The following is a 55,813-nucleotide window of genomic DNA, read 5'->3' as shown; positions in this document are numbered from 1 at the left end:
CCTTCGGCCAGCTCGTCTTGGCGCGCATCGGCACCGGCATCGGCGAGGCCGGCACCTCGCCCTCGGTGAACTCCATCATCTCCGACCTCTACGAGCCGAAGGAGCGGGCGGGGGCGCTGTCCTTCTATGCCACCGGGCTCAATATCGGCCTGCTCCTCGCCTTCTTCGGCGGCGGCTGGATCGAGCAGCGCTATGGCTGGCGCAGCGCCTTCCTGGCGGCCGGCCTGCCGGGCCTCGTCATCGCGCTGCTCTTCCTCTTCACCGTGCCCGAGCCGCGTCGCGGCCAGGTCGAGAACCTCGCGGATACCGGACCGGCGCCGCACCTCGCCCAGAGCATCCGTCACCTCCTCTCGATCAAGTCCTTCCGCTACATCGCGCTGGGCACGGCCATGGCGTCGTTCGGCGGCTATGCCGGCAATTCCTTCGTGCCGGTCTTCTTCTCCCGCGTCTTCCATCTGACGCCCGAGATGCGGGGCTTCCTGATCGGCGGGCTGTTCGGCGTGGTCGGTGGCGTCGGCACCTATGCCTCGGGTGTGCTCGCCGACTGGCTCGCCAAGCGCGACGTGCGCTGGAACATGTATGTGATCCTGGTGTTCATCGCCTTCGCCCTGCCGATGCTTCCGTTCTTCTTCCTGTCCGACAACATCGTCGTCGCGATCCTCGCCTCGCTGATCCCGGTGATGAACGGCGCCGCTTATCTCGCGCCGAGCTATGCGATGGTGCAGAGCCTCGCACCCCTGCGCATGCGCACCCAGGCGGCGGCGCTCCTGCTCTTCACCCTCAACATCATCGGCTTCGGCACCGGTCCGCTGCTGGTCGGCTGGGAGAGCGACCTGCTGCGCCCGGTCTTCGGCGAGGATTCGATCCGCTGGGCCATGCTCTCGACGGTCCTGACCTGGCTGGTCGCCGCCTGGTGTTTCTGGATGGCGAGCCGCTCGCTCAAGGCCGATCTCGCCCGCAGCCACGCACCGCCTGCCGAACTCGTCGAGGTCGCCCCGTAAACATCGGCCGCTGGCCTTGCCCCCGCCTCTTGCGGCAGGATGCGGCCGCTGTGCTTCGGGGATCGTCTGCCACCTATGCTCGACTTGAAGGGTCTCGCCGCCGCCACGGCCATCCTGTCCGTCGCGATGGGCTGGGCGGTCGCGTTCAGCGGCCGTGCGCCCGCGCCTGTCACGGAGCAGGCTGCGGCGCCCCGGTCCGCGTCACTCCCGCCGGCCAAGCCCGTCGCGATGGTCAAGGTCCTGGTCGCCGAACCGCGCCGCGGTGCCGCGCGCCCGCGCGTCGTCGCCCGCGCGGTCTCGCACGCCACTTTGCCGCCGGGCACCGTCGCCGCCGCGCCCCTGCCGCCGCAGACGGTAGCGCCCGATCCCGCCGTGCTGGCGCAGGAAGCCGGCCGCGTCGCGACCCACATCTCGGCCAGGCTGCCGCCGCCGCTGACGCCCTATTTCGACACCTTCGTCTATGTGAGCAAGGCGGCGAGCGGCCCCTGGGCGCAGCGCCTGTTCCTCTTCCACAAGAACGCCGACGGGACGCTGGCCTTGGAGGAGAGCTTCGCCATTTCCACGGGCCGCGAGCGCGCCGAGCAGTATTTCACCGCGACCCCGACCGGCTTCTTCGAACTCGACGTCCACCGCTTCTTCCCCATGGCACGCTCCGCCAAGTGGAACGATGCGCAGATGCCCTGGGCGATGTTCCTGAACTATTCCTACCGCACCAAGATGGCCGGCGTGGCGCTCCATGCGGCCATCGGCCGGCATGAGCTCGCCGATATCGGCCACCGCGCTTCGGGCGGCTGCGTCCGCCTGCCGATCGAAAAGGCGAGCGCGTTCTATCACCGCTTCCTGGCGGAGGAGCGCGGCCAGGTCCCCGTCTTCACCTTCGACACGGCGCGCGGCACCACCAACACCGCGGGCCTCGCGGCGCACGACGCGGCCGGCAACATCGTGCTGGCAGACGGCCTTCGCGTCCTTGTCATGATCGACAACTTTGCCGGGTTGCCGGGCGATCCGACGCAATCCTGAAGCGCAGGACGCCTGCGGCGCCGCGGCCGGGCGACCAAAAAGCTGAACTTGCGTTAACCTGGAGGCGTCCCGAACCGGGACAGCGCCAAGTTTTTTGGTTATCCTGCGTTCAGGCTACCGCTCCGGATTCCATGTCGCCCCTACGCCGACTGAGCACGATCTACCTGCTGGGCGCCGCTGCCTTCAGCGTGGCGATCCTGTTCGACCGCCATCCGGCGCTGGAACAGGCCAGCCGGCAGACCGTCGCGCTGGGCCTGGACGTCACGCGAAACACCGTTGTCGATCCCGGCGTCGCGGCCATGCATCGCGCCGGCGAAGCGGTCGTGGCCGCGATCTGGGGCGACGAGACGCCGGCCGTTCCGCCGCGCAACGTCGCGACCGTCGCCAAGCCGTCGCGGCACGCGGCTGTGACCGTCCCACCGCCCACCGCCGCGAAGCCCACAGTCGCGGCTACGCCGGCGCCCGCCGCGGCCCCGGGCGCGTCAGCCGTCGCGATCCTGCCCGGTCATGAAGCCAAATTGGTCAAGGTCACGCCGCGCCAGCATCTCGAGCCCGCGCTGTCGCTCGTCCCGCCGCCGGCCGCCTCGGCGTCCGTCGCGCCGGCCGAGCTCGTGCGCATCTCGATGCGTCTCAAGGACAACCTCACCCATGAGATGCTCGATAATTTCAGCCTGTTCCTCTATGTGAGCAAAGCCGACAACGGCCCCTGGGCGCAGCACATGTATGTGTTCCGCAAGGACGCGTCCGGCAATCTCGCCATGCTCTACAACTGGCCGGCCTCGACCGGCCGCGAAAAGGTGGAGATCGCCGCCAACGGCACGCGCCAGCCGAGCTACACGCCGCAGGGCTATTACCAGCTCGATCCCGACCGCATGTACAAGAAGCACTTCTCGGGTCAGTGGCACGAGCCGATGCCGCACGCGATGTTCTTCAACTGGGAGAACCACGGTTACCAGACCGGTCTGGCGATCCACGGCGCCGTCGGCCTTGAAGTGACCCAGCTCGGCAGCCGTGCCAGCGCCGGCTGCATCCGCATCGCGCCCGAGAATGCGGCGCTGCTCTTCGGCCTCATCCGGGCGCAGTACAAGGGCCTGGCGCCGCGCTTCGCCTTCGACCGCCGCACCGCGACGATGAGCAATGACGGCCTGTTCATGCACGATCCGCAGGGCAATCTGCAGCTGGCACAGGGCTACAAGGTGCTGGTGTTCGTCGAGAATTACGGCGGCGAGAACGTCGTCGCGGCGCTGTTCTGACGATCCTCGCCCGCGAAGCGGGAGAGGACGGCTGGCGCGAAGCGCCAGCCAGGTGAGGGGCCGTGGCGTGTGGCTTTGCGCTATCCCCGCGTCACTTCGTACAGCGCGACCGCCGCCGCGTTCGACACGTTGAGGCTCTCCATCCCGCTATCGATCGGCACATAGGCCGCCACGTCGCAGCGCTCGCGCACCAGCCGGCGGATGCCGTCGCCCTCCGAGCCGACCACCAGCGCGACGTCGCGTTTGTCCATCGCGTCGCGCAGCGTCATGTCGCCGTCGCCCGCCAGCGCGATGCGCCAGAAATCCTGCTTGCCGAGCTCCTCCAGCGTGCGCGCGATGTTCACCACGACCGCCAGCGGCACGATGTCGAGCGCGCCCGATGCCGCCTTGGCCAGCACGCCGCTTTCCGGCGGCGAGTGCCGGTCCTGCACCACGACCGCGCTCACCCCGAACGCCGCCGCGGTGCGCAGGATCGCGCCCGCATTATGGGGATCGGTGATCTGGTCCATGATCAGCACGACGCGGCGTTTGCCCTGGACCTCGCCGAGGATGGCATCCAGATCGCGCCGGGGCAGGGGCTCGACCAGCAACGCGACGCCCTGGTGCACCGCGCTCTCCGGCAGGATCTTCGAGACGGCCTGCATGTCGGCAATCTCGTGCTTCACCCGGCCCAGAAGCTTGCTGCCCACGTCTTCGGCAGCGCGTTCGGTCAGGACCGCGCGCTTCACGAACCGCCTGGGATTGGCCAGCGCGGCCTTGACCGCGTGCAGCCCGTAAAGCCACAGCCCGCTCTCGGGCTTCTGCTGCGGCTTGAAGAATTTGCGCTCGGGCTTCTTGGGGCCGGAGCGGCGCTCGGGTTTTCGGTCGGGGCGTGCCATGGGCGCGGCTTATAGGCGAATGTGCCACATCCGCAAACTTTACCGATCACGCGGATTTGGCTTGGCCGCTGCACTGCAATAAGGTTGGCTCCAGCCATGACGCGAGTCCACCGCCCGAGAGCCAAGGTCCGCGCCGCGCCGCGCGGCTCGCTTTCGCGCGCCCTGGTGTTCCTCACCCTGTTGGCCTTTGCGCTGCAGGGTTTCGTGACCCAGACTCACATTCATCTTCCCTCGTCCGGCGGACCGGCGCTCGCCGACCTGTTCGATGGCAAGGCCGCGCCGTCGCCCGGACAGGACAAGTCGCCGTCGAAGAACGATCCGGCGAACTGCCCGCTCTGCCAGAGCTTCGCGAGCGCCGGCCATTTCGTTACGCCGGCCGCGGCGGCCACCCTGCTGCCCTTCCTCTCGATTTCGGTCATCGCCGTCGCCGTCCAGACGACGCATGCCGTTCCCGCCGTCACGCATATATGGCGTGGCCGCGCTCCACCCCTCGGTTGATCGACATCCGTTGATCGCGTGACCGCGCGCAGCGCTGCGCTGCCCGCCGTCGCTTCCCATTCCCGGCTCTTTTCCGGCTCCGCGATGCGTTCGCGCGGAAACGAGCCCGAATCCCGAGGGTGACATGCATCGTTCCGTTCTCCTGGCCACCGCTGCCGTCGTGGCGCTCGCCGCGTTTCCCGCCGCCGCCGCCGATACCGTCGAAACCGTCGTCGTGACGGCGGCCAAGCTCGACGCCGCCCGTGTCGGCATCCAGCCGCAGACCGGCGCCTCGACCTATTCGATCTCCAGCGCCGACATCCAGAATCAGCCCGGCGGCGACAACAACCTGCTCAACCAGGTCGTGCTCCAGGCGCCCGGCGTGGCGCAGGACTCCTTCGGACAGCTTCACGTCCGCGGCGAGCACAACGGCCTGCAATACCGCCTCAACGGCATCATCATCCCCGAAGGTATCTCGGTGTTCGGCCAGACCTTCGATCCGCGCTTCATCGGCTCGCTGAAGCTGATCACCGGCGCGCTGCCCGCCGAATACGGCCTGCGCACTGCGGGCATCATCGACATCCAGACCAAGAACGGCATGTTCCAGCCGGGCGGCGACCTGTCGATCTATGGCGGCAGCCATGGCGAGATCGAGCCGAGCATCGACTATGGCGGCTCGTCGGGATCGTTCAACTACTACGTCTCCGGCGACTACATGACCAACACGCTGGGCATCGAGTCGCCCGACGGCTCGTCCGATCCGCTGCACGACCGCACCAAGCAGTGGCACGGCTTCGCCTATCTGCAGGACATCCTCGACGATAGCTCGTCGCTGACCGCGATCCTGGGCACCTCGAACGATATGTTCCAGATCCCGAACCAGCGCGGCCTGCAGCCCGGCGGTGTCGACGGCATCACCGGGCAGGGGCCGGGCGGCGTACTGAGCGCCAATGGCCAGTCCCTGTTTCCGAGTGCCGACCTCAACGAGAACCAGCGCGAGACCACCCATTACGGCATCCTGAGCTATCTGCGCGCCGACGGTCCGCTGGACATCCAGGTCTCGGCCTATGGCCGCTATTCGAGCCTGTTCTTCACGCCCGATCCGGTCGGCGACCTGCTCTACAACGGCATCGCGCAGACGGCCTACAAGCGCGACGTCGCCTACGGCGTGCAGGCCGAAGGCGCCTATCACCTCGGCGACGCGCACACGCTGCGCGCCGGCCTGATCTTCCAGGCCGACGACATCGCGAGCCGGACCGCTTCGCAGGTCCTCGGCGTCGACAACACGGGCCTGCAGACGCTGCCGGACGCGCCGGTCACCATCGCCGACGACGGCACCAAGCATGCCTGGAGCTACAGCCTTTATGTCCAGGACGAATGGAAGATCATCCCCTCGCTGACGCTGAACTACGGCCTGCGCTACGACCAGTTCGGCGCCTTCGATTCCGAAGACCAGCTCAGCCCGCGGGTGAACTTCGTCTGGACGCCGACCGACACCACCACCGTCCATGGCGGCTATTCGCGCTATTTCTCGCCGCCCCCGATCGAACTGGTCGGCTCGACCGACATCGCGCTGTATGACGGCACCACCGCCGCCTCCGGCAGCCATGTCGACGATACGCCCAAGGCCGAGCGCGCCGACTACTACGATCTCGGTGTCCAGCAGGTGGTCATGGAAAACGTCACGCTGGGCCTCGACGGCTTCTACAAGGCCTCGCGCAACATGATCGACGAGGGCCAGTTCGGCGCGCCGATCATCCTGACCCCGTTCAACTACCGCAACGGGCGGCAATACGGCATGGAGTTCACCAGCAATTACGACGATGGCGGCCCGTTCAGCGCCTATCTCAATGCGTCCTATGAGCGGGCGGTCGGGCGCGACATCGTCTCCAGCCAGTTCCAGTTCGATCCGGCCGACCTCGCCTATATCGCGACCCACTACATCCCGCTGGACCACCAGCAGATCGTCACCGTCTCAGCCGGCGCCTCCTACCAATGGCGGGAGTTCCGCTTCAGCACCGATCTGCTCTACGGCTCGGGCCTGCGGCGCGATGGCCTGACACCGAATGGCGATCACGTCCCGGACTACACCCAGGTCAATCTCGGGGTCGCCCGAACCTTCGACATCTGGGGAACCGGGAAAGGCCTGACCACGCGGTTCGACGTGATCAACCTGCTGGACGCGAAATACGAGATCCGGGACGGAACCGGCGTGGGCGTCGGCGCGCCCCAGTTCGGTCCGAGGCGCGGCTTCTTCGTGGGGCTGTCGCAGGCGCTCTGAAGTCCGTACGCAGTCAAAGCCGATAAACCTTTGTCATCCCGGCCAAGCGATGCGGCAGCATCGCAGAGCCGGGACCCATCGCGTATCACGCTCGATGGGTCCCGGCTCTCCCCCGGCTTTCGCCGGGTCGGCCGGGATGACAAGCATGGTTCGTTTCAGGCAATGGAGCAGCTAGTCCCCTTAACCAGTAAGGGAATCGGCTTGTGTCAAGCGATCAATTCGCTTGTGCCCGCCGCCGGCCCAGGGTTAGCCTTCCCCCAAGCTGTTGATCGCGGGGGCGTTTTCATGCCTGTTCCGCGCTAATAAACTGTTGACAGCCCGTCCGGCTGGGGCAATAACCCCCGGTCCGCAGCCCACCCTCCGAAAGGTATTCAGACACGTTCCGTTCCTTGAAGCGGACGCGCTCCTTTGCCTCCCGGAGTTGGTGCGTAAAGGGTTGAACCGGTTGAGAAAATTGGAGGGGTGCCCGAGTGGCTAAAGGGGACGGACTGTAAATCCGTTGGCTACGCCTACGTTGGTTCGAATCCAACCCCCTCCACCAGCCTTCGCTCGCGAAGCGAGGAGGCTGTCACGCCGAAGCCCGGAGGGCGAAGGCAGGCCGGCTGGGGACGCTGAGAAGGAAGAGACGAAGAAGGAAGGCGACTGAGGCGGGTGTAGCTCAATGGTAGAGCAACAGCCTTCCAAGCTGATGACGAGGGTTCGATTCCCTTCACCCGCTCCAAACTCCGGCCCGGCCGGTGGGGCTGACGAACAAAGAATTCCCGCGCAAGCGGAACACGAAGAACGAAGGACAAAAGGTTATGGCGAAGGCCAAATTCGAGCGTAACAAGCCGCATTGCAACATCGGGACGATCGGCCATGTGGACCATGGCAAGACGTCGTTGACGGCCGCGATCACGAAGATCCTGGCGGAGACGGGCGGGGCGACGTTCACGGCGTACGACCAGATCGACAAGGCGCCGGAAGAGAAGGCGCGCGGCATCACGATCTCGACGGCGCATGTCGAGTACGAGACGGCGAACCGGCACTACGCGCATGTCGACTGCCCCGGGCACGCCGACTATGTGAAGAACATGATCACGGGCGCGGCCCAGATGGACGGCGGCATCCTGGTGGTGTCGGCGGCCGACGGCCCGATGCCGCAGACCCGTGAGCACATCCTGCTGGCGCGTCAGGTCGGCGTGCCGGCGCTGGTGGTGTTCCTGAACAAGTGCGACATGGTCGACGATCCGGAGCTCCTGGAGCTTGTGGAGATGGAGGTGCGCGAGCTCCTCTCGTCCTACAGCTTCCCGGGCGACGACATCCCGATCATCCGGGGCTCGGCGCTGATGGCGCTGGAAGACAAGAACAAGGAGATGGGCCACGACGCGATCCTCAAGCTGATGGAGGCGGTCGACGCCTACATCCCGCAGCCGGAGCGTCCGATCGACCAGCCCTTCCTGATGCCGATCGAGGACGTGTTCTCGATCTCGGGCCGCGGCACGGTTGTGACGGGGCGCGTGGAGCGCGGCATCGTGAAGGTGGGCGAGACGGTGGAGATCATCGGCATCCGTCCGACCAGCTCGACCACGGTGACGGGCGTCGAGATGTTCCGCAAGCTGCTCGACCAGGGCCAGGCGGGCGACAATATCGGGGCGCTGCTGCGCGGCGTGGAGCGCGAGGGCGTGGAGCGCGGCCAGGTCCTGGCCAAGCCGGGCTCGGTGACGCCGCACACGAACTTCGCGGCGGAGGTCTACATCCTGACGAAGGACGAGGGCGGCCGTCACACGCCGTTCTTTGCGAACTACCGGCCGCAATTCTATTTCCGCACGACGGACGTGACGGGGATCGTGAAGCTTCCGGAAGGCACCGAGATGGTGATGCCGGGCGACAACGTGTCGATCGAGGTCGAGCTGATCGTGCCGATCGCGATGGAAGAGAAGCTGCGCTTCGCCATCCGCGAAGGCGGCCGCACCGTCGGCTCGGGCGTCGTCGCCAAGATTCTGAAGTAAGTCGTCCAAGCGCCGAACGCAAAGGACGGAACGAGGAACGGGAAGGACTGTAACCAGAGTCTGCAGGGCGAGGGCCCGCGAAGCGGGATAGCCCGAGCCCTGCATCTAGGAGTGTAGCTCAGTTGGTAGAGCGGCGGTCTCCAAAACCGTAGGCCGTGGGTTCGAGTCCCTCCACTCCTGCCAGTAATTTTAAGCGGATAAGACGAAGGTAAGATGGCAGACGCGACGAAAAAGACGGCCGATGCGGCGGGCAAGGATTTGCCGGCGCCGGTGCGCCGTCGCAGCAATCCGCTCGCGTTCTTCAGCGAGGTCGATCGCGAGCGCAAGAAGGTCACCTGGCCGACCTGGAAGGAGACCTGGCTGACCTCGGCGATGGTCTTCATCATGGTCGGCGTCACCATGGTGTTCTTCTTCGGCATCGATGCGCTGTTCGCGTATGGCGAGAAACTCTTGATCGGCGCGGCGGGCTAAGACGATGAGCGAAGCTGGAACCAAGACCGTAAACGTCAACGCCAAGTGGTACATCGTCCACACCTACTCGAACTTCGAGAAGAAGGTGGCCGAGGAGATCAAGCGCCAGGCCAAGCTCCAGGGCCTCGAGGAAGAGATCGTGGACGTCGTGGTGCCGACCGAGGAAGTCCTCGAAGTGCGCCGCGGCCAGAAGGTCAAGGCGGAGCACAAATTCCTGCCCGGCTATGTGCTGCTGCACGCGCATCTGACCGACCACTGCTATCACCTGGTCAAGAACGTCGCGAAGGTCACGGGCTTTCTCGGCCAGAACAACAAGCCGATGCCGCTGCGCCAGGCCGAGGTCGACCGCATCCTCAACCAGGTCACCGAGGGTGCGGAGAATCCGAAGTCGACGATCACCTTCGAGATCGGCGAACAGGTGCGCGTCGCCGACGGTCCCTTCACCTCCTTCACCGGTACGGTGGAAGAGGTCGACGAGGACCGCAGCCGCGTGAAGGTCGCGGTCTCGATCTTCGGCCGCGCGACGCCGGTCGAATTGGAATTCACCCAGGTCGAGAAGGTTTGACCTGATTGAAGCGCGGGAGAGGCTTCGGCCTCGTTCGAACCGCTAAACCGCAACAAAGGAGGCGGTGATAAAATGGCAAAGAAGATTACCGGTTACATCAAGCTGCAGGTGCCCGCCGGCGCGGCCAATCCGTCGCCGCCGATCGGCCCCGCGCTGGGCCAGCGCGGCCTGAACATCATGGAGTTCTGCAAGGCGTTCAACGCCAAGACGCAGGACCAGGAGAAGAGCACCCCGATCCCGGTGACCATCACCGTGTTCTCGGACAAGTCCTTCACCTTCGAGATGAAGACGCCGCCAGCGTCCTTCTATCTGAAGAAGGCGGCCAAGCTGACTTCGGGCTCCAAGTCGCCGGGCCTGACCTCGGCCGGCACGGTCACCAAGGACCAGATCCGCCAGATCGCCGAGGCCAAGATGAAGGACCTCAACGCGAACGATGTCGAAATGGCGATGCTGATGATCGAGGGCTCTGCGCGCTCGATGGGCATCCAGGTGAAGGGGTAACGGCCATGACTCTTTCCAAGCGATACAAGAAGGCCGTCGAAGGCGTCGACGCCAACAAGGCCTATGCCGTCGAAGACGCGGTCAAGCTGATCAAGTCGCGGGCGACCGCGAAGTTCGACGAGACGATCGAGCTGTCGATCAATCTCGGCGTCGATCCGCGCCATGCCGACCAGATGGTGCGCGGCGTCTCCGCACTGCCGAACGGCACGGGCCGCACGCTGCGCGTGGCGGTGTTCGCCAAGGGCGCCAAGGCGGAAGAGGCCAAGAAGGCCGGTGCCGACATCGTCGGCGCCGAAGACCTCGCCGAGCAGGTGACCAAGGGCGAGATCAATTTCGACAAATGCATCGCGACGCCCGACATGATGGGCATCGTCGGCCGCCTCGGTAAGGTCCTGGGCCCGCGCAACCTGATGCCGAACCCGCGCGTCGGCACGGTGACGATGGACGTGACCCAGGCGATCAAGGACGCCAAGGGCGGCGCGGTCGAGTTCCGCGTCGAGAAGGCGGGCATCGTCCAGGCCGGCGTCGGCAAGGCGAGCTTCAGCGAGGACGCCATCGTCCAGAACGTGAAGTCCTTCGTCGACAGCGTGATGAAGGCCAAGCCGACGGGCGCTAAGGGCGTCTACATGAAGAAGGTGTCGCTGTCCTCGACGATGGGCCCGGGCGTGAAGATCGCCCTGTCCTCGGTCGGCGCCGGCGGTGCGGAGGCCTGATGAGCTAGCCCGCCGCTCAGCACCACTTGTCATCCCCGGCGAGGTCCGCGAAGCGGACCGAGGGAAGGGGACCCAGGTGGGAAAGACCGGCGCGGCGTTGGACACCTGGGTCCCCTTCCCCTCGCGGCTTCGCCGCTCGGCCGGGGATGACAAGGTGGCGTGAATTGAAGAATTCGGATCGGCGATGATCCGAACTGTCCGAGACCGCTGGAGTCCGCGAGGACTTAAATTTCCAGCGCAGACAGGGAAGGAACCGAAATTCGAGGGCAACCTCGCGCTTCGGGTTTGAGCCCTGGGACAGGATTTGTGTGTCACAGGGCAGCGGCCGGATCGCCACGGTTGCTGTTGAGAGTTGGTCTAGGCGCCAAGCGAACCACCGGGCTACCCCGGCCTCAAGTCGCGAAGCGGTAGGCCGACAAAAAGGAGCAGAAGTGGACAAAGCAGAGAAAGCGGAAGTCGTCGAAGAGCTGAATGGCGTCTTCACGAATGCCGGCTCCCTGGTTGTCGCCCACTATTCCGGCATGACGGTCGCACAAATGAGCGATCTCCGGTCCCGCATGCGCGCGGCCGGAGCCTCGTTCAAGGTGGCGAAGAACCGTCTGGCGGTGCGCGCGCTCCAAGGAACGGCCGTTGAAGGCATCGCCCACCTGTTCAAGGGCCCGACCGGGATTGCGTACAGCAAAGACCCGATCGCGGCTTCGAAGGTGGCGGTCGCCTACGCCAAGGACAACGAAAAGCTCGTGATCCTCGGCGGTTCGGTCGGGGTGACGACATTGGATGCGAACGGCGTCAAAGCCCTCGCAACCCTGCCGTCGCTCGACGAGCTGAGGGGCAAGATCGTGGGGCTGCTGGTTGCACCCGCCACGAAGATCGCCGGGATTCTCCAAGCCCCGGCCGGTCAGCTCGCCCGCGTCATCAGCGCGTATTCCGAGAAGGACGCCGCGTAGTAGCGACAACCCATCAACATCAAACCCAACCAAACCAAGGAACTTTAGAAAATGTCGAAGATCGAACAACTCGTTGAAGACCTGTCGGGCCTCACGGTCCTGGAAGCCGCCGACCTCGCCAAGCTTCTCGAAGAGAAGTGGGGCGTTTCGGCTGCCGCGCCGGTTGCCGCCGCCGCTGCCGCGCCGGTTGCCGCCGCCGCCGCGGTCGAGAAGACCGAGTTCACCGTCGTCCTGACCGACGCCGGCGACAAGAAGATCAACGTGATCAAGGAAGTGCGTGCGATCACCGGCCTGGGCCTCAAGGAAGCCAAGGACCTGGTCGAGGGCGCGCCGAAGGAAGTCAAGGCGGACGTCTCGAAGGACGAGGCCGCCAAGATCAAGAAGCAGCTCGAGGACGCCGGTGCCAAGGTGGAACTCAAGTAAAGGAGGCGTGGAGGGTTGAAGAACCCACCCCGCGTACATATTTCGTTCAACCCACCCCCTCCCGACGATTCGTCCGTCGGGAGGGTCGGTGGCGTTTGCCATTGGTTTTGCAATTATTCGGACCAATAAGCGGTCAATTATGGCCGCGACAAGGACGCAAGAATGACCCTCTCGTTCACCGGACGCAAAAGGCTTCGCAAATACTTCGGCAAGATCGCCGAGGTCGCGGAGATGCCCAACCTCATCGAGGTCCAGAAGACCTCCTACGACCAGTTCCTCCAGGTCGAGAAGCCGGAAGGCAGCCGCAAGGATGAGGGTCTGGAGACGGTGTTCAAGCACGTCTTCCCGATCAAGGATTTCTCCGAATCCTCGCTCCTCGAATATGTCGACTACCACTTCGAAGAGCCCAAATACGACGTCGAGGAGTGCCAGCAGCGCTCCATGACCTTCGCCGCGCCGCTCAAGGTGACGCTGCGCCTCATCGTGTTCGATGTGGACCAGGAGACGGGCGCCAAGTCGGTCAAGGACATCAAGGAGCAGGACGTCTATATGGGCGACGTTCCGTTCATGACCGAGAACGGCACCTTCATCATCAACGGCACCGAGCGCGTGATCGTCTCGCAGATGCACCGCTCGCCGGGCGTCTTCTTCGACCACGACAAGGGCAAGACCCATTCCTCGGGCAAGCTCCTGTTCGCTGCCCGCGTCATCCCCTATCGCGGCTCGTGGCTCGACTTCGAGTTCGACGCCAAGGACATCATCCATGTCCGCATCGACCGTCGCCGCAAGCTGCCGGCGACGACGCTGCTCTATGCGCTGGGCCTGACGCAGGAAGAGATCCTCGACTACTTCTTCGTCAAGATCGGCTTCAAGCATCACAAGGACGGTTCCTGGCACACCCCGGTCGAGCCGGGCTGGATGCGCAACGCCAAGGTCAACGCCGACTGGAAGAACGCCAAGACCGGCGAGGTCATCGCGGAAGCCGGCTCGAAGATCACCGCCCGCCTGCTGCGCAAATGGCAGGAAGACGGCATCAAGCAGATCGCGATGCAGGAAGACGAGCTGCTCGGCCGCTTCTCCGCGCTCGACATGGTCAATCCCGAGACGGGCGAGATCTATGTCGAGGCCGGCGACGAGCTGACCTCGGAGAACATCGCCACGCTGCTGGAAGCCGGCGAGAACGAGATCAGCATCATCAACGTCGACGGCATCACGGTCGGCGGCTATGTCCGCAACACGCTGGCGGTGGACAAGAACCACTCCCGCGAGCAGGCCCTGATCGACATCTACCGCGTCATGCGTCCCGGCGAGCCGCCGACGCTGGACACGGCGGAGACGCTGTTCGGCCAGCTCTTCTTCGACTCCGAGCGCTACGACCTCTCGGCGGTCGGCCGCGTGAAGATGAACATGCGCCTGAACCTCGACGCGCCCGACACCTACCGGACGCTGCGCAAGGAAGACATCCTGGCGATCCTCAAGGCCCTCACGGAACTGCGCGACGGCCGCGGCGAGATCGACGACATCGACAATCTCGGCAACCGCCGCGTGCGTTCGGTCGGCGAGCTCATGGAGAACCAGTTCCGCGTCGGACTCCTTCGCATGGAACGGGCGATCAAGGAGCGGATGAGCGCGGTCGACATCGACACGGTCATGCCGCACGACCTGATCAACGCCAAGCCTGTGGCGGCCGCGGTGCGCGAGTTCTTCGGCTCGTCGCAGCTCAGCCAGTTCATGGACCAGCAGAACCCGCTGTCGGAGCTCACCCACAAGCGCCGCATGTCGGCGCTCGGGCCGGGCGGTCTGACCCGCGAGCGTGCCGGCTTCGAGGTGCGCGACGTGCATCCGACGCATTACGGCCGCATCTGCCCGATCGAGACGCCGGAAGGCCCGAACATCGGCCTGATCAACTCGCTGGCGACCTATGCGCGCGTCAACAAGTACGGCTTCATCGAAAGCCCGTACCGCAAGGTGAACAACAAGCACGTCACCGACGAGGTCATCTACCTCTCGGCGATGGAAGAGGCGAAGTACACCATCGCCCAGGCCAACGCGACGATCGACGCCCGCAACCGGCTGAACGACGAGCTCGTGTCCTGCCGCAAGGGCGGCAACTTCGTCATGACCACGCCCGACCAGGTCGAGTTCATCGACGTTTCGCCCAAGCAGCTCGTCTCCGTCGCCGCGGCGCTCGTCCCGTTCCTCGAGAACGACGACGCCAACCGCGCCCTGATGGGCTCGAACATGCAGCGCCAGGCCGTGCCGCTGCTCCGTCCCGAGGCGCCGCTGGTCGGCACCGGCATGGAGGAAGTGGTGGCGCGCGATTCCGGCTCGGCGATCTCGGCGCGCCGCGCCGGCGTCGTCGACCAGGTCGACGCCACGCGTATCGTCATCCGCGCCACGGAAGAGGCCGATCCCACCAAGCCGGGCATCGACATCTACCGCCTGCGGAAGTTCCAGCGCTCCAACGCCTCGACCTGCATCAACCAGCGTCCGCTGGTGAAGGTGGGCGACCTGCTGCGCAAGGGCGACATCATCGCCGACGGTCCGTCGACCCAGCTCGGCGAGCTGGCGCTCGGCAAGAACGCGCTCGTCGCGTTCATGCCGTGGAACGGCTACAACTTCGAGGACTCCATCCTCATCTCCGAGCGCATCGTCCGCGACGACGTCTTCACCTCGATCCATATCGAGGAGTTCGAGACCCAGGCGCGCGACACCAAGCTCGGTCCCGAGGAGATCACCCGCGACATCCCGAATGTGGGCGAGGAGAACCTCAAGAACCTGGACGAGGCCGGCATCACCTATATCGGTGCCGAAGTCGTCGCGGGCGACATCCTGGTCGGCAAGGTGACGCCGAAGGGCGAGACCCCGATGACGCCGGAAGAGAAGCTGCTGCGCGCCATCTTCGGCGAGAAGGCGGCCGACGTGCGCGACACCTCGCTCCGCGTCCCGCCGGGCGTCACCGGCACGGTGGTCGAGGTCCGCGTCTTCAACCGTCACGGCGTCGACAAGGACCAGCGCGCCATGGCGATCGAGAAGGCCGAAGAAGAGCGCCTGGCCGAGGACCGCGACGACGAGCTCGCGATCCTGGAGCGCAACATCTTCGCGCGCCTGCAGGAGATCCTGCTGGGCAAGACCGCGGCGCACGGCCCCAAGGGCATGGCGCCTGACACCAAGATCACCCAGGCGGTGCTCGACACCATCGCCAAGCACCAGTGGTGGCAGATCGGCCTGCGCAACGAGAAGGCGATGGCCGAGCTCGAAGGCATGCGCAAGCAGTACGACGAGTCCAAGGCCCGCCTCGACAAGCGCTTCGCCGACAAGGTCGACAAGCTGCGCCGCGGCGACGAGCTGTCGCCCGGCGTCATGAAGATGGTCAAGGTGTTCGTCGCGGTGAAGCGCAAGCTGCAGCCCGGCGACAAGATGGCCGGCCGCCACGGCAACAAGGGCGTCATCAGCCGCATCGTTCCGATCGAGGACATGCCGCATCTGGAAGACGGCACGGCGGTCGACGTCGTGCTCAATCCGCTCGGCGTGCCCTCGCGCATGAACGTCGGCCAGATCCTCGAGACCCATCTCGGCTGGGCCTGTTCGGGCCTCGGCAAGATGATCGGCGAGACGCTCGACAAGGTGAAGCGCGACGGCAAGTACGAGCCGCTGCGCAAGCAGCTCAAGGCGTTCTACGGCGACGACGAGCGCCTCAAGGAGCTCGACGAGCCGGCGCTGCTGGAGCTGGGCGACAATCTGCGCCCCGGCATCCCGATCTCGACGCCGGTGTTCGACGGCGCCAAGGAGAAGGACATCGTCGACATGCTCCGCCAGGCGGGCCTGACCGATTCCGGCCAGGTGACGCTCTATGACGGGCGCACCGGCGAGTCGTTCAAGCGCAACGTCACGGTCGGCTACATCTACATGCTGAAGCTGAACCATCTGGTGGACGACAAGATCCACGCGCGTTCGATCGGCCCTTATTCTCTCGTGACGCAGCAGCCCCTGGGCGGCAAGGCCCAGTTCGGCGGCCAGCGTTTCGGCGAGATGGAGGTCTGGGCGCTCGAGGCTTACGGCGCCGCCTATACGCTGCAGGAAATCCTGACTGTGAAGTCGGACGACGTGGCGGGAAGAACCAAAGTGTACGAAGCGATCGTACGGGGCGAAGACACGTTCGAGGCCGGTATTCCGGAATCGTTCAACGTCCTCGTCAAGGAAATGCGTTCGCTGTCGCTGAATGTGGAGCTGCTCAATGGCTGAAGGTTTCGAGACTGAAGCAAGATCGCATCGTCGCGACGCGGCGCGTGCCAACCAGGAACTGACAAACGTCTTCGGCGGCGTGAAGGAGATCCCGACATTCGATCGGATCAAGATCTCGCTCGCCTCCCCGGACCAGATCCTGCGCTGGTCGCACGGCGAGGTGAAGAAGCCCGAGACGATCAACTACCGCACGTTCAAGCCCGAGCGTGACGGCCTGTTCTGCGCCCGCATCTTCGGGCCGGTGAAGGACTACGAGTGCCTGTGCGGCAAGTACAAGCGCATGAAGTACAAGGGCATCGTCTGCGAGAAGTGCGGCGTCGAGGTCACGGTGCAGAAGGTGCGCCGCGACCGCATGGCGCATATCGAGCTCGCGAGCCCGGTGGCGCATATCTGGTTCCTCAAGTCGCTGCCCTCGCGCATCGGCCTGATGCTTGACATGACGCTGAAGGACCTGGAACGCGTCCTCTACTTCGAGAACTACATCGTCATCGAGCCGGGCCTCACCCCCCTCAAGGAGCGCCAGCTCCTGACCGAGGACGAGTTCTACAAGTCGCAGGACGATTACGGCAACGACAGCTTCACCGCCGAGATCGGCGCCGAGGCCATCCGCAAGCTGCTGATGGCGATCGACCTCGAGCGGCTGCGCGACCAGCTGCGGGTCGACATCTCCGGCTCCAATGGCGGCGAGAAGCAGAAGAAGCTCGTCAAGCGCCTGAAGGTGGTCGAGGCCTTCATCGATTCCGGCAACCGCCCGGAATGGATGATCCTCACCGTCGTCCCGGTCATCCCGCCGGACCTGCGGCCTTTGGTTCCTCTGGATGGCGGCCGTTTCGCCACCTCGGACCTCAACGACCTCTATCGCCGCGTCATCAACCGCAACAACCGCCTCAAGCGCCTCATCGAGCTCAAGGCGCCGGACATCATCGTGCGCAACGAAAAGCGCATGCTGCAGGAATCGGTCGACGCGCTGTTCGACAACGGCCGCCGCGGCCGCGTCATCACGGGCGCCAACAAGCGTCCGCTGAAGTCGATCGCCGACATGCTCAAGGGCAAGCAGGGCCGCTTCCGCCAGAACCTTCTGGGCAAGCGCGTCGACTATTCGGGCCGTTCGGTCATCGTGGTCGGCCCCGAGCTCAAGCTGCACCAGTGCGGCCTGCCCAAGAAGATGGCGCTCGAGCTGTTCAAGCCGTTCATCTATGCGCGGCTCGAGGCCAAGGGCTTCAGCCAGACGGTCAAGCAGTCCAAGAAGCTGGTCGAGAAGGAGAAGCCGGAGGTCTGGGACATCCTCGAAGAGGTGATCCGCGAGCATCCGGTGCTGCTCAACCGCGCCCCGACGCTGCATCGCCTGGGCATCCAGGCCTTCGAGCCCGTGCTGATCGAGGGCAAGGCGATCCAGCTCCATCCGCTGGTCTGCACCGCCTTCAACGCCGACTTCGACGGCGACCAGATGGCCGTGCACGTTCCTTTGAGCCTTGAAGCGCAATTGGAAGCGCGCGTGCTGATGATGTCGACCAACAACATCCTCAGCCCCGCCAACGGCAAGCCGATCATCGTGCCGACGCAGGACATCGTCCTGGGTCTCTACTACCTGAGCCAGGAACGCCCGAACGAGCCCGGCGAGGGCATGGTGTTCAACGACATCGGCGAGATCGAGCACGCCCTGTTCTCGAATGCCGTCACGCTGCACGCCAAGATCAAGTGCCGCTACAAGACGGTCGACGCCGAGGGCAATCCGGTGACGCTGCGCGTGGACTCCACGCCCGGCCGCATGATGATCGCGGAGATCCTGCCGCGCCATCCCAAGGTGCCGTTCGCGCTGGTGAACAAGCTGCTGCGCAAGCAGGAGGTGTCGCACATCATCGACGAGGTCTATCGTCACTGCGGCCAGAAGGAGACCGTGCTGTTCGCCGATGCGGTGATGGGCCTGGGCTTCCGTGAAGCCTGCAAGGCCGGCATCTCCTTCGGCAAGGACGACATGGTCGTGCCGCCGACCAAGGAGAAGCGCATCGACGAGACGCGCCATCGCGTCCGCGAATACGAGCAGCAGTACCTGGACGGCCTGACGACCGACAAGGAGAAGTACAACCTCGTCGTCGACGTGTGGTCCAAGTGCACCGACCTCGTGGCCACGGAAATGATGAAGGAGATTTCGGAATCCAAGATCGACCCGAAGACGGGCCGCATGGAGGAGATGAACTCCATCTACATGATGAGCCATTCGGGTGCCCGCGGCTCGCCGCAGCAGATGAAGCAGCTCGCCGGCATGCGCGGCCTGATGGCGCGTCCCGACGGCTCGATCATCGAGACGCCGATCCTGTCGAACTTCAAGGAAGGCCTCACCGTGCTCGAGTACTTCAACTCGACCCATGGCGCCCGCAAGGGTCTGGCCGACACCGCGCTCAAGACGGCGAATTCGGGCTACCTGACCCGCCGTCTGGTCGACGTGGCGAACGACTGCATCATCACCACCGAGGATTGCGGCACCAAGAAGGGCGTCTACGTCCAGGCCGAGATCGACGGCGGCACGGTGGTGTCCTCGCTGGCCGAGCGCATCCTGGGCCGCACCGCGGCGGAAGACGTCAAGCACCCGGACACGGGCGAAGTGATCGTCAAGCGCGGCAAGGAAGTGACCGAAGACATCGCCGACCGGATCGAGGGCTCGCACATCCAGCGCGTCCGCGTCCGCTCGGTGCTGACCTGCGAGCTCAAGGACGGCGTCTGCGGCAAGTGCTACGGGCGCGACCTGGCCCGCGGCACCTCGGTCAATATCGGCGAGGCGGTCGGCGTGATCGCGGCGCAGTCGATCGGCGAGCCGGGCACCCAGCTCACCATGCGCACCTTCCACATCGGCGGCGCGGCGCAGGTCGCGGGTCAGTCGAAGATCGAGGCGTCCTATGACGGCAAGATCAAGATGGTGAACCGCAACATCGTCAAGAACACCGACGGCGAGCTGATCGCGATGGGCCGCAACATGCAGGCGGTCATCACCGATCCGAAGGGCCAGGAGCGTGCGAGCTACCGCATCGTCTACGGCGCCCGCCTGAAGGTGGACGACGGCTCGACGGTGAAGCGCGGCGATCGTCTCGCCGAGTGGAACCCGAACTCGCTGCCCGTCCTCACCGACGTCGACGGCACGGTGAAGTACGAGGAGCTCGTCTCGGGCGTCTCGTTCCGCGACGTGTCGGACGAGAAGACCGGCGTGTCCAACAAGGTGGTGATCGACAGCCGCACCGGCACCGGCGCGAAAGCGACGGAGCTGCGTCCGACCATCGTCATCATCGACAAGAAGGGCAAGACGGTCCAGGTGCCGGGCGGCGGCGAGGCGCGCTATGCGCTGTCCATCGACGCCATCCTCTCGGTCGAGGACGGTTCGGAGGTCCGCGCCGGCGACGTGCTCGCGCGCATCCCGACCGAGGGCGCCAAGACCCGCGACATCACGGGCGGCCTGCCGCGCGTGGCGGAGCTGTTCGAGGCGCGCAAGCCGAAGGAAGCCGCAGTGCTCGCGGAAGCCGACGGCTTCGTCGAGTTCGGCAAGGACTACAAGAACAAGCGTCGCGTCATCGTGCGCCCGCGCAACGAGAAGCTCGATCCGACGGAATATCTCATCCCGAAGGGCAAGCACATCTCGGTCCGCGAGGGCGACTATGTGGAGAAGGGCGACTACATCGTCGAAGGCAACCCCTCGCCGCACGACATCCTGCGCATCAAGGGCATGGAGGAACTGGCGACCTACCTCGTGAAGGAGATCCAGGACGTCTATCGTCTGCAGGGCGTGAAGATCAACGACAAGCACATCGAAGTGATCTGCCGCCAGATGATGCAGAAGCAGGAAGTCATCGAGGGCGGCGAGACCACGCTGCTCGCGGGCGAGCAGGTCGACCAGCTCGAGCTCGACGAGGCCAATGCCAAGGCGACGGAGGCCGGCGGCAAGATCGCCGAAGGCCGTCCGGTGCTGCTGGGCATCACCAAGGCGTCGCTGCAGACGCGCTCGGTGTTCTCGGCCGCCTCGTTCCAGGAGACCACCCGCGTGCTCACCGATGCCGCCGTCAACGGCAAGGTCGACACGCTGGAAGGCCTCAAGGAGAACGTCATCGTCGGCCGCCTCATCCCGGCCGGCACCGGCGGCGCCATCGCGCGCCTCCGGCACGTGGCGACCGAGCGCGACCGGGCGATCCAGGAGGAGCAGGCGAAGACCAACGTGCCCGTTCCCCAACTCGAAGGCCCGGCCCCGCAGGAAGCGGCGGAGTAACAAAGCTCCTCCCCTGCGAAGCGGGGGAGGGGGACCAAATCGCAAAGCGATTTGGTGGAGGGGGCGACCTCTCCCGCGAAACAAAAGGGCCGCTGGCAACAGCGGCCCTTTTTGTCTCTCGACTCTCGTGACAGCCGGGGCAAGAAGCCGAGCTGGGCGCCGCGCGATTGCCCACCGCTCTCCACCCATGCTCGAATACCACAGCCGTTTCCTGTCGGCGCGTCGCTGATAGAGCAGGCACACAAGGAGAATGACGATGGCACGGATCACGGCAATCGGCGGGGTGTTCTTCCACAGCCCGGACCCCAAGGCGCTCACCGCGTGGTATCGCGACACGCTCGGCATCGGCGTCGAAGACTGGGGCGGCGCGATGATCGGCACGCAAGGTGGCGGCCCGGGCTATGCGGTGTGGTCGCCGTTCAACAAGGACTCCGGCCATTTCCAGCCGTCGTCGCGCGAGTTCATGATCAATTTCGCGGTTGACGACCTGGATGCCTTCCTTGCCGGCCTCGAGGCCAAGGGCGTCGCGGTGAACGGCCGCCAGGAGATGGAGGGCATGGGCAAGTTCGCCTGGATCCTCGATCCCGACGGCACGAAGATCGAGCTCTGGCAGCCGCCCGCCGAATAGAGCGCTGGCCGTTTTCGGACCTCGACAGCAAGTTTTGGGTGGAAGATCGCGCCCCCGCGCGCCATCTTCCGTCCATGACCGACGAGCCGCTTTATCGCTGGAGCGCTTTCGACACGCGGTTCGGCCGTCAGGCTGCCGCGATCGACGCTGACGGCCGCCTCGTGCGCTACTGGCTGCATGCCGATGTGCGCCGCCGCCCGTTCGGCGGCATCGAGGACGACGCGGCGCTCGCGCCCGTCCGCGCCCAGGTCGCCGAATATTGCGAAGGCACGCGCACGGCGTTCGACCTTCCGCTGCACATCGAAGAGGGCAGCGATTTCGAGCGCGGCGTGTGGTCCGCGATGCTCGCGATCCCGTTCGGCGAGACGCTATCCTACGGCGCCATCGCCAAGAGCCTCGGCGGCGGACCGGAAGCGGCGCGCGCCGTCGGCGTCGCTTGCAACCGCAATCCGATCCCGCTGGTCGTGCCGTGCCATCGCGTGGTCGGCGCCGACGGCGCGCTGGTCGGTTTCGGCGGCGGGCTGCCGCTCAAGCGCGCCCTGCTGGATTTCGAAAGCGTGATCGCCGGAAGGCCGCGCGACCTGTTCGCGCGCGCTTAGACCAGCGCCCGCACCCGTGCATCCGGATGCCGGCGCAGCGCCGCCGCGAGATTGCTCCGCGTCGGCTCGGTCGCCGTGTCGAGCGCCCGGCGGAACCACAGCACCGCGCCGGCGATGCAGCCCTCGGCGCCGATGATCGTCGCATAGTTGTAGGCGCCGCGGAAATAGCCGCCCTCGGCCGATTTGCGATACCAGTTGCGCGCCGCGTTGCGGTCGCGCGCCACGCCCCAGCCTTCCTCGAAGCAGCGCGCCACGAGGTTCATCGCGCGCGCATGGCCTTGCGTCGCGGCCCGCATGTACCAGAGGAACGCCGCGTCGCGATCCTGCGCCACGCCGTTTCCGTCGAGCAGCAGATGCCCGAGATTGTATTGCCCCCAGGCATGCCCCGCCTCGGCGGCCTGCGCGTAATGCGCCGCGGCGCGCGGGAGATCGGGCGCCGTGCCCCAGCCGTTCTCGAAGGCCCGTCCCAGCATGTTGCAGGCATCCGCATCGCCGCTCTGCGCCGCGCTGAGGAAGCAGGCGAAGGCCGCGCGCGCATCCTGCGCCACGCCTTGTCCCTCCAGCAGCATGCGGCCGAGCCGGACCTGCGCCTCCGGGATGCCGCAGGCCGCCGCCGCCTGCACCCAGGCCGCGGCCTCGCCTGGGTCGCCGCCGAGCAGGGCGCGCAGTTGCTCCGGCGGCATCATGGTCAGCGCCGCGACGCGCCAGGCATCGGTGGCGCTGGGCGCGTTCAACTCGGCTCGCCCCATTTGCGCACCAGGTTGTGGTAGAGCGCCGTCAGGCGCAGCACCGCGGGGCTCTCCGCCGCGCTCTGCGACAGCTCGATGATCGAGCGGTCGAGATCGAACAACATCTGCCGCTCGGCATCGTCCTTGACGATGCTCTGGATCCAGAAGAACGAGGCGACGCGGCTGCCGCGCGTCACCGGCGCGACGCGGTGCAGGCTGGTTGCGGGATAGACGATCAGGTCGCCCGCCGGCAGCTTGACGCTGTGCGTGCCATAGGTGTCCTGCACGATCAGCTCGCCGCCGTCATAATCTGCGGGCGCGCTGAGGAAGAGCGTCGCGGAGACGTCGGTGCGCAGCCGCCGCGCCGTTCCGGGCACCGGCCGGATCGCATTGTCGACATGCGGCCCGAAATTCATGCCCTCTTCATAGCGGTTGAACAGCGGCGGATAGACGAAGACGGGCAGGGCGGCCGACATGAAGAGCGGGCTGCGCTCCAGCGCCTTGACGACAAGCTGCCCGAGCTCGCGCGCGTCGGCGCTGTTCTCGGGCAGCTGCAGATTGGCCTTCACCTTGGCCGACTGATGGCCCGCCGTCATGCGCCCATCGCCCCATTGCGCCGCCGCGAGACGTTGCCGGACCGCGGCCAGTTCGTCCTGCGTCAGCACATTGGGGACATGGAGCAGCATGGCGTCCTTTACAGCGATGCCGTCGCGGTCAGCAGGAAGGTGCGTCCCGGACCGGGAACCGCGTGGTTCTCGTTCGGCTTCGTGAAGTACGAGTTCGCAAAGTAGAACTCGTCCGTCAAGTTGTAGGCATTGAGCTGCAGGCCGAACGTGTCGTTGAACTGGTAGCCGATCATGCCGTCCCACGTCACATAGCCCGGCACCGTCGCCGTCAGGATCGTGCCCGGAACGGTGCCGTTGTCGGTCCCCGCCCTGCGCATGCCGACATAATTGACCCCGGTGCCGAGCTTCAGGCCGTCGTCGAAATCGTAGCTCGTCCAGAGATTCGCCTGGTTGTGCGCCGTGTTGGGGATAGGCCCATGCACGCCCACGCCGGCGAGCCCGACCGCGGTCGGATCCAGATAGGTATAACCGGCGACGATCTCCCAGTTCTCGGTGATGCGGCCCTGGGCGCCGAGCTCGAAGCCGTTGACGCGCTCCGTGCCCGCCAGCGTCTGGAGCGTCGGGTTGGTCGGATCGGAGATGCGCGCATTGGTCATCTCGGTGTTGAACACCGCGGCCGTCAGCGACAGCAGCCCGTCCAGCACCTGCGCCTTGCCGCCGATCTCGAAGGTCCTGTCCTTCTCGGGCGGCAGCGCCTGGTTGGTCGCCGACAGCGAGAGGCTTTCCGCCGACGGATTGAACGAGGTGCCGTAGGAGAAATACACGCTGGTGTCCGCCGTCGGCTTGTAGACCAGCGCGGCGCGCGGGCTCCAGATGTCGTCGGTGTGCGAGAAGTGCGCCGGCTTGCTGCCGAAGCTCTGGTCGTAGCGCACGCGGAAGCTGTCGAAGCGGATGGCCGCGGTCAGCGACCATTGCGGACCCCAATTGACCGTGTCCGTCGCGTAGAGGCCGGTCGTGTTGGTCTTGGTGACCGGCGTCTGGTTGACGGTCGTCTGCGTGCCGGGGAAGGCTTCCAGCGGATCGGGCGACAGGACGGGCTGCGGCAGGATCGAAACGTCCTGGTTGACGAACCGCGTCAGGTCGGCGCTCTCATTGTCGTATTGCGAGCCGAACGTCACGACGTGATCCAGCGCGCCGGTCGCGAACTTCGCGGTGACGTTCAGGTCGTTCATCGCCGTCGCGATGGTGCCCTTGGAGCTCGGCCTGTCGCGCAGCACGAAGACGGCGTCGACCGGCGTCCCGGCCACGGGGAAATACGGATTGTAGGAGCCGGGCGTGACCGAAACCGGCGTGGGATGCGCCACGCCCGCGCAGAGCGGTGCACCGGCGAAGAAGCCCGGCGTCGCGGCCGAGGTGAAGCAATTGGCCGAGCCGTAGATCGCCGCGGTCTGCCGCGAATCGAACCAGTAATGGCCGTAGCGCACCGTGTCGCTCATCGACCAGGTATCGTCGAACTTGTGCTCGAAACGTCCCGTCACGACGTCGACTTCGCTCTTGAAGCGGTCGTCGCCCGGCAGGCCGTAGAACGTGTCCTGCGCCGCCGGCGCCGGCTTGTCGAACAGGAACGGGATGCCGTAGTCGGGGATGTTGTCTTCCTGCTGGTGCAGGTATTTCAGCGTGAACACCGTGTCGGTGCCCAGGCCGAAGGCGATGGACGGCGCCACGCCGAAGCGCTGGTTGCGCGCGAAGGGGCGGCCTTCATAATTGTCGCGCTGGCCCATCAGGTTGACGCGCAGGGCCGCGTCGTCGCCGAGCACGACATTGATGTCGGCGGTGCCGCGGGCCTCGCCATTGGTGCCGCCGGTCGCCGCGAAATCGTAGATCGGAAACAGCTGCGGCGCCTTCAGCACCTGGTTGATCACGCCGCCGGTCGAGCCGCGGCCGAACAGCGTCGAGGCGGGGCCCTTGTAGACCTCGATGGATTCGTAATCGAACACGTCGCGGTCATAGAGGCCGGTGTCGCGCAGCCCGTCCATGAAATAGTCGTCGCCGGCCGAGAAGCCGCGGATGTTCACGAGGTCGCCATGCGTGCCGCCTTCGCCCGCGTTCAGCGTGATGCCCGGCACGTTCTTCAGCGCGTCCGCCAGGCTGTGCACGCCCTGGCTCTTGATCACCTCCGCGGGGATGACGTTGATCGATTGCGGCGTGTCGAGGATCTTGCCCGGCAGCAGGTCGATCGCGGTCCGCCGCTGCGTGACCACCACGGTCTCGACGCTGTGCACGTCGGTGGCGGTGTCGGCCTGCGCCGCGCCCGTCGCCGCCAGCGATGAAAGCCCGACGCCGGTCAGGCCGATGGCGGTACGCACGAACGTCTCGCTCGTCTTGGACGAAGTCATGTCTGCTGGATCCCTCAGTGCCGAATTGATAATCGTTCGCAACTTTCGGGACCATACTGGCCGAGCGGACCAAGTCAATGCGAATTAGTTGCAATATCAGCGCAGGGGCAAACAGAAGCGCGCATGGCTGACTGCCGGCGCTGCCGGCCATGACAGGCCACAGATGGTGTCGCTCGGGCTGCTCGAGCGCGCCCGGATCCGCGGCGGCGCGACTCGCATTAGGCTGCGCGCCGAACGGGGAGGATCGAAATGACATCCATGCTGACGCCGGTGCTGGCGCTGATCGTCTGGTCGCTGATCGTCTGGGTCTGGATGTACGCGACGCGCCTTCCGGCGATCCAGGCCGCGAAGATCGATCCCCAGCTCGCGCGCCATCCCGGCGCGCTGGACAGCCTTCCCTCGGGCGTCCGTCAGGTCGCCGACAACTACAATCATCTGATGGAGCAGCCGACCATCTTCTACGCGATGGTCTTCTACATCGTGCTCGCGGCCCATAGCGACCTGACGCATATCTATCTCGCCTGGGCCTATGTCGCGCTGCGCGTCCTGCACTCCCTGGTCCAGAACACGGTCAATGCCGTGCCGGTCCGCTTCGGGGTGTTCGCGCTGTCGACCTTCGTCCTGGGCGCGATGGCAGTGCGTGAGGTCATCGCACTGCTCTGAAACTGGGCGGGGAGCGCCTTGGAACCACGCCGGGAACCGGAATCACTCAAGGCCTGCCGGCACTTCGACCGGTCGAGACCGCACAAGAACCGCCAGACGGCGCCGGCTGGTCACGCGCCATACGCTATATAAGGTGAGACGCGGCGCGGCGGCATCTGCTGCCCGCGCGTCGGTGGAACTTCCAGGCGGAATGGGGACGACATTTCCTTGCTTTCCGTGCTTGACCCTTCCCGCGACCGCGTATACATAGCGCCACCTTTCAGTGACAGGCCGTCGGCGGGAAATCGCCAAAACGCTGTCGGAAAGCCAGTTTAGAACGCGAATCGCGCGACTCGGGGCCGGTCTCCAAGTCCTCCGCGTGTACCGGGGCGGGCCCAGTGGGCCGGCACCGGACTTTTGTTTCGGCTTGGGCGATGGGCGCCACGGCCAAAGAGATCCGCGCGGCTTGCCGCGCAAAAACGGAAGAGCGAATGCCGACGATCAATCAGCTGATCCGCAAGCCACGCGGCGAGAAGCCCAAGCGCAACAAGGTGCCGGCCCTTCAGGGCTGCCCGCAGAAGCGCGCGGTCTGCACCCGCGTCTACACCGTGACCCCGAAGAAGCCGAACTCGGCGCTTCGCAAGGTGGCCAAGGTTCGCCTGACCAACGGCTATGAAGCCCTCTCCTACATCCCCGGCGAAGGCCACAACCTGCAGGAGCACAGCGTCGTGCTGATCCGCGGCGGCCGCGTGAAGGACCTTCCGGGCGTTCGCTATCACATCATCCGCGGCGTGCTCGACACGCAGGGCGTCAAGGACCGCAAGCAGCGCCGTTCGCTGTATGGCGCCAAGCGTCCGAAGTAAGGAGAGCATCAGATGTCCCGTCGCCGCCGCGCCGACAAGCGAGAGATCACCCCGGACGCCAAGTATGGCGATCTCGTGCTCGCCAAGTTCATGAACAGCCTGATGTATGACGGCAAGAAGTCCGCCGCCGAAGGCATCATCTATGGCGCGTTCGATACGATCCAAGCCAAGACCAAGACCGACCCGATCCAGGTCTTCCACGAAGCCCTGCGCAACGTCGCCCCCGCCATCGAGGTGAAGTCCCGCCGTGTCGGCGGCGCCACCTATCAGGTGCCGGTCGAAGTCCGCACCGACCGCGCCCGCGCGCTGGCGATCCGCTGGCTGATCACCGCCGCCCGCGGCCGCAACGAGCCGACGATGACCGGCCGCCTGTCGGGCGAGCTGCTCGACGCCGCCAACAACCGCGGCACCGCCGTGAAGAAGCGTGAAGACACGCACAAGATGGCGGACGCCAATCGCGCGTTCTCCCACTACCGCTGGTAAGGAATTAGAGAGTCTCCCATGCCCCGCGTCACCCCGCTCGACCATTATCGCAATATCGGCATTGCCGCGCATATCGATGCCGGCAAGACGACGACGACCGAGCGCATCCTCTACTACACCGGCAAGTCCCATAAGATCGGTGAAGTCCATGACGGCGCCGCCACGATGGACTTCATGGAGCAGGAGCAGGAGCGCGGCATCACGATCACCTCCGCCGCGACGACGTGCTTCTGGAAAGACCACCGGATCAACATCATCGACACGCCCGGCCACGTGGACTTCACGATCGAGGTCGAGCGTTCCATGCGCGTGCTCGACGGCGCGGTCGCCGTGTTCGACGCCGTCGCCGGCGTCGAGCCGCAGTCCGAGACCGTGTGGCGCCAGGCCGACAAGTATCACGTGCCGCGCATCTGCTTCGTCAACAAGATGGACCGCACCGGCGCCGACTTCCAGCGCTGCATCGACATGATGATCGATCGCCTGGGCACCCGCCCGATGGTCATCACCTGGCCGATCGGCGCGGAAGCCGAATTCAAGGGCATCGTCGACATCGTCAAGATGAAGGCGCTCGTCTGGCACGACGAGCAGCTCGGCGCGAAATTCGACGAGGTCGAGATTCCGGCCGAATATGCTGACAAGGCCAAGCAGCTTCGCGCCGCGCTGGTCGACATGGCGGTCGAGCAGGACGACGACGTGATGACGGCCTATCTCGACGGCCAGGAGCCGTCGGAAGCCGACCTCAAGCGCTGTATCCGCAAGGGCGCGATGGCGTTCGCCTTCGTGCCGGTGATGTGCGGCTCGGCCTTCAAGAACAAGGGCGTGCAGCCTCTGCTCGACGCCGTCGTCGACTATCTGCCGTCGCCGCTCGACATCCCGCCGGTCAAGGGCACCGATCTGAAGGGCAATGAAGTCGAGCGTCCCGCCGACGACAAGGCGCCGTTCGCCGGTCTTGCCTTCAAGATCATGGACGACCCCTTCGTCGGCTCGATCACCTTCGTGCGCGTCTATTCGGGCGTGATCAATTCGGGCACCGGCGCGCTCAACTCGGTCAAGGACAAGACCGAGCGTGTCGGCCGCATGCTCCTGATGCATGCGAACAGCCGCGAAGACGTGAAGGAAGCCTATGCCGGCGACATCGTCGCGCTCGCGGGCCTCAAGCTCACGACCACCGGCGAGACGCTGTGCGATCCCAACAATCCGGTGATCCTGGAGCGCATGGAATTCCCCGATCCGGTCATCGAGGTCGCGATCGAGCCCAAGACCAAGGCCGACCAGGAGAAGATGGGCATGGCGCTCGTCCGCCTGGCGCAGGAGGATCCCTCCTTCCGCGTCTCGACCGACCAGGACTCCGGCCAGACCATCCTCAAGGGCATGGGCGAGCTTCATCTCGAGATCAAGGTCGACATCCTCAAGCGCACCTACAAGGTCGATGCCAATGTCGGCGCGCCGCAGGTCGCCTATCGCGAGACGCTGAGCAAGCCGGTCTCGATCAAGTACACCCACAAGAAGCAGACCGGCGGGTCGGGCCAGTTCGCCGAAGTGTCGATCGATTTCGAGCCGCTGGAGCCGGGTGCCGGCTTCGTGTTCGAGAACGACGTCGTCGGCGGCTCGATCCCGAAGGAATTCATCCCCTCGGTCGAGAAGGGCCTCCGGGCGCAGAAGGAATCCGGCCTGCTCGCCGGCTTCCCGGTGATCGACTTCAAGGCGACGCTGACCGACGGCAAGTATCACGAGGTGGACTCGAACGCGCTGACCTTCGACATCGCGGCGCGCGCGGCGTTCCGCGAGCTCGCGAGCAAGGGTGCGGTCAAGCTGCTCGAGCCGATCATGAAGGTCGAGGTCGTGACGCCGGACGAGTTCACCGGCGGCGTCATCGGCGATCTGCTCGGCCGTCGCGGCCAGGTGCAGGGCCAGGACTCCAGAGGCAACGCCTCGGTCATCTCGGCCATGGTGCCGCTCGCCAACATGTTCGGCTACATCAACCAGCTCCGCTCCCAGACCCAGGGCCGCGCGAACTACTCGATGGAGTTCGACCACTACAGCCAGGTGCCGCAGAACATCGCGGACGAGATCAAAGCGAAATACGCGTAAGTAAAACCATAACCGTCAGTATACGGAGAGACCTATGGCGAAGGCCAAATTCGAGCGTAACAAGCCGCATTGCAACATCGGGACGATCGGCCATGTGGACCATGGCAAGACGTCGTTGACGGCCGCGATCACGAAGATCCTGGCGGAGACGGGCGGGGCGACGTTCACGGCGTACGACCAGATCGACAAGGCGCCGGAAGAGAAGGCGCGCGGCATCACGATCTCGACGGCGCATGTCGAGTACGAGACGGCGAACCGGCACTACGCGCATGTCGACTGCCCCGGGCACGCCGACTATGTGAAGAACATGATCACGGGCGCGGCCCAGATGGACGGCGGCATCCTGGTGGTGTCGGCGGCCGACGGCCCGATGCCGCAGACCCGTGAGCACATCCTGCTGGCGCGTCAGGTCGGCGTGCCGGCGCTGGTGGTGTTCCTGAACAAGTGCGACATGGTCGACGATCCGGAGCTCCTGGAGCTTGTGGAGATGGAGGTGCGCGAGCTCCTCTCGTCCTACAGCTTCCCGGGCGACGACATCCCGATCATCCGGGGCTCGGCGCTGATGGCGCTGGAAGACAAGAACAAGGAGATGGGCCACGACGCGATCCTCAAGCTGATGGAGGCGGTCGACGCCTACATCCCGCAGCCGGAGCGTCCGATCGACCAGCCCTTCCTGATGCCGATCGAGGACGTGTTCTCGATCTCGGGCCGCGGCACGGTTGTGACGGGGCGCGTCGAGCGCGGCATCGTGAAGGTGGGCGAGACGGTGGAGATCATCGGCATCCGCCCGACCAGCTCGACCACGGTGACGGGCGTCGAGATGTTCCGCAAGCTGCTCGACCAGGGCCAGGCGGGCGACAATATCGGGGCGCTGCTGCGCGGCGTGGAGCGCGAGGGCGTGGAGCGCGGCCAGGTCCTGGCCAAGCCGGGCTCGGTGACGCCGCACACGAACTTCGCGGCGGAGGTCTACATCCTGACGAAGGACGAGGGCGGCCGTCACACGCCGTTCTTTGCGAACTACCGGCCGCAATTCTATTTCCGCACGACGGACGTGACGGGGATCGTGAAGCTTCCGGAAGGCACCGAGATGGTGATGCCGGGCGACAACGTGTCGATCGAGGTCGAGCTGATCGTGCCGATCGCGATGGAAGAGAAGCTGCGCTTCGCCATCCGCGAAGGCGGCCGTACCGTCGGCTCGGGCGTCGTCGCCAAGATTCTGAAGTAAGCGGAATACGGATCGAAGGTCTCAAGACATGCAAAATCAAAACATCCGCATCCGGCTGAAAGCCTTCGATCACCGCATCCTCGACAATTCGACGCGGGAAATCGTCAACACGGCCAAGCGCACCGGCGCCCAGGTTCGGGGTCCCATCCCCTTGCCGACCGGCATCGAGCGCTTCACCGTGAACCGGTCCCCGCACATCGACAAAAAGAGCCGCGAGCAGTTCGAAATCCGGACCCACAAGCGTCTCCTCGACATCATCGATCCCACGCCGCAGACCGTCGACGCTTTGATGAAGCTCGACCTTGCGGCCGGCGTCGACGTCGAGATCAAGCTTTAAGGAGTGAGCGCGATGCGCACAGGCGTCATCACGCAGAAGGTCGGCATGACCCGTCTGTTTCTGGACGATGGACGGCACGTGCCCGTCACCGTCCTCAAGCTGGATGGCTGTCAGGTCGTCTCCACGCGTACGGATGAGAAGGACGGCTACACCGCGGTGCAGCTCGGCTCGGGTTTCGCCAAGGCCAAGCGCCTGACGAAGGCCGATCGCGGCAACTTCGCCAAGGCGGAAGTGGAGCCCAAGCGCAAGCTTGCGGAATTCCGCGTCGATGCCGGCAATCTGCTGGAGGTCGGCGACCTGATCCAGGCGGACCATTTCGTGGTCGGCCAGAAGGTGGACGTCTCGGGCGTCACCATCGGCCGCGGCTTCACCGGCGCGATGAAGCGCTGGAATTTCCGCGGCCTCGAAGCGTCGCACGGCGTCTCGATCTCGCACCGCTCGCTGGGCGGCACGGGCGGCCGCCAGGATCCGGGCAAGACCTTCAAGAACAAGAAGATGCACGGCCATTACGGCAACGAGAACGTCACGACGCAGAACCTCGAAGTCGCGAAAGTCGACATCGAGCGCGGCCTGATCATGATCCGCGGCGCCGTGCCCGGCCACAAGGGCGGCTGGGTCATGGTGCGCGACGCCGTCAAGCGCCCGCACAAGGACTCGCCGGTGCCCGGCTCGGTGAAGAAGCGCGATGCCGCGCCGGCCAAGGCGCCCGAAGAGAAGGTTGGGGCATAAGATGAAGACCAAGGTCCTCAATCTGGACAACAAGGCGTCGGGCGAAGTCGAGCTCAAGGACGAGATCTACGGTCTCGAGCCGCGTGCCGACCTGATCCAGCGCGTCGTCGTCTGGCAGCTCGCCAAGCGCCGCTCCGGCCAGCACAAGACGCTGACCCGCGCCGAGGTCAACCGCACCAAGCACCGCGTCGGCAAGCAGAAGGGCGGCGGCACCGCCCGTCACGGCGCCCGTTCCGCGCCGCTGTTCGTCGGTGGCGCCAAGGCGATGGGCCCGGTTTCGCACAGCCACGAATTCGACCTGCCCAAGAAGGTCCGCGCGCTGGGCCTGCGCCACGCGCTGTCCTCCAAGCAGAAGACCGGCTCGATCGTCGTGCTCGACGAGGCCAAGTCCGCCGCCGTCAAGACCGGCGCCCTGGCCAAGCAGTTCGCCGGGCTGGGCCTCAGCAAGGTGCTCGTGATCGACGGCACTTTCGACAAGAATTTCGAGCTGTCGGCGCGCAACCTGAACCATGTCTCGCTGCTGCCGGCCGCCGGCCTCAACGTCTACGACATCGTCCGCAGCGAGACCCTGGTGCTGACCAAGGCGGCGATCACCGCGATCGAGGAGCGCCTGGCATGAGCACCCATTATCATCACGACGTCATCCTCTCGCCGGTCATCACCGAGAAGTCGACCCGCCTGACGGAGACCAACCAGGTCGTGTTCCGCGTGCCGCTGAGCGCGACCAAGCCGAAGATCGCCGCCGCGGTGGCCGAACTCTTCAAGGTGAAGGTCAAGGCGGTGAACACGGTGACGGTCAAGGGCAAGACGAAGCTCGCCCGCGGCAAGCCGTACAAGCGCAGCGATTTCAAGAAAGCGATCGTGACCCTCGAAGAGGGCCAGCAGATCGACATCACGACGGGACTGTAAGCCATGGCGCTGAAACAATTCCGCCCGACGACTCCCGGTCAGCGCCAGCTGGTGCTGATCGACCGTTCGGGCCTGCACAAGGGCGGCCCGGTCAAGTCGCTGACCGAGGGCAAGCATTCCAAGGGCGGCCGCAACAACACCGGCCGCATCGTGGTGCGCTATCAGGGCGGCGGGCACAAGCAGCGCTATCGCATCGTCGATTTCAAGCGCCGCAAGTTCAACGAGCCTGCGATCGTCGACCGGCTGGAATATGATCCCAACCGCACCTCCTTCATCGCGCTGATCAAGTACAAGGACGGTACGCTGGCTTATATCCTGGCGCCGCAGCGCCTGGCGGTCGGCGACACCGTCGTGTCGGGCGAGAAGGTCGACGTGAAGCCGGGCAATGCGATGCCGCTCGCCGCGATGCCGGTGGGCACCATCGTGCACAACATCGAGATGAAGCCGGGCAAGGGCGGCCAGGTCGCGCGCTCCGCCGGCACCTATGCCCAATATCTGGGCCGCGACGGCGCCTATGCGCTGCTGCGCCTCAACTCGGGCGAAGTGCGCAAGGTCCAGTTGACCTGCATGGCGACGGTGGGCGCGGTCTCGAACCCCGACCACATGAACGAAGTGATCGGCAAGGCCGGTCGCAACGTGTGGAAAGGCTGGCGGCCGCATGTCCGCGGCACCGCGATGAACCCGATCGACCATCCGCATGGCGGCGGCGAAGGCCGCACCAAGGGCGGCCGCCATCCGGTGACGCCGTGGGGCAAGCCGACCAAGGGCGCCAAGACGCGCAAGAACAAGCGGACGACGAAGTTCATCGTCCGCACCCGCAAAGGCAAGGCACAGGGCTAAGAGATGACTCGTTCGATTTGGAAAGGCCCGTTCGTCGACAGCTACATCCTGAAAAAGGCTGAAGCTGCGCGCAATTCCGGCCGCAAGGACGTGATCAAGACTTGGTCGCGCCGCTCGACCATCCTGCCGCAATTCGTCGGCGTCACCTTCGGCGTCTACAACGGCAAGAAGCACATCCCGGTGCTGATCACCGAGGACATGGTCGGCCACAAGCTCGGCGAGTTCTCGCCGACCCGCACCTTCTCCGGCCATTCCGGCGGCGGCGACAAGAAAGCGAAGAGGTCGTAATGGGCAAGCAATCCCGCGCCCGCGTGCTGCCGGACACCCAGGCGAAAGCCGTGGGCACGATGATCCGCACCAGCCCGCGCAAGCTGAACCTCGTGGCGCAGACGATCCGCGGCAAGAAGGTCGAGGTGGCGCTCAACGCGCTCACCTTCTCGCCCAAGCGCGTCGCCAAGGTCGTGAAGAAGGTCCTGCAGTCGGCGGTCGCCAATGCGGAGAACAACCACGACCTCGACGTCGACGATCTGATCATCTCGGAAGCCAGCGTCGGCAAGAACCTCGTGATGAAGCGCTTCATGGCCCGCGCGCGCGGCCGCGGGGCAGGCATCCTCAAGCCATTCTCCCAGATCACCATCGTGGTCGAGGAGAAGCGCGAGGAAGCCGAAGAGACCAAGACGAAGGGCAAGGCCAAGTCCAAGAAGGCCGCACCGAAGAAACAAGCTGCCAAGACGGCAGCGCAGGAGACCGCCTGATGGGTCAGAAAGTCAATCCGATCGGCCTGCGCCTGGGCATCAATCGCACCTGGGACTCGCGCTGGTATTCCGGCAAGAAGGATTTCGGCCGTCTTCTGCAGGAAGACATCAAGATCCGCGAGTACCTGAGCGAGAAGCTCAAGGCTGCCGGCGTGTCGAAGATCGTCATCGAGCGTCCGCACAAGAAGTGCCGCGTCACCATCCACTCGGCCCGTCCGGGCGTGGTGATCGGCAAGAAGGGCGCCGACATCGAGAAGCTGAAGAGCGACGTGCAGAAGTTCACCTCCGACGAGGTGCACCTCAACATCGTCGAGATCCGCAAGCCCGAGATCGATGCCAAGCTGGTCGCCGAGAACATCGCGCAGCAGCTCGAGCGCCGCGTCGCCTTCCGCCGCGTGATGAAGCGCGCCGTGCAGTCGGCCCAGCGCCTGGGCGCCCTCGGCATCCGCATCAAGTGCGGCGGCCGTCTCGGCGGCGCCGAGATCGCGCGCGTCGAGTGGTACCATGAAGGGCGCGTTCCGCTGCACACGCTGCGCGCCGACATCGACTACGGCGTCGCCACCGCGAAGACGACCTACGGCACCTGCGGCGTGAAGGTCTGGATCTTCAAGGGCGAGATCATGGAACACGATCCCATGGCCCAGGATAAGCGCATGGCCGAGGCCGAGCAGGGCCGCGGCGGCCAGGGCCGTGGCGATCGCGAACGTCAACCCGCGCCGGCGCCGGCAAGCTAAGAGCCCGATAAGAGAAACCCATGCTTCAGCCCAAACGCACGAAGTTCAGAAAGCAGTTCAAGGGCCGTATCCACGGCGCCGCGAAGAAGGGCACCGCGCTCAACTTCGGCGCCTACGGCCTGAAGGCCATGGAGCCCGAGCGCGTCACCGCGCGCGAGATCGAGGCGGCCCGCCGCGCCATCACGCGCCAGATGAAGCGCGCCGGCCGCGTCTGGATCCGCGTCTTCCCCGACGTGCCGGTGTCGAAGAAGCCGGCCGAAGTCCGCATGGGCTCGGGCAAGGGCGCGCCGGAATTCTGGGTCGCCAAGATCAAGCCCGGCCGCATCCTGTTCGAGGTCGACGGCGTCGACCACGCGACCGCCAAGGAGGCGATGCGCCTGGGCGCCGCCAAGCTGTCGATCGCGACCAAGTTCATTGCACGCGTGGGTGCCTGAGATGGCTGCGAAGAAGAAGAGCAAGGCTGCGAAGGTGACGTCGGCGAAGACCGCGTCGAAGGCCGAGGACTACCGCGCCAAGACCGCGGACGAGCTGGGCAGCGAGCTGGTGAAGCTGAAGAAGGAGGCGTTCAACCTCCGCTTCCAGCGCGCCAACGGCCAGCTGGAGAAGACCAACCGCGTGCGCGACGTCCGCCGGACCATCGCGCGCATCGAAACGATTTTGACGGAGCAGCGCCGCAAGGCTGGCTGATTAGAGGACTGAATTATGCCGAAGCGCGTGCTGCAGGGCGTCGTGGTCAGCGACAAGAACACCAAGACGGTGGTGGTGAAGGTGGAACGCCGTTTCACCCATCCCGTCATGAAGAAGACCGTGCGCCGTTCGAAGAAGTACCACGCCCATGACGAGAAGGGCGAATACAAGACGGGCGACATCGTGCGCATCCGCGAGTGCCGGCCGCTTTCCAAGCTGAAGACCTGGGAAGCGTTCGAGCGCGTGGCCAAGTAAGCGCCCCAGGACCGGAGTAGAACACATGATTCAGATGTCCACCGAACTCGATGTCGCCGACAATTCCGGCGCCAAGCGGGTCATGTGCATCAAGGTGCTGGGCGGCAGCCATCGCCGCTACGCCGAGGTCGGCGACATCATCGTCGTCTCGGTGAAGGAGGCGATTCCGCGCGGCCGCGTGAAGAAGGGCGAGGTCCTGAAAGCCGTCGTCGTGCGTACCGCCCATGGCGTGCGCCGTCCCGACGGCTCGCTGATCCGCTTCGACGGCAATGCCGCGGTGCTGATCAACGCCCAGGGCGAGCCGATCGGCACCCGCATCTTCGGACCGGTGACGCGCGAGCTGCGCTCCAAGAACCAGATGAAGATCATTTCGCTTGCCCCGGAGGTGCTGTAGATGCCCGCCAAGATCAAGAAAGGCGACCGCGTGGTCGTCATCGCCGGCCGCGACAAGGGCAAGAAGGGCGAGGTCCTGAAGATCTTCACCGACGAGAACCGCGCGCTGGTGTCCGGCGTGAACGTCGTCAAGAAGCATCAGAAGCAGACCCAGCGCGACCAGGGCGGCATCGTCAACAAGGAAGCGCCGATCGCGATGTCGAACATCGCCCATGCCGATCCGAAGGACGGCGGCGCGACGCGCATCGGCTGGAAGCAATTGAACGACGGACGGATGGTGCGTTTCGCCAAGAAGTCCGGTGAGGTCATCGATGTCTGAGGCAGGCAGCAAGAATCCCAAGGAAGCCGAGCGGGCGGAAGCCAAGGCCGCGAAGGGCGCCAAGAAGGGCGCCAAGCGCGAGGTCAACGCCGGAACCAAGGTCGAGGTCGGCGAGCGCGCGCGCGATGCGGACTACGTGCCGCGCTTCAAGAAGCGCTATCACGAGACGATCCGCCCCGAGCTGATGAAGAAGTTCGGCTATTCGAACATGCTGCAGGTTCCGCGCGTCAACAAGATCGTGCTGAACATCGGCGCCGGCGAGGGCAGCCAGGACACCAAGAAGATCCAGGCCGCGCTCAACGACCTGACCGCGATCGCCGGCCAGAAGGCCGTCATCACGCGGGCCAAGAAGGCGATCTCGACCTTCAAGATCACCGCCGGCCGTCCCGTGGGCGTGAAGGTCACGCTGCGCCGCGACCAGATGTACGAGTTCATGGACCGCCTGATCACGATGGCGCTGCCTCGCGTCCGCGACTTCCGCGGCGTCAAGCCGAACAGCTTCGACGGCAAGGGCAACTACGCCATGGGCCTGAAAGAGCACATCGTGTTCGTCGAGATCGACTACGACAAGACCGAGACCGTCTGGGGCATGGACATCATCGTCAACACCTCTGCGAAGACCGACGAAGAGGCGCGCGCGCTTCTCGAAGGCTTCCAGTTCCCGTTTGTGAAGTAAGGACGACCGCAATGGCGAAAACCAGCCAGATCAACCGCAACAAGAAGCGCGAGAAGATGGTGGCGCAATACGCCGTCCGTCGCGCCGCGCTGAAGGCGACGGCGGACAACATGAAGCTGCCGGCGGAGGAGCGCTTCGCGGCCCGCCTCAAGCTGGCCAAGCTGCCGCGCAACTCGTCCAAGGTGCGCATCCATCACCGCTGCGATCTCAGCGGACGTCCCAAGGGTTACTACCGCAAGGTCAAGCTGTCGCGTATCGCGCTGCGCGATCTGGCGAATTTCGGCCAGATCCCCGGCATGACCAAGGCGAGCTGGTAAGGAGCACATACGACATGGCGATGACCGATCCCGTCGGCGATCTTCTGACCCGCATCCGCAACGGACAGTTGCGGGGCCTCGGCAAGATCAAATCCCCCAATTCGCGCCTGCGCGCCCGTCTTCTCGACGTGCTCAAGGACGAAGGCTTCATCCGCGGCTATACCGAAGTCGAGCTGAAGACCGGCGCCCGCGAGCTCGAGATCGAGCTGAAATATCATGAAGGCCAGCCCGTCATCCGCGAACTCAAGCGGGTCTCGACGCCGGGCCGCCGCGTCTACACCTCGGTGAAGGACCTCAAGCCCCATCGTCAGGGTCTTGGCGTGTCGATCGTCTCCACGCCCAAGGGCGTGATGACCGACGCCCATGCCCGCGACGCCAATGTGGGCGGCGAAGTCCTCTGCCAGGTGTTCTAGGAGAACGATAGATGTCACGAATCGGCAAAAAGCCGGTCCCGCTTCCCAAGGGCGTAACCGCCTCGGTGAACGGCAAGACCGTCTCCGTGAAGGGTCCCAAGGGCGAGCTCAAGGTCACGCTGGTGGCCGAGGTCGATGCGTCGGTCGGCGAGGACGGCATCACCGTCACGCCGCGCGAGGAGATGGATCGCGCGCGGGCGATGTGGGGCATGTCCCGCACGCTGGTGAACAACCTCGTCACCGGCGTCACCACCGGCTTCACCTCCAAGCTCGAGATCCAGGGCGTCGGCTACCGCGCCGCGGTGCAGGGCAAGAACCTGAACCTGCAGCTCGGCTTCAGCCACGACGTGGCCTATCCGATCCCGGACGGCATCACGATCACGGCGGAGAAGCCCACGCTCCTCACCGTCGCCGGGATGGACAAGCAGCTCGTCGGCCAGGTCGCCGCCGAAATCCGCGCCTATCGCAAGCCGGAGCCCTACAAGGGCAAGGGCGTGCGGTACGAGGGCGAATATGTCCGCCGCAAGGAAGGCAAGAAGAAATGACGATCTCCCTGTTCAAGCGCCGCCAGAAGCGCACGCGCTTCAAGCTCACGAGCCATGCTTACGGGCGTCCGCGCCTGTCGGTGTTCCGCTCGGGCCGCCACATCTACGCGCAGATCATCGACGACCGCGACCAGGCGACCGTCGCCGCCGCCTCGACCAACGAGAAGGACGGCAAGGCGCCCAAGACCTGGAACGTCGAGGCCGCGAGTTCGGTCGGCAAGAAGATCGCCGAACGCGCGCTGGCCAAGGGCGTCAAGCAGGTCGTGTTCGACCGCGGCGGCTACATCTATCACGGGCGCATCAAGGCGCTCGCCGACGCTGCCCGCGAGGGCGGCCTGGAATTCTGAGGACATACGACTATGGCACGTGAAGAAGGTGAAGGCGGCGGTGGCCGCGAGCGTCGGGGCCGCCGGGAACACCGGAACGACCGCGAGGAGCGCGACAACGAGTTCGTCGACAAGCTCGTTCACATCAACCGCGTCGCGAAGGTGGTGAAGGGCGGACGCCGCTTCGGCTTCGCCGCGCTCGTGGTGGTCGGCGACCAGCGCGGCCGCGTCGGCTACGGCCACGGCAAGGCGCGCGAAGTGCCCGAGGCGATCCGCAAGGCGACCGAGGAAGCCAAGAAGTCGCTGATCCGCGTGCCGCTGAAGGACGGCCGCACGCTGCATCACGACGTGTTCGGCCATCACGGCGCCGGCAAGGTGATCGTGCGTCCGGCGCCGGCCGGTACCGGCGTGATCGCCGGCGGTCCGCTGCGCGCGGTGTTCGAAGCGCTCGGCGTCGGCGACGTCGTCTGCAAGTCGATGGGCTCGTCCAACCCGTACAACATGGTGCGGGCGATCTTCGACGGGCTGATGAACCAGCAGTCGCCGCGCATGGTGGCGCAGCGCCGCGGCCGCAGCGTGACGGACATCATCGCGCGCCGCGAAGGCAACAAGGGCGAGCAGGCGAGCGCCTAACTCCATCTGTCATGCCCGCGAAGGCGGGCATCCAGGCGATACAAGTGAGACCGTAAGATGGCCGAGAAGAAAAAGACCGTTACCGTCCGCCAGGTGCGCAGCGCAGCGCGCCGGCCGGCCATCCAGGCCGCGACCCTGCGCGGGCTCGGCCTGAAGAAGATGCACGCCACGCGCACGCTGGAGGACACCCCTTCGGTGCGCGGCATGATCAAGTCGATCCAGCATCTGGTCGAGGTCGTGGAAGAGAAGAAATAACTGTCATGGCCCGCGAATGCGGGCCACCCAGGTGACGAAAGTCTCATCCGCCCGCAGGCGCGGGCAGGATGGGTGGCCGGGCCGAGCCCGGCCATGACGAGTGGAGAAGAAGATGAAGCTCAACGAAATCCGCAACAATCCCGGTGCCCACAAGCACAAGCACAAGGTCGGCCGCGGCTCGTCCTCCGGCCTCGGCAAGACGTCGGGACGCGGCGTCAAGGGCGCCAAGGCCCGTACCGGCAACCAGGTGCATGGCTTCGAAGGCGGCCAGATGCCGCTGCACATGCGCATGCCCAAGCGCGGCTTCAAGAACATCTTCGCGAACCAGTTCTCGGAGCTGAATCTCGGCCGCCTGCAGAAGGCCGTCGACGACAAGAAGCTGGACGCCGGCGAGAAGATCACGGGCGAGACGCTGCGCAAGGCCGGCATCGTGCACAAGAGCAAGGACGGCGTCCGCCTGCTCGGCAAGGGCGAGCTGACCGCGAAGCTGGACATCGAAGTCGCCGGCGCCTCCGCCGGGGCCCGCGAAGCGGTCGAGAAGGCGGGCGGCACGCTGACCGTCACCTTCAAGAAGGCCAACTACATGAACAAGAAGGGCGAGCCGGGCAAGCGCAAGCAGCGCCGCGCCAAGGCCACGGAAAAGCGCCTTGCACGGGCCGGCGCCACGGCCTAGGGCACGCCTGTTGCATCCCCGCCACGCGGGGATGCGCAATGGCCGCACTTGTGCTTGTCGCGGGGCGAGGGCGACCAGATATAGAGTCGACCCCGATCGGGAGTGAGACATGGCCTCAGCAGCCGAACAATTGGCCGCGAATTTCAATTTCGGCAGCTTCGGCAAGGCGACCGAGCTGCGCCAGCGCCTGCTGTTCACGCTGGGCGCGCTGATCGTCGCCCGCCTGGGCACCTACATCCCCATGCCGGGCATCGATCCCGCCGGGATGAAGCATCTGATGGACACCCAGGCCGGCGGCTTCCTGGACGTGTTCAACGTGCTGGCCGGCGGCGCCGTCAGCCGCATGGCGATCTTCTCGCTCGGCATCATGCCGTACATCTCCGCCTCCATCATCATCCAGCTGATGACCACCGTCTTCCCCAAGCTCGAGGAGCTGAAGAAGGAAGGCGAGGCGGGCCGCAAGATCATCAACCAGTACACGCGCTACGGCACGGTCGGCCTTGCCATGGTGCAGGCCTTCGGCATCGCCATCGGCCTCGAGCACGCGCCCGGCATCGTCATCAATCCCGGCCTGTTCTTCGAGATCACGGCGGTCATCACCCTGACCGGCGGCACCATCCTGCTGATGTGGATCGGCGAACAGATCACCAGCCGCGGCGTCGGCAACGGCATCTCGCTGATCATCTTCGCGGGCATCGTCGCGCGCTTCCCGCAATACATCTGGCAGGCCTTCGAGGCCGTGCGCACCAACCAGATCGGGGTCGTCACCCTGATCGGCGGCGCCGCCTTCATCGTCGCGCTGATCCTCTTCATCGTGTTCATGGAGCGCGCCCAGCGCCGTCTCCTGGTCCAGTATCCCAAGCGCCAGGTCGGCAACAAGATGTATGGCGGCGAATCCTCGCACCTGCCGCTCAAGCTCAACGTCGCCGGCGTCATCCCGCCGATCTTCGCGTCTTCGATCCTGATCATCCCGACCACGGTCGCGACCTTCAACGCCGCCTCGATCCCCGACTGGCTGCAGACCGTCGTCGCCTTCATCGGCCGCGGCCAGCCCGCCTACATGGTGCTCTATGCGCTGATGATCATATTCTTCTCGTTCTTCTACACCTCCATCGTCTTCAACCCGGAGGAGACGGCGGAGAATCTCAAGAAGTATGGCGGCTTCATTCCCGGCATCCGGCCGGGCAAGCGCACGGCCGAGCACATCGACTATGTCCTGACCCGCATCACGGTGATCGGTGCGCTCTACCTGACCGCGGTCTGCCTGATCCCGGAATTCGCCACGACCTATTACCAGGTCCCGTTCTATCTCGGCGGCACCTCGATCCTGATCGTCGTCTCGGTCACCATGGACACGGTGGCGCAGATCCAGAGCCATCTGATCGCACAGCAGTATGAGGGCCTCATCAAGAAGGCCAAGCTTCGGGGGAGTCGCCGTTGAATATCGTTTTGTTCGGGCCTCCGGGCGCCGGCAAAGGCACGCAAGCCAAGATCCTGCAGGAAAAGCGTCGCCTGCCGCAGCTCTCGACCGGTGACATGCTGCGTGCCGCCATCGCCTCCGGTTCGCCGCTGGGCCGTCAGGTCGAGGGCATTCTGGCCAAGGGCGATCTCGTGTCGGACGAGGTCGTGATCGACATCATCCGCGAGCGTCTGAAGATGGCCGATTGCGCGCCGGGCGCGGTGTTCGACGGCTTCCCGCGCACGATCCCGCAAGCCGAAGCGCTCGACAAGCTGCTGGCCGGGTTCCACCGCAAGATCGACGTGGTGATCGAACTCAAGGTCGACGACGAGATCCTGCTCGACCGCGTCAAGCAGCGCATCGCGCAGGGCATGTCGCGCCCGGACGACAATCCGGAGACCTTGAAGAACCGTCTGGCGGTCTACCACAAGAACACGGCGCCGCTGGTGGAGTATTACGGCAAGCAGGGCAAGGTCGCGACCATCGACGGCATGGCGCCGATCGACGAGGTCACCCGGCAGATCGCCGCCGCGCTCGACAAGCACGCCTGATCGTGGCGGCGATGCGCGGGCTGCTGTCCGGCGCCGTGCTGTCGCTTCTTGCCTCGCAGGCGCGCGCCGATCCGGCCGGGGAGGCGCGCTTCGATGCCATCGTCCGTCCGACCGGGTTCTCCGGTGCGATCCTGGTCCGGAAGGACGACGTCCTCCTCTTCGACAAGGCCTACGGACTCGCCGACGCGACGACCGGAAAGCCCAACCGTCCGTCGACCAGTTTCCATGTCGGCACGTTGTCGATGCGCTACACCGCCGTCGCGATCCTGCATCTGGCCGAGACGCACAAGCTCAGCCTCGACAACCTGGCCGGCCAGTTCGTCACGGGGCTGGAGCCGCCCCTCGCCAACGCGACCATCCGCGCGCTCGCCGCGCTGCCGCCCGACGCGCCGCAGGCCGCCGCGGCTTACGAGACGCTGGCCAAGGTCGCCGCGGCCGACACCGGCAAGACCTTCGAAGAGGTGACGGACGCGGCGGCGTTCGGCACGGTCTGGATGGCCGGCAGCGGCCTCGACGACGGCTCCCACGCCGGCGAGAGCCGCATGGCGAAGGGCTACTCCCACACCGAAGAGGCGCCCGTCACGGCGGACTGGGCGGCGTTGACCGGCGCCGCATCCGCGTTCACGACCACCCGCGACGAGCTGCACTGGCTCGACATGGTCTTCGGCGATGGCCTGCTGACGGCACAAAGCCGCGCCATGCTGGCCGCCGCGCCGGCCGGCTATGGCTGGTCGCACGGCGCGCGCTATGGCGGCGACGCCTGGTGGGCCAGCGGCTCGGCACCGGGCTTCGCCTCCTATGTGATGCACGTGCCGGCGACGGGCCTCACGGTCATCGTGTTGGGCAACAGCGATCTTCCCGTGGCCGGGCTGGGCGACGCACTCGCGGCCGAAGCCGTCGCCGGCTCCGGCCGCTGAGCGTCGGCGCTACTTGGCGCCGGCGAGTGCCGTCTGGAAGGCGCGGATATGCGCCAGCCACTGCGCCTGCGTCGCCGTGTTTTCGTGCGCCGCCTTTTCATAAGCGGCCACGGCCGCGCCGCCGCCATTGGCGGCAAGGGCCGTCAAGGCTTGCTGTCCCGGCCCGGCCACGGCCTTGCCCAGCGTGAAGATGCCGGCCGAAAAGCGCCCGACCCATGCATTGTGGCAGGCGAGCCACGTCTGGTCCTTGATGACGACCGGCCGCATCGCCGTCAGCTGGTCTCGCGTGAGGCTCGCATAGGTCTCCGGCGAGGCCGCCGGCAAAGCGGGCTGCGGCCCGCAAGTCTCCTCCGGCGGGCGATAGGCTGCGATCTGTGCCTGCAGGGCGGGCGAAAGGCCGGCCGGCTTGCTCTCCGGCGGCGTGACGGGTTTGGCCGCGACCGGCGTCTCCGCCGAGCGTTCCGGTGCCGTGGGCGCCGGCACCACGGCCGGGGCCGGTGACGGACGTGCCGGAAATGGCGTCGCCGGCCGTGCCGGCGGCATGCCGTTCGGTGCGCCGGGTCCGTTCGCTGCCGCGCCGGGCCCGCCATGCTCGTCGCTGCCGTGATCGCTATGGCCGCCGCGATGCTCGCCATTCGCGCCCGGCTGCTGCTGCGGCGGCGTCGGCGCGGTCGGTGCTGCCGGCGGCGGTGCACTTGCGGCGGGCGGTGCGGCTTGAGGCTGCGTCGGCGGCACGGGCGCGCCCGGGCCGCCGCGATCGCCGCGATGGTGGTCCCAGCCCGGTTGTCCGGGCTGTGCGGGTGCCGCTGCTGGCGGCGCCACGATCACCGGCGCCGGATGCGTCACGGGCAAGGGCGGCGCCGGCGGAGGTGGCGGCGGCGGCGGACGGCCGCCGCGCGATTCGTCCCAGCGCCCGGCCACCTGGGAGATCCGTCCGTACAAGGCGCGTTCGAAATCGCGCGCGCTCGGCGCGAAATCGTCGGTGGCGAACGGAATGCGGATGTCGCGGTCGGAAACGCGGCTGTGCACTTCGACGCTCACGGCGGCGCCGTCGCGCATCGCGCGATAGAATTCCGCGTCGGGCACGAAGATCCAGCGCGCCCCGCGCGAATCCCATGCCTCGCCGCGTGCCGGCGCGACATCGCGCGAGCGATAGACGAGCCGTCCCCGGTCGCCCTCGACGATCAGGATCGCCGGCGCATCGAGATCCAGCAAATCGGGATCGACACCGACCACCACCGACACGCTGCCCGTCACCACGACCGGCGTGCCGCGCGTGACGTCGGGCATCAGGTTGTCGCGATCGCGCCCGCCCCAGGCGCGCCAGAACTCGCCGCGATCGCTCGGCGCCGGCTCCGGTACCAGGATCGAGATGCGCAGATCGGCCTCCTGGCCATCGCCGAAGGCGGTCTGCGCGCTCCAGGTCAGCGGCGCCTGCACCGTGCCGTTGCCGATGTGATGCATGGGGAACGTCGCGAAGCGCCCGCGAAAGGGATCGGGCCGGTCCTCTCGCTCCGCACGCGGCGGCGGAGGCGGCGGGGGCGGGGCCGAATATTCCGACTCGCGATTCGCATAGTCGGCATAGCGGCGGCGGACCGCGGGCTTGGTCGCGGTGGCGGCCGGCGTCGCGGCGCTCTCGGCCGGTACCGTCGACGCGGCCTCCTGCGGCGGCGTCATTGGCATCGCGGCCGGGGATTCCGCGGCGCCGGTCGCGACCGGGGGCGCGGCGCCCGGGCTGCTGGAATGGCCGAAATAATAGCCGGCTCCCAATGCAGCCACCACGGCAACGACGCTGGCCCCGGCGAGCAGGGCGATTCGATTATTCATATCAAGACCTTATAAATTCCGGCCGCTCGCTTTGGAGCAAGTCCGGCGCTACGGATCGGAAACTCCCCAACGCGGGAAATCGGCCCGGTGCCAGCGGCAACATTCCCCTGTTGACGGAGGGGGGTGCATTAATATACTCCGCGCCCTCGCGGCAGAATTCCTGTCCAATTTACGCGGCGCACCGCCCTTTCCCAAAAGGGCGCGCAGGCGGTTTGGAAAAGGGTTTGCGCAAACCAGAATTTGTAAGCCCCTAGAAGGCTTACGCAAAGCGGAGAGCCTCGTGGCACGTATCGCCGGCGTCAATATTCCCACCCAGAAGCGGGTCGAAATCGGCCTGCGCTACATCCATGGAATCGGCCCGGCCAAGGCCAAGGAAATCATCGAGCAGGTCGGCATCTCGCCGGAACGCCGGGTGCACGACCTGACCGAGAGCGAGATCATCCAGATCCGCGAAGTCATCGACCGCGACTATCTCGTCGAGGGCGACCTGCGCCGCGAAGTGGCGATGAACATCAAGCGCCTGATGGACCTGGGTTGCTATCGCGGCCTGCGTCATCGCCGTGGCCTGCCGGTCCGCGGTCAGCGCACCCACACCAACGCCCGCACCCGCAAGGGTCCCGCGAAAGCGATCGCCGGCAAGAAGAAAGTGACCAAGTAATCCAATGGCTACTCCCGCCGCAGCAGACAAGAAGGGCGCCGGCCGCGCCCGCAAGAAAGAGAAGAAGAACATCGTGGTCGGCGTGGCGCACGTCGCCGCGACCTTCAACAACACGATCATCACGATCACCGACACCCAGGGCAATGCGATCTCGTGGTCGAGCGCCGGGATGATGGGCTTCAAGGGTTCGCGCAAGTCGACGCCCTATGCCGCCCAGGTCGCCGCCGAGGACGCCGCCAAGAAGGCCGTCGAGCACGGCATGCGCACGCTGGAGGTCGAAGTGTCCGGCCCCGGTTCGGGCCGCGAGTCCGCGTTGCGCGCGCTGCAGGCCGTCGGCCTCGTCGTCACGTCGATCCGCGACGTGACGCCGATCCCGCACAATGGCTGCCGGCCGCCCAAGCGCCGCAGAGTCTAATTCTATTCGGACTTAGAGCTTAACCCGTCGCCGTATGGGCATGGTCCGACATGTCCGGGAAACGATGAGGAAAAAATGTTTCAGAAGAACTGGCAAGAACTGATCAAGCCGGGGAAGTTGAAGATCGAGGCCGGCCACGAAGGTGGCAAGTCGGCGACGATCACGGCGGACCCGTTGGAGCGCGGCTTCGGCCTGACGCTCGGCAATGCGCTGCGCCGCGTGCTGCTGTCCTCGTTGCAGGGCGCGGCCGTGACCTCGATCCAGATCGAGGGCGTGCTGCATGAATTCTCGTCGATCCCGGGCGTCCGCGAGGACATGACCGACATCGTGCTGAACGTGAAGCAGCTCGCGCTGCGCATGCATGCCGAAGGCCCCAAGCGCCTGTCGCTCAAGGCCCAGGGCCCGGTCGAAGTCACCGCCGGCATGATCACCGCGACCGCCGATGTCGACATCCTCAATCCCGAGCTCGTGATCTGCACGATCGACGAGAAGGTCGAGTTCCGCATGGAGCTCACCGTCGCGACCGGCAAGGGCTATGTCCCGGCCGACCGCAACCGTCCTGAAGACGCGCCGATCGGCCTGATCCCGGTCGACTCGCTGTTCAGCCCGGTGAAGAAGGTGTCGTACAAGGTCGAGAACACCCGCGAGGGACAGATCCTCGATTATGACAAGCTGACGCTGACGATCGACACCAACGGCGCGGTCACGCCGGACAACGCGGTGGCCTATGCCGCGCGCATCCTGCAGGACCAGCTCCAGGTGTTCATCAACTTCGAGGAGCCGCGCGAGCGCGTCGCCGAGGAAGCCAAGCCCGACTTGGCGTTCAATCCGGTGCTGCTGAAGAAGGTCGACGAGCTCGAGCTCTCGGTTCGCTCGGCGAACTGCCTGAAGAACGACAACATCGTCTATATCGGCGACCTCATTCAGAAGACCGAGGCGGAGATGCTCCGCACCCCGAACTTCGGCCGCAAGTCGCTGAACGAGATCAAGGCGGTCCTCGCCGAGATGGGCCTGCATCTGGGTATGGAAGTCCCGGGCTGGCCGCCGGAGAACATCGAAGACCTCGCCAAACGGTATGAGGACCAGTATTAACCGGTGTCATCCCGGGCGCGGCGCAGCGTGAAACGGTGCGCCGCAGACCCGGGACCCACCGAGCAAACGTAGGAATGGGTCCCGGCTCGCGCTCGCTCCGCTCGCTGGCCGGGATGACAGGAGTTCAGAATGCGCCATCGCAATGCCGGCCGTAAGCTCAACATCACCTCGTCGCATCGCATCGCGATGTTCGCGAACATGATGGCGGCGCTGATCAAGCACGAGCAGATCAAGACCACGCTGCCCAAGGCCAAGACGATCCGTCCGGTGATGGAGAAGCTGGTCACGCTGTCGCGCCGCGGCCCCAAGGACCTGCATGCCCGCCGCCAGGCGCTCGCGCAGATCCGCGACGAGGACCAGGTCCGCAAGCTGTTCGACGTGATCGGGCCGCGCTATGCCGCGCGTCCGGGCGGCTACACCCGCGTGCTGAAGGCCGGCTTCCGCCAGGGCGACAATGCGCCGATGGCCTTCATCGAGTTCATCGACCGCGACGAGGACGCCAAGGGCAAGGATTCCGGTCCCGTGGAAGTGAACGACGATACCGACGAGTAATCCTCACTTTCGCCATGCTTTGAATTAGATTGGGGCGGTCGAAAGACCGCCTTTTTCGTTTCTCCACCTGTCATCCCCGGCTGAGCGATGCGCAGCATCGCGAAGGGGAAGGGGACCCAGGTCGGAAACACCAGGACGGTATCGGATACCTGGGACCCCTTTCCCTCGTGCCGCCATGCGGCGCTCGGCCGGGGATGACAATGGAGCTTGGTTGACGCCACGCCTACGGATCAAAGGAAAATGATGCGTTCTCTTATTTTCGCGCTCGGGCTTGTCTCCCTTTCAATTCCGGCTATGGCCGATCCGCCGCGCGCGGTTCCTGCGTCCATGCCGCAGGTCCAGCTCACTTTCGCGCCGGTCGTCAAGCGCATCGCGCCCGCGGTCGTGAACGTCTATGCCCGTTCCATCGTGCAGGCGCCGATGAATCCCCTGTTCAGCGATCCGCTGTTCGCCCAGCTCTTCGGCGCGCCCGGCCTGCGCCAGCGGGTGCAGCAATCGCTCGGCTCCGGCGTCATCGTGCGCGGCGATGGCGTGATCCTGACCAACAACCATGTCGTGCAGGGCGGTACCGACATCGTGGTGGCGCTGTCCGACAAGCGCGAGTTCAAGGCCCGCGTCCTGCTCGCCGATCCGCGCACCGACCTGGCGGTCCTGAAGATCGACGCCAAGGGCGAGACGCTGCCGACCGTGCCCTTCGCCGACAGCGACCGCGTCCAGGTCGGCGATCTGGTGCTCGCCGTCGGCGATCCTTTCGGCGTCGGCCAGACCGTGACGATGGGCATCGTCTCCGCCCTCGCGCGCACCCAGGTGAGCGCCTCGGACTACCAGTTCTTCATCCAGACCGACGCGGCGATCAATCCGGGCAATTCCGGCGGCGCGCTGGTCACGACCGACGGCAAGCTCGCCGGCATCAACACCTCCATCCTGTCGCGCAGCGGCGGCTCGATCGGCATCGGCTTCGCGATCCCGTCGAACCTGGCGCGCCGCGTGCTCGACGGCGCGCTGGGCGGCGGCGGCATGAAGCTCGCCTGGATCGGCGCCGACGGCCAGCCGGTGACGGCGGACATCGCCGCCAGTCTCGGCATCCCCGTGCCCAACGGCGTGCTGCTCAAGAGCGTGTTTCCCGGCGGTCCGGCGGCCCGCGCCGGCCTGCACACCGGCGACGTGATCTTCGCGGTGGACGGCCAGAGCGTGAACGACATGCAGGCGCTCAACTATCGCATCGCCACGCACAAGCCAGGCGATGTCGTGAAGATGCACGTCCATCTCGGCAAGCAGGCCTCCGACGTCCAGGTCACGTTGGCGCTGCCGCCCGAGATTCCGCCGCGCGAGCTGCAGACCGTCGGCGGGCACAATCCGCTGACCGGCGCGAGGATCGAGAATCTCTCGCCGGCCGTCGCCACCGATTTCCAGTTGCCGCTCGCCGCCAAGGGTGTGGTGATCGTCTCGGTCGCGCCCGGCACGCCGTCCGGCAATTACGGGTTCCAGCCCGGCGATATCGTGCGCGGCGTGAACGGCGTGGAGATCGACCGCGTCGGAGAGCTGCAGCGCGCACTCGGCGCGGCGGATGCCTGGTCGCTGGTGGTGGATCGCGGCGGCCAGCGCATGACGCTCAACGTCCAGGGCTGAGTGAGCCGGAATTCATGCGCCGGCAATAAAGCGGAACTGGCAGCCGCATGTGACACCATCGCGCAACACATTGACTCATTTACACGATTCCGGTGAGACGATTTTCTCGCAGCGGCGTTAGGGCTTCAGGTGGGGGGAACAACACAACGAAGAGGCCCTCACGATGAAATCGCATTCTCTGCTGCTTGCCACTGCCATCGCCGCCATCGCCGCAACCGGCGCACAAGCGCAAGGCTGGAACATCTCCGTGATGGGCGGTTCCACATGGTCGCCGCGACTGACTCTCGGTGCTGCGCCCCGCGACGTGGACAACGGCTTCAACGGCGGCGGCCGTCTGGGCTATGATCTCGACGGCTGGACGGGGCTTTCCGGCCTCTCGGCCGATGCCGACATCTTCTACACCCAGTCGGATTACACCGGGCGCCAGTCGCGGTTGTCGTCGCTGAGCTTCATGGGCGACCTGATCTACCGCGTAGATCTGGGGCTTCCCGTCGGCGTCTATGGCGGTGCCGGGGTCGGCGGCGTGCGCACGATGGTCAACAACCTGACGGTCGACAGCGGCAGCACGGTGTTCGCCTGGCAGGCGCTCGGCGGCATCGACTATCAGATCTCGCCGGAGACCTCGATGTTTGCGGAGTATCGTTATCAGGACGCCCACAACGCCAATGTCGGAACCTTGAACAATGTGGGTTACCGGTCGAACAACGTCTCGGTCGGCCTGAAATTCGACCTCTGAGCGCTCGCGGCGCGGCAATGCGCCGTGAACGCTTTGTTCGAAGTGCTCGGTGAGGGTGTGTTTCGCACCCTGATCGACTGAGGCTCCCCCGAGCCAGCAACGTCTATTAGAAGCGGGCGGACCGGCTGCAGAAGATGGCGCCGGCCGCCCGCCGACACGTGGCTTTGCTGGGGGGACTTCTCATGAAGACGATCGTTGCGGCCGGCCTCGTCTGCTGCATCGTCGCAGGCGCCGCATCGCCCCTCGCCAAAGAGGCTGCGCCGCCGCGATTGCACGCCTGGACCATCGCGGCCGAGGTGGAGGTCGCCCGTATCGAAAGCATCGCGCTGAAGGGCGCCACGCGCGTCACCGGCTATATCCTGAAGCGGCCCTCGATCGCCGATCGCAAGAACCGTTATTTCCTCTACGAAGCCGATCCGACACGCGGCCCGCGGCTGCTGGCGGCCTCCGACTTCCTGGCCGATCTCGCCTGGAATCCGCATTCCGGCGGCTGGACCGTGCGCGGTGATTTCGGCAAGGGCGTGCAAATCTATGCCATCGACGGCAGTCATGTGCGGCCGCTGGTGGTCAATCCGCAGACCGTGTCGGTGGGGGGCGGCGAGGGTGTGCTTCCGAACGCGGTGCTCGGCCCGCGCCCGACCGGTGTGCTGTCCTACGGCTGGTCGCCGGACGGCAGCAGGCTCTGGTACGTCAAGCTGCGCCTGAAATCGGCGGCCGAGCGCCAGCGGATCGAAGATCGCGGCATCACCTATGACGGCGCGGTCGTCGCCGGCGTCGGCACCGGCCAGACGGCGCTGGCGGCCACCGTCGACGGCCTCGAGCTGCGGCTTGTGGAGGGCGGACGCGACCGCCTGCTCGACTTCCAGTCGCTGGAGGTGGCGATGGGCGGCGGCTATTTCCACATCGGCTGGCCGGACGGCGATCACCTTCAGTTCCAGGAGTCCGTGGCCGAGGGCGGGCCGATGGAATGGCAGATCTGGCGCGTCGATGTGCGTGACGGCTCCCGCGTCCGCGTCCCGACCGCGGCGTTCCTGGACGTCGAGTCGGTGCCGACGCCCGAAGGTTTCCTGACCGTGCGCAATGTCGGCGGCAAGGGGCATCTTCAGAACATCGCGCTCTCCGGCGCGGTGGTGAAGGATTACGGCGAGACCGATCTGTCCTATCTCGATCCCGACCATTTCGCCCACACGCCCGATTACGGAAGCTTCGTTGCCGAGGCGAGCCTGCCGGATCGCGTGACGCTGACCGCCAGCCATCTCGACCGCCTGAGCGCCACGCTCGCCGGCATCACCGACAATATGAGCACCTGCGCCTTCAACAGCGATCTCAGCGCCGGCGCCTGCGTGCGCGAGAGCCTGACGCTGCCGCCGCAGCTCGTCCTGCTGTCGGTGCGCGACGGCGCGGTGAGCGTGCTCGCCAAGCCCAATGCGCGCTACGAGACCATTGCGCCGCTGAGGTCGGTGGCGGCCGCCTGGACCAACAAATATGGCGGCAGGAGCGAAGGCTACGTCACCTATCCGCGCGATTACGTGAAAGGCCGCTCCTATCCCGCCATCGTCGTCAGCCACGGCGGCGACGCCAAGAACCGCTTCGCGCTCGACTGGCTGCAATGGGAATTCCCCATCCAGGTGATGGCGGAACGCGGCTATTTCGTGCTCTCGGTGCGCGAGCCGAAATTCGACCCCAGCGTCCCGCCGCCTTACTTTCCCGGTGGCATCGCGGCGGGCGTGCAGAAGCAGCAGGCCGTGCTGCTCAACGAAGCCGCCAGCATGGAGGTCGCGCCACAGGCGCTGATCGCGTCGGGCGACATCGATCCGCACGCGGTGGGGATCGCCGGCTACAGCCATGGCGCGGAGACGCTGACCGTCGCCATCGGCCAATCCAACACCTTTGCGGCGGCGAGCACCGGCGACGATCCCGGCTATGTCGCGGGCGGCTACTGGGGCGGCGGCGCCTTTGCGCGCACCTGGTGGACGGGGGTATTCGGCGGCTCGCCGCTCGATCCGGCGAACCTGCCCAACTATCGCAACCTGGCGCTCGATGCGCGCACCGACCGGATCCGCACGCCGCTGCTGCAAGGCAAGGCGGGCACCCAATCGCCGGCGGAATTCCTCGAGGCCTATGAGGCCTTCGCCGCGGCCCACATCCCCACCGAGCTTTATTACTACCCGGCCGAGTCGCATGTGATCTACGAGCCGCACCACCGCGCCTCGGCGATGGCGCGCAATCTCGATTGGTTCGATTACTGGATGCTCGGCCGGCGCGATCCCGATCCGGCCAAAGCGGCGCAATATGCCCGCTGGGACGCGATGGCGTTGGCCTGGCCGAACTGCGATGCGGCGTGCAGGACGAAGCTGGGCTTGAAGGATTCCTCGCCGGTGCCCTGAGCCGGGTTCCAACTCGATCATCCGCGCGGTCCGGCGCTATACTGGCGCCATGAGCGATTTGTTCGAAGCCGGCGGATTGGAACAGGACGCGCCACGTCCGCTTGCCGACCGCCTGCGGCCGCAAGTCCTGGCCGAAGTCGTCGGCCAGGACCATATCATCGGACCCGAGGGGCCGATCGGGCGCATGATCGCGCTCGGGCGGCCGCATTCGATCATCCTCTGGGGCCCGCCCGGCACCGGCAAGACCACCATCGCGCGATTGCTCTCCACCGCGTTCAAGCTCCACTTCGAGCAGCTCTCGGCGGTGTTCTCCGGCGTCGCCGACCTCAAGAAGACCTTCGAGGCCGCGCGCCAGCGCCGCCGCATGGGGCAGGGCACGCTGCTCTTCGTCGACGAGATCCACCGCTTCAACCGCAGCCAGCAGGATTCGTTCCTGCCGGTGGTGGAGGACGGCACGGTCGTGCTGGTGGGCGCGACGACGGAGAACCCGTCCTTCGAGCTCAACGGCGCGCTGCTCAGCCGCGCCCAGGTGCTGGTCCTGCGCCGCCTCGACGATGCCGCGCTGGAGGAGCTGCTCAAGCGTGCCGAAGTCCATTTCGGCGAGCCGCTCAAGCTCACCGACGATGCGCGCGCGTCGCTGCGCGCGATGGCGGATGGCGACGGACGCTACCTGCTCAACCTCGTCGAGGAAGTGTCGACCGTCAGGACGGTCAAGCCGCTCGATCCCGCCGCCCTGGTGAAGGCGGTGCAGCGCCGCGCCCCGCTCTACGACAAGAGCCGGGAAGAGCACTACAACATCATCTCCGCGCTGCATAAGTCGATCCGCGGCAGCGATCCCGACGCGGCGCTCTACTGGCTGGCGCGGATGCTGGCCGGCGGCGAGCAGCCGCTCTACATCGCGCGCCGTCTGGTCCGCGCCGCCATCGAGGATGTCGGCCTCGCCGATCCGCAGGCCGTGGTCCAGGCGCTCGCCGCCAAGGACGTCTTCGATTTCCTGGGCTCGCCGGAAGGCGAGCTCGCGCTGGCGCAGGCGGTGGTTTATCTCGCGAGCGCGCCCAAATCCAACGCGGTCTACGTCGCGCTCGGCGCCGCCAAGCGCGCCGCGCAGGAGCACGGCTCGCTGATGCCCCCGGCCCACATCCTCAACGCTCCGACCAAGCTGATGAAGAATCTCGGCTACGGCAAAGGCTACGAATACGACCACGAGGCGGAGGAGGGATTCTCCGGCCAGAACTACTTCCCCGACGCGATGACCCGCGAGCAGTTCTATCAACCCAAGGAAACCGGCTTCGAACGCGAGATCGCCAAGCGATTGGATTATTGGGCGAAGCTGCGGGCGAAGAAGGCAACACAAGCTTAGTTGTCATCCCCGGCGAGGCGCGCGTAGCGCGCCGAGGGAAGGGACCCAGGCGGGAAATACCGTCACGGTGTTTGCCGCCTGGGTCTGCGTACGCTGTCGCTACGCAGTCCCCTCACGCCGCTGCGCGGCGTTCGGCCGGGGATGACAAGCTTTGTTTGGAATCTGCTATATCTCCCGTCATGCAATTCTCCATCCTCCTCATGGTCGCCCTCGGCGGCGCGCTCGGCTCGCTGCTGCGCTACGCCGTGGCGTCCGTGATCCAGACCCCGGCGCAGACCGGCTTTCCCTGGGGCATCTTCACGGTCAACCTCACCGGCGGCTTCGCCATGGGCGTCATCACCGCGCTGATGGCGCTCAAGCTCAACGTCTCGCCCGAGCTGCGGGCCTTCATGACCGTCGGCATCCTGGGCGGCTACACCACCTTCTCGACCTTCTCGCTGGAGAGCGCCGTCCTGATCGAGCGCGGCGCCTACGGCCTCGCGGCGGCCTATATCGCGGGCTCGGCACTGCTCTCCATCGCCGCGCTCTTCGCCGGCCTCTGGCTGGTGCGGGCACTCTGATGACCGACACCGCCCGCATCGCCCATGACGAGGACGGCATCCGGGTCGACCGCTGGTTCAAGCGGCACTATCCCGCGCTCACCCATGGCCGGCTGGAGAAGCTGCTGCGCACCGGCCAGGTCCGGCTCGACGGCAAGCGCGTCAAGGCGGCTGACCGCGTCGGTTCCGGCCAGACCATGCGCCTGCCGCCCCAGGTGGTGCACGGCGACCTCACCGAAAAGCCCAAGGTAAAGACCCAGGCGCCGGTGCGCGGCAGCCTGGAGGACCTCGTCATCTACATGGACAAGAACGTCATCGTGCTGAACAAACCCTCGGGCCTCGCCACGCAGGGTGGCAGCGGGCTGACGCAGCATGTCGACGGCATGCTCGACAGTCTGGCCTTCGAGAAGAAGACGCGTCCGAAGCTGGTGCATCGCCTGGACCGCGACACCTCCGGCGTGCTGCTCATCGCCCGCACCGCGCCTGCCGCCTCCGAGCTGTCGCGCGCCCTTGCCACCCGCGACGCGCAGAAGATCTACTGGGCCCTCGTCAAGGGCGTGCCCAAGGTCAGGCGCGGCACCATCAAGGCGGCGCTCGCGAAAGAGGGCGGCCACGGCCCGCATGGCCATGACGAGCGCATGACCACGGTCGACGCCGCC

58 protein-coding genes, 3 tRNA genes and 2 pseudogenes (2 of these 63 cut by a window edge) are annotated in these 55,813 nt (G+C 66.0%); 58 read left to right on the top strand and 5 right to left on the bottom strand.

Annotation, left to right across the window (positions count from 1 at the left end; translation table 11 throughout):
• The 3 genes from WDM91_05215 to WDM91_05205 form a co-directional block, all read left to right on the top strand.
• Positions 1-1,001, top strand: the 3' portion of a protein-coding gene (locus WDM91_05215) for an MFS transporter (protein MEI9993969.1). 319 nt of this gene lie to the left of the window's left edge; 1,001 of the gene's 1,320 nt are visible here — the last part of the coding sequence; its start codon lies beyond the left edge, outside the window; it ends in the stop codon at positions 999-1,001.
• A 75-nt stretch (positions 1,002-1,076) separates the two neighbouring features.
• Positions 1,077-2,021 (top strand): L,D-transpeptidase family protein, encoded by a 945-nt coding sequence (locus WDM91_05210; GenBank protein ID MEI9993968.1) that lies wholly within the window; start codon positions 1,077-1,079, stop codon positions 2,019-2,021.
• 131 nt (positions 2,022-2,152) lie between these two features.
• Entirely contained in the window at positions 2,153-3,274 is a 1,122-nt protein-coding gene (locus tag WDM91_05205) for a L,D-transpeptidase (GenBank protein MEI9993967.1), read from the top strand.
• Between the two features lie 80 nt (positions 3,275-3,354).
• Here WDM91_05205 and rlmB read toward each other — a convergent pair whose 3' ends face one another.
• Positions 3,355-4,152 carry a 23S rRNA (guanosine(2251)-2'-O)-methyltransferase RlmB gene (rlmB, locus tag WDM91_05200; protein MEI9993966.1) on the bottom strand — a complete coding sequence of 266 codons (798 nt, stop codon included), beginning with the start codon at positions 4,150-4,152 and terminating at the stop codon, positions 3,355-3,357.
• Between the two features lie 96 nt (positions 4,153-4,248).
• On the opposite strand from rlmB, the gene WDM91_05195 reads away from it, so the two are divergent.
• The 16 genes from WDM91_05195 (at position 4,249) to WDM91_05120 (ending at position 22,242) form a co-directional block, all read left to right on the top strand.
• The gene (locus WDM91_05195; protein MEI9993965.1) at positions 4,249-4,650 is read left to right on the top strand and encodes a DUF2946 family protein; all 402 of its coding nucleotides are present in this window, start codon (positions 4,249-4,251) and stop codon (positions 4,648-4,650) included.
• Between the two features lie 124 nt (positions 4,651-4,774).
• Positions 4,775-6,910: a TonB-dependent receptor gene (locus tag WDM91_05190; GenBank protein ID MEI9993964.1), complete on the top strand. Its 2,136-nt coding sequence runs from the start codon at positions 4,775-4,777 to the stop codon at positions 6,908-6,910.
• Between the two features lie 456 nt (positions 6,911-7,366).
• A tRNA-Tyr gene (locus WDM91_05185) sits at positions 7,367-7,451 on the top strand.
• A 106-nt stretch (positions 7,452-7,557) separates the two neighbouring features.
• Positions 7,558-7,631 (top strand) — tRNA-Gly (locus WDM91_05180).
• A gap of 79 nt (positions 7,632-7,710) precedes the next feature.
• Complete coding sequence (tuf, locus tag WDM91_05175) at positions 7,711-8,901, top strand: elongation factor Tu (GenBank protein MEI9993963.1); 1,191 nt, start codon at positions 7,711-7,713, stop codon at positions 8,899-8,901.
• A 107-nt stretch (positions 8,902-9,008) separates the two neighbouring features.
• Positions 9,009-9,084, top strand: a tRNA-Trp gene (locus WDM91_05170).
• Positions 9,085-9,114: 30 nt separating this feature from the next.
• Positions 9,115-9,372 (top strand): preprotein translocase subunit SecE, encoded by a 258-nt coding sequence (gene secE / locus WDM91_05165; GenBank protein ID MEI9993962.1) that lies wholly within the window; start codon positions 9,115-9,117, stop codon positions 9,370-9,372.
• Between the two features lie 4 nt (positions 9,373-9,376).
• Positions 9,377-9,937 carry a transcription termination/antitermination protein NusG gene (gene nusG / locus WDM91_05160; protein MEI9993961.1) on the top strand — a complete coding sequence of 187 codons (561 nt, stop codon included), beginning with the start codon at positions 9,377-9,379 and terminating at the stop codon, positions 9,935-9,937.
• Positions 9,938-10,009: 72 nt separating this feature from the next.
• Complete coding sequence (gene rplK / locus WDM91_05155; protein MEI9993960.1) at positions 10,010-10,438, top strand: 50S ribosomal protein L11; 429 nt, start codon at positions 10,010-10,012, stop codon at positions 10,436-10,438.
• A gap of 5 nt (positions 10,439-10,443) precedes the next feature.
• Positions 10,444-11,151 carry a 50S ribosomal protein L1 gene (rplA, locus tag WDM91_05150; GenBank protein ID MEI9993959.1) on the top strand — a complete coding sequence of 236 codons (708 nt, stop codon included), beginning with the start codon at positions 10,444-10,446 and terminating at the stop codon, positions 11,149-11,151.
• Positions 11,152-11,582: 431 nt separating this feature from the next.
• Positions 11,583-12,098: a 50S ribosomal protein L10 gene (rplJ, locus tag WDM91_05145; GenBank protein MEI9993958.1), complete on the top strand. Its 516-nt coding sequence runs from the start codon at positions 11,583-11,585 to the stop codon at positions 12,096-12,098.
• Between the two features lie 51 nt (positions 12,099-12,149).
• On the top strand, positions 12,150-12,521 hold the full coding sequence (gene rplL, locus WDM91_05140; protein ID MEI9993957.1) for a 50S ribosomal protein L7/L12: 372 nt from the start codon (positions 12,150-12,152) through the stop codon (positions 12,519-12,521).
• Positions 12,522-12,683: 162 nt separating this feature from the next.
• Positions 12,684-16,766 (top strand): DNA-directed RNA polymerase subunit beta, encoded by a 4,083-nt coding sequence (gene rpoB, locus WDM91_05135; protein ID MEI9993956.1) that lies wholly within the window; start codon positions 12,684-12,686, stop codon positions 16,764-16,766.
• Positions 16,759-21,015 (top strand): DNA-directed RNA polymerase subunit beta', encoded by a 4,257-nt coding sequence (gene rpoC, locus WDM91_05130; protein ID MEI9993955.1) that lies wholly within the window; start codon positions 16,759-16,761, stop codon positions 21,013-21,015. The genes rpoB and rpoC overlap by 8 nt, the downstream gene beginning before the upstream one ends.
• A 256-nt stretch (positions 21,016-21,271) precedes the next feature.
• Entirely contained in the window at positions 21,272-21,643 is a 372-nt protein-coding gene (locus WDM91_05125) for a VOC family protein (GenBank protein MEI9993954.1), read from the top strand.
• Between the two features lie 74 nt (positions 21,644-21,717).
• Positions 21,718-22,242: a methylated-DNA--[protein]-cysteine S-methyltransferase gene (locus tag WDM91_05120; protein MEI9993953.1), complete on the top strand. Its 525-nt coding sequence runs from the start codon at positions 21,718-21,720 to the stop codon at positions 22,240-22,242.
• On the opposite strand, the gene WDM91_05115 is transcribed toward WDM91_05120, so the two are convergent.
• From WDM91_05115 to WDM91_05105, 3 genes are read right to left on the bottom strand one after another with little or no spacing between them, the layout of a single operon-like run.
• Positions 22,239-22,976 carry a tetratricopeptide repeat protein gene (locus WDM91_05115; GenBank protein ID MEI9993952.1) on the bottom strand — a complete coding sequence of 246 codons (738 nt, stop codon included), beginning with the start codon at positions 22,974-22,976 and terminating at the stop codon, positions 22,239-22,241. The genes WDM91_05120 and WDM91_05115 overlap by 4 nt on opposite strands.
• On the bottom strand, positions 22,973-23,656 hold the full coding sequence (locus WDM91_05110) for a Fe2+-dependent dioxygenase (protein MEI9993951.1): 684 nt from the start codon (positions 23,654-23,656) through the stop codon (positions 22,973-22,975). The genes WDM91_05115 and WDM91_05110 overlap by 4 nt, the downstream gene beginning before the upstream one ends.
• An 8-nt stretch (positions 23,657-23,664) precedes the next feature.
• Positions 23,665-25,932 carry a TonB-dependent siderophore receptor gene (locus WDM91_05105; GenBank protein MEI9993950.1) on the bottom strand — a complete coding sequence of 756 codons (2,268 nt, stop codon included), beginning with the start codon at positions 25,930-25,932 and terminating at the stop codon, positions 23,665-23,667.
• Between the two features lie 249 nt (positions 25,933-26,181).
• On the opposite strand from WDM91_05105, the gene WDM91_05100 reads away from it, so the two are divergent.
• The 29 genes and pseudogenes from WDM91_05100 to WDM91_04960 all read left to right on the top strand — a co-directional run bounded on the left by WDM91_05100 (position 26,182) and on the right by WDM91_04960 (position 43,959).
• On the top strand, positions 26,182-26,595 hold the full coding sequence (locus WDM91_05100) for an MAPEG family protein (protein MEI9993949.1): 414 nt from the start codon (positions 26,182-26,184) through the stop codon (positions 26,593-26,595).
• Between the two features lie 470 nt (positions 26,596-27,065).
• A complete protein-coding gene (rpsL, locus tag WDM91_05095) occupies positions 27,066-27,437 on the top strand; it encodes a 30S ribosomal protein S12 (protein ID MEI9993948.1) in 372 nt (123 codons plus the stop codon).
• Positions 27,438-27,449: 12 nt separating this feature from the next.
• Complete coding sequence (gene rpsG, locus WDM91_05090; GenBank protein MEI9993947.1) at positions 27,450-27,920, top strand: 30S ribosomal protein S7; 471 nt, start codon at positions 27,450-27,452, stop codon at positions 27,918-27,920.
• Between the two features lie 18 nt (positions 27,921-27,938).
• Entirely contained in the window at positions 27,939-30,011 is a 2,073-nt protein-coding gene (gene fusA / locus WDM91_05085; GenBank protein ID MEI9993946.1) for an elongation factor G, read from the top strand.
• Positions 30,012-30,045: 34 nt separating this feature from the next.
• Positions 30,046-31,236, top strand: coding sequence for an elongation factor Tu (gene tuf / locus WDM91_05080; GenBank protein MEI9993945.1), 1,191 nt, complete (start codon positions 30,046-30,048; stop codon positions 31,234-31,236).
• Between the two features lie 28 nt (positions 31,237-31,264).
• Positions 31,265-31,573, top strand: a complete 309-nt coding sequence (gene rpsJ, locus WDM91_05075; protein MEI9993944.1) for a 30S ribosomal protein S10 — start codon at positions 31,265-31,267, stop codon at positions 31,571-31,573.
• Between the two features lie 12 nt (positions 31,574-31,585).
• Positions 31,586-32,302 (top strand): 50S ribosomal protein L3, encoded by a 717-nt coding sequence (gene rplC / locus WDM91_05070; protein MEI9993943.1) that lies wholly within the window; start codon positions 31,586-31,588, stop codon positions 32,300-32,302.
• Position 32,303: 1 nt separating this feature from the next.
• Entirely contained in the window at positions 32,304-32,921 is a 618-nt protein-coding gene (rplD, locus tag WDM91_05065; protein MEI9993942.1) for a 50S ribosomal protein L4, read from the top strand.
• On the top strand, positions 32,918-33,211 hold the full coding sequence (locus WDM91_05060; protein MEI9993941.1) for a 50S ribosomal protein L23: 294 nt from the start codon (positions 32,918-32,920) through the stop codon (positions 33,209-33,211). The genes rplD and WDM91_05060 overlap by 4 nt, the downstream gene beginning before the upstream one ends.
• A 3-nt stretch (positions 33,212-33,214) precedes the next feature.
• Positions 33,215-34,051 carry a 50S ribosomal protein L2 gene (gene rplB, locus WDM91_05055; protein MEI9993940.1) on the top strand — a complete coding sequence of 279 codons (837 nt, stop codon included), beginning with the start codon at positions 33,215-33,217 and terminating at the stop codon, positions 34,049-34,051.
• 3 nt (positions 34,052-34,054) lie between these two features.
• On the top strand, positions 34,055-34,339 hold the full coding sequence (rpsS, locus tag WDM91_05050) for a 30S ribosomal protein S19 (GenBank protein ID MEI9993939.1): 285 nt from the start codon (positions 34,055-34,057) through the stop codon (positions 34,337-34,339).
• A gap of 59 nt (positions 34,340-34,398) precedes the next feature.
• Positions 34,399-34,704 (top strand): annotated as a pseudogene (gene rplV / locus WDM91_05045) (50S ribosomal protein L22).
• Positions 34,705-34,805: 101 nt separating this feature from the next.
• Positions 34,806-35,540: a 30S ribosomal protein S3 gene (rpsC, locus tag WDM91_05040; protein ID MEI9993938.1), complete on the top strand. Its 735-nt coding sequence runs from the start codon at positions 34,806-34,808 to the stop codon at positions 35,538-35,540.
• A gap of 20 nt (positions 35,541-35,560) precedes the next feature.
• Positions 35,561-35,974 carry a 50S ribosomal protein L16 gene (gene rplP / locus WDM91_05035; protein MEI9993937.1) on the top strand — a complete coding sequence of 138 codons (414 nt, stop codon included), beginning with the start codon at positions 35,561-35,563 and terminating at the stop codon, positions 35,972-35,974.
• 1 nt (position 35,975) lies between these two features.
• Positions 35,976-36,227 carry a 50S ribosomal protein L29 gene (rpmC, locus tag WDM91_05030; GenBank protein ID MEI9993936.1) on the top strand — a complete coding sequence of 84 codons (252 nt, stop codon included), beginning with the start codon at positions 35,976-35,978 and terminating at the stop codon, positions 36,225-36,227.
• Between the two features lie 15 nt (positions 36,228-36,242).
• The gene (gene rpsQ, locus WDM91_05025; GenBank protein ID MEI9993935.1) at positions 36,243-36,482 is read left to right on the top strand and encodes a 30S ribosomal protein S17; all 240 of its coding nucleotides are present in this window, start codon (positions 36,243-36,245) and stop codon (positions 36,480-36,482) included.
• A gap of 25 nt (positions 36,483-36,507) precedes the next feature.
• Positions 36,508-36,876: a 50S ribosomal protein L14 gene (rplN, locus tag WDM91_05020; protein ID MEI9993934.1), complete on the top strand. Its 369-nt coding sequence runs from the start codon at positions 36,508-36,510 to the stop codon at positions 36,874-36,876.
• Complete coding sequence (rplX, locus tag WDM91_05015; protein MEI9993933.1) at positions 36,877-37,194, top strand: 50S ribosomal protein L24; 318 nt, start codon at positions 36,877-36,879, stop codon at positions 37,192-37,194.
• 136 nt (positions 37,195-37,330) lie between these two features.
• Positions 37,331-37,870 (top strand): 50S ribosomal protein L5, encoded by a 540-nt coding sequence (gene rplE / locus WDM91_05010; GenBank protein ID MEI9993932.1) that lies wholly within the window; start codon positions 37,331-37,333, stop codon positions 37,868-37,870.
• A gap of 11 nt (positions 37,871-37,881) precedes the next feature.
• Positions 37,882-38,187: a 30S ribosomal protein S14 gene (gene rpsN, locus WDM91_05005; GenBank protein ID MEI9993931.1), complete on the top strand. Its 306-nt coding sequence runs from the start codon at positions 37,882-37,884 to the stop codon at positions 38,185-38,187.
• Between the two features lie 14 nt (positions 38,188-38,201).
• Positions 38,202-38,600 (top strand): 30S ribosomal protein S8, encoded by a 399-nt coding sequence (gene rpsH / locus WDM91_05000; GenBank protein MEI9993930.1) that lies wholly within the window; start codon positions 38,202-38,204, stop codon positions 38,598-38,600.
• 11 nt (positions 38,601-38,611) lie between these two features.
• A complete protein-coding gene (rplF, locus tag WDM91_04995) occupies positions 38,612-39,145 on the top strand; it encodes a 50S ribosomal protein L6 (GenBank protein ID MEI9993929.1) in 534 nt (177 codons plus the stop codon).
• Positions 39,142-39,492, top strand: coding sequence for a 50S ribosomal protein L18 (gene rplR, locus WDM91_04990; GenBank protein ID MEI9993928.1), 351 nt, complete (start codon positions 39,142-39,144; stop codon positions 39,490-39,492). Before rplF ends, rplR begins: the two co-directional genes overlap by 4 nt.
• 12 nt (positions 39,493-39,504) lie before the next feature.
• Positions 39,505-40,104 carry a 30S ribosomal protein S5 gene (rpsE, locus tag WDM91_04985; GenBank protein ID MEI9993927.1) on the top strand — a complete coding sequence of 200 codons (600 nt, stop codon included), beginning with the start codon at positions 39,505-39,507 and terminating at the stop codon, positions 40,102-40,104.
• Positions 40,105-40,161: 57 nt separating this feature from the next.
• Positions 40,162-40,359 (top strand): 50S ribosomal protein L30, encoded by a 198-nt coding sequence (rpmD, locus tag WDM91_04980; GenBank protein MEI9993926.1) that lies wholly within the window; start codon positions 40,162-40,164, stop codon positions 40,357-40,359.
• 112 nt (positions 40,360-40,471) lie between these two features.
• A pseudogene (gene rplO / locus WDM91_04975) lies at positions 40,472-40,912 on the top strand (50S ribosomal protein L15).
• Positions 40,913-41,141: 229 nt separating this feature from the next.
• Complete coding sequence (gene secY, locus WDM91_04970) at positions 41,142-42,473, top strand: preprotein translocase subunit SecY (protein MEI9993925.1); 1,332 nt, start codon at positions 41,142-41,144, stop codon at positions 42,471-42,473.
• On the top strand, positions 42,470-43,042 hold the full coding sequence (locus tag WDM91_04965) for an adenylate kinase (protein MEI9993924.1): 573 nt from the start codon (positions 42,470-42,472) through the stop codon (positions 43,040-43,042). Before secY ends, WDM91_04965 begins: the two co-directional genes overlap by 4 nt.
• An 11-nt stretch (positions 43,043-43,053) precedes the next feature.
• Entirely contained in the window at positions 43,054-43,959 is a 906-nt protein-coding gene (locus tag WDM91_04960; protein MEI9993923.1) for a serine hydrolase domain-containing protein, read from the top strand.
• Between the two features lie 9 nt (positions 43,960-43,968).
• On the opposite strand, the gene WDM91_04955 is transcribed toward WDM91_04960, so the two are convergent.
• A complete protein-coding gene (locus WDM91_04955; GenBank protein ID MEI9993922.1) occupies positions 43,969-45,786 on the bottom strand; it encodes a hypothetical protein in 1,818 nt (605 codons plus the stop codon).
• Positions 45,787-46,066: 280 nt separating this feature from the next.
• Between WDM91_04955 and rpsM the strand changes: the two genes are divergently transcribed.
• The 10 genes from rpsM to WDM91_04905 all read left to right on the top strand — a co-directional run.
• Positions 46,067-46,444 (top strand): 30S ribosomal protein S13, encoded by a 378-nt coding sequence (gene rpsM, locus WDM91_04950; GenBank protein MEI9993921.1) that lies wholly within the window; start codon positions 46,067-46,069, stop codon positions 46,442-46,444.
• Positions 46,445-46,448: 4 nt separating this feature from the next.
• Positions 46,449-46,859, top strand: a complete 411-nt coding sequence (gene rpsK, locus WDM91_04945) for a 30S ribosomal protein S11 (protein ID MEI9993920.1) — start codon at positions 46,449-46,451, stop codon at positions 46,857-46,859.
• 75 nt (positions 46,860-46,934) lie between these two features.
• Positions 46,935-47,951, top strand: a complete 1,017-nt coding sequence (locus WDM91_04940; GenBank protein ID MEI9993919.1) for a DNA-directed RNA polymerase subunit alpha — start codon at positions 46,935-46,937, stop codon at positions 47,949-47,951.
• Between the two features lie 129 nt (positions 47,952-48,080).
• Positions 48,081-48,503 (top strand): 50S ribosomal protein L17, encoded by a 423-nt coding sequence (rplQ, locus tag WDM91_04935; GenBank protein ID MEI9993918.1) that lies wholly within the window; start codon positions 48,081-48,083, stop codon positions 48,501-48,503.
• A 294-nt stretch (positions 48,504-48,797) separates the two neighbouring features.
• On the top strand, positions 48,798-50,132 hold the full coding sequence (locus WDM91_04930) for a Do family serine endopeptidase (GenBank protein ID MEI9993917.1): 1,335 nt from the start codon (positions 48,798-48,800) through the stop codon (positions 50,130-50,132).
• A gap of 163 nt (positions 50,133-50,295) precedes the next feature.
• The gene (locus WDM91_04925; protein ID MEI9993916.1) at positions 50,296-50,868 is read left to right on the top strand and encodes an outer membrane beta-barrel protein; all 573 of its coding nucleotides are present in this window, start codon (positions 50,296-50,298) and stop codon (positions 50,866-50,868) included.
• Positions 50,869-51,050: 182 nt separating this feature from the next.
• Positions 51,051-53,255 carry a prolyl oligopeptidase family serine peptidase gene (locus tag WDM91_04920; GenBank protein MEI9993915.1) on the top strand — a complete coding sequence of 735 codons (2,205 nt, stop codon included), beginning with the start codon at positions 51,051-51,053 and terminating at the stop codon, positions 53,253-53,255.
• Positions 53,256-53,304: 49 nt separating this feature from the next.
• Positions 53,305-54,615 carry a replication-associated recombination protein A gene (locus WDM91_04915; protein MEI9993914.1) on the top strand — a complete coding sequence of 437 codons (1,311 nt, stop codon included), beginning with the start codon at positions 53,305-53,307 and terminating at the stop codon, positions 54,613-54,615.
• 179 nt (positions 54,616-54,794) lie between these two features.
• A complete protein-coding gene (gene crcB, locus WDM91_04910; GenBank protein ID MEI9993913.1) occupies positions 54,795-55,175 on the top strand; it encodes a fluoride efflux transporter CrcB in 381 nt (126 codons plus the stop codon).
• Positions 55,175-55,813 carry the 5' portion of an RluA family pseudouridine synthase gene (locus WDM91_04905; GenBank protein ID MEI9993912.1) on the top strand. The gene runs 366 nt beyond the window's last position, so only the first 639 of its 1,005 coding nucleotides appear in the window; it begins with the start codon at positions 55,175-55,177; its stop codon lies off the right edge, out of view. The genes crcB and WDM91_04905 overlap by 1 nt, the downstream gene beginning before the upstream one ends.

It is taken from the genome of Rhizomicrobium sp. (assembly GCA_037200385.1).
Lineage (GTDB): Bacteria > Pseudomonadota > Alphaproteobacteria > Micropepsales > Micropepsaceae > Rhizomicrobium.
This window is presented reverse-complemented; position numbering and strand designations above follow the sequence as displayed.

What these genes read in the sequence shown, in the direction of transcription:
- rlmB (MEI9993966.1), bottom strand. Translation starts at nt 4,152, where the DNA reads ATGGCACGCCCCGACCGAAAACCCGAGCGCCGCTCCGGCCCCAAGAAG.
- rplK (MEI9993960.1), top strand. Translation starts at nt 10,010, where the DNA reads ATGGCAAAGAAGATTACCGGTTACATCAAGCTGCAGGTGCCCGCCGGC.
- WDM91_05205 (MEI9993967.1), top strand. Translation starts at nt 2,153, where the DNA reads ATGTCGCCCCTACGCCGACTGAGCACGATCTACCTGCTGGGCGCCGCT.
- fusA (MEI9993946.1), top strand. Translation starts at nt 27,939, where the DNA reads ATGCCCCGCGTCACCCCGCTCGACCATTATCGCAATATCGGCATTGCC.
- WDM91_05110 (MEI9993951.1), bottom strand. Translation starts at nt 23,656, where the DNA reads ATGCTGCTCCATGTCCCCAATGTGCTGACGCAGGACGAACTGGCCGCG.
- WDM91_04930 (MEI9993917.1), top strand. Translation starts at nt 48,798, where the DNA reads ATGGCCGATCCGCCGCGCGCGGTTCCTGCGTCCATGCCGCAGGTCCAG.
- rpsG (MEI9993947.1), top strand. Translation starts at nt 27,450, where the DNA reads ATGTCCCGTCGCCGCCGCGCCGACAAGCGAGAGATCACCCCGGACGCC.
- rpsJ (MEI9993944.1), top strand. Translation starts at nt 31,265, where the DNA reads ATGCAAAATCAAAACATCCGCATCCGGCTGAAAGCCTTCGATCACCGC.
- secE (MEI9993962.1), top strand. Translation starts at nt 9,115, where the DNA reads ATGGCAGACGCGACGAAAAAGACGGCCGATGCGGCGGGCAAGGATTTG.
- rpmC (MEI9993936.1), top strand. Translation starts at nt 35,976, where the DNA reads ATGGCTGCGAAGAAGAAGAGCAAGGCTGCGAAGGTGACGTCGGCGAAG.
- crcB (MEI9993913.1), top strand. Translation starts at nt 54,795, where the DNA reads ATGCAATTCTCCATCCTCCTCATGGTCGCCCTCGGCGGCGCGCTCGGC.
- rpoC (MEI9993955.1), top strand. Translation starts at nt 16,759, where the DNA reads ATGGCTGAAGGTTTCGAGACTGAAGCAAGATCGCATCGTCGCGACGCG.
- rpsC (MEI9993938.1), top strand. Translation starts at nt 34,806, where the DNA reads ATGGGTCAGAAAGTCAATCCGATCGGCCTGCGCCTGGGCATCAATCGC.
- rpsN (MEI9993931.1), top strand. Translation starts at nt 37,882, where the DNA reads ATGGCGAAAACCAGCCAGATCAACCGCAACAAGAAGCGCGAGAAGATG.
- rpsH (MEI9993930.1), top strand. Translation starts at nt 38,202, where the DNA reads ATGGCGATGACCGATCCCGTCGGCGATCTTCTGACCCGCATCCGCAAC.
- rpsL (MEI9993948.1), top strand. Translation starts at nt 27,066, where the DNA reads ATGCCGACGATCAATCAGCTGATCCGCAAGCCACGCGGCGAGAAGCCC.
- secY (MEI9993925.1), top strand. Translation starts at nt 41,142, where the DNA reads ATGGCCTCAGCAGCCGAACAATTGGCCGCGAATTTCAATTTCGGCAGC.
- WDM91_05190 (MEI9993964.1), top strand. Translation starts at nt 4,775, where the DNA reads ATGCATCGTTCCGTTCTCCTGGCCACCGCTGCCGTCGTGGCGCTCGCC.
- tuf (MEI9993945.1), top strand. Translation starts at nt 30,046, where the DNA reads ATGGCGAAGGCCAAATTCGAGCGTAACAAGCCGCATTGCAACATCGGG.
- rplX (MEI9993933.1), top strand. Translation starts at nt 36,877, where the DNA reads ATGCCCGCCAAGATCAAGAAAGGCGACCGCGTGGTCGTCATCGCCGGC.
- WDM91_04920 (MEI9993915.1), top strand. Translation starts at nt 51,051, where the DNA reads ATGAAGACGATCGTTGCGGCCGGCCTCGTCTGCTGCATCGTCGCAGGC.
- rplD (MEI9993942.1), top strand. Translation starts at nt 32,304, where the DNA reads ATGAAGACCAAGGTCCTCAATCTGGACAACAAGGCGTCGGGCGAAGTC.
- rpsS (MEI9993939.1), top strand. Translation starts at nt 34,055, where the DNA reads ATGACTCGTTCGATTTGGAAAGGCCCGTTCGTCGACAGCTACATCCTG.
- rplR (MEI9993928.1), top strand. Translation starts at nt 39,142, where the DNA reads ATGACGATCTCCCTGTTCAAGCGCCGCCAGAAGCGCACGCGCTTCAAG.
- WDM91_04960 (MEI9993923.1), top strand. Translation starts at nt 43,054, where the DNA reads ATGCGCGGGCTGCTGTCCGGCGCCGTGCTGTCGCTTCTTGCCTCGCAG.
- WDM91_04915 (MEI9993914.1), top strand. Translation starts at nt 53,305, where the DNA reads ATGAGCGATTTGTTCGAAGCCGGCGGATTGGAACAGGACGCGCCACGT.
- WDM91_05125 (MEI9993954.1), top strand. Translation starts at nt 21,272, where the DNA reads ATGGCACGGATCACGGCAATCGGCGGGGTGTTCTTCCACAGCCCGGAC.
- rplN (MEI9993934.1), top strand. Translation starts at nt 36,508, where the DNA reads ATGATTCAGATGTCCACCGAACTCGATGTCGCCGACAATTCCGGCGCC.
- rplL (MEI9993957.1), top strand. Translation starts at nt 12,150, where the DNA reads ATGTCGAAGATCGAACAACTCGTTGAAGACCTGTCGGGCCTCACGGTC.
- rpsE (MEI9993927.1), top strand. Translation starts at nt 39,505, where the DNA reads ATGGCACGTGAAGAAGGTGAAGGCGGCGGTGGCCGCGAGCGTCGGGGC.
- rplB (MEI9993940.1), top strand. Translation starts at nt 33,215, where the DNA reads ATGGCGCTGAAACAATTCCGCCCGACGACTCCCGGTCAGCGCCAGCTG.
- rplC (MEI9993943.1), top strand. Translation starts at nt 31,586, where the DNA reads ATGCGCACAGGCGTCATCACGCAGAAGGTCGGCATGACCCGTCTGTTT.
- WDM91_05100 (MEI9993949.1), top strand. Translation starts at nt 26,182, where the DNA reads ATGACATCCATGCTGACGCCGGTGCTGGCGCTGATCGTCTGGTCGCTG.
- WDM91_05195 (MEI9993965.1), top strand. Translation starts at nt 4,249, where the DNA reads ATGACGCGAGTCCACCGCCCGAGAGCCAAGGTCCGCGCCGCGCCGCGC.
- WDM91_04940 (MEI9993919.1), top strand. Translation starts at nt 46,935, where the DNA reads ATGTTTCAGAAGAACTGGCAAGAACTGATCAAGCCGGGGAAGTTGAAG.
- rplF (MEI9993929.1), top strand. Translation starts at nt 38,612, where the DNA reads ATGTCACGAATCGGCAAAAAGCCGGTCCCGCTTCCCAAGGGCGTAACC.
- rplP (MEI9993937.1), top strand. Translation starts at nt 35,561, where the DNA reads ATGCTTCAGCCCAAACGCACGAAGTTCAGAAAGCAGTTCAAGGGCCGT.
- rplA (MEI9993959.1), top strand. Translation starts at nt 10,444, where the DNA reads ATGACTCTTTCCAAGCGATACAAGAAGGCCGTCGAAGGCGTCGACGCC.
- rpoB (MEI9993956.1), top strand. Translation starts at nt 12,684, where the DNA reads ATGACCCTCTCGTTCACCGGACGCAAAAGGCTTCGCAAATACTTCGGC.
- WDM91_05120 (MEI9993953.1), top strand. Translation starts at nt 21,718, where the DNA reads ATGACCGACGAGCCGCTTTATCGCTGGAGCGCTTTCGACACGCGGTTC.
- rplQ (MEI9993918.1), top strand. Translation starts at nt 48,081, where the DNA reads ATGCGCCATCGCAATGCCGGCCGTAAGCTCAACATCACCTCGTCGCAT.
- WDM91_04925 (MEI9993916.1), top strand. Translation starts at nt 50,296, where the DNA reads ATGAAATCGCATTCTCTGCTGCTTGCCACTGCCATCGCCGCCATCGCC.
- rpsK (MEI9993920.1), top strand. Translation starts at nt 46,449, where the DNA reads ATGGCTACTCCCGCCGCAGCAGACAAGAAGGGCGCCGGCCGCGCCCGC.
- WDM91_05060 (MEI9993941.1), top strand. Translation starts at nt 32,918, where the DNA reads ATGAGCACCCATTATCATCACGACGTCATCCTCTCGCCGGTCATCACC.
- WDM91_05210 (MEI9993968.1), top strand. Translation starts at nt 1,077, where the DNA reads ATGCTCGACTTGAAGGGTCTCGCCGCCGCCACGGCCATCCTGTCCGTC.
- nusG (MEI9993961.1), top strand. Translation starts at nt 9,377, where the DNA reads ATGAGCGAAGCTGGAACCAAGACCGTAAACGTCAACGCCAAGTGGTAC.
- tuf (MEI9993963.1), top strand. Translation starts at nt 7,711, where the DNA reads ATGGCGAAGGCCAAATTCGAGCGTAACAAGCCGCATTGCAACATCGGG.
- WDM91_04955 (MEI9993922.1), bottom strand. Translation starts at nt 45,786, where the DNA reads ATGAATAATCGAATCGCCCTGCTCGCCGGGGCCAGCGTCGTTGCCGTG.
- rpmD (MEI9993926.1), top strand. Translation starts at nt 40,162, where the DNA reads ATGGCCGAGAAGAAAAAGACCGTTACCGTCCGCCAGGTGCGCAGCGCA.
- rpsQ (MEI9993935.1), top strand. Translation starts at nt 36,243, where the DNA reads ATGCCGAAGCGCGTGCTGCAGGGCGTCGTGGTCAGCGACAAGAACACC.
- WDM91_05105 (MEI9993950.1), bottom strand. Translation starts at nt 25,932, where the DNA reads ATGACTTCGTCCAAGACGAGCGAGACGTTCGTGCGTACCGCCATCGGC.